Genomic DNA, 54810 nt, shown 5'->3' on the forward strand with positions numbered 1-54810 from the left:
TGCTGACGTCCGTGGCTCTCCGTGGTGGAGCAGCCAAGTCCGACCGCGACGTCTGACTCAACCCCACACCCTTTAACCCGCCCGCTCAAGTCTCAACACTTGGGCGGGCGGTCGCATTTCTACTGGAGGAGACACAATGGCCGACGTTCCAAGCGTGGTGAACCACGGACGCATCACGGGCTACTTCACGCAGATGCTCTCGGACTCTGCTGCGGACGTCGGCGAGGTGCCTGACGAGATCCCGATGAGTGGGCGGGTGCGACTCACGGCGACTCCGAGCGTCATTCGGTTCGCGGGGCTCGACACGCCGCAGACGTCGCTCATTCGCTCCCTGACCCTGACGGTGCGCGACGGCTATATTGTGCCGCCCGATGCTGAGGACGCGGACGACAAGTTCATCGTTGTGCTGGCCACGGACCAGCCTGCCGGTGCACCCGACCGCATCGTGTGGAAGGCCACATTCCTCGACGACCTCGCTGTGCTCAAGCCGGTGGAGTTCGAGGTGCCGACCGATGGCACCGTGGACCTCACGACCGTGCTGCCCGCTGAGGCCGAGCCCGGCACGGTTCAGGTCGTGGTGGATGCGAACTCGAAGCAAGACGTCGCCACCCTCGACGGCGACGTGGCCGCGAAGATCGACGATGACGGCTCGGACGTGCGCGCCTCACTGAACGCCACCATTGACACGGAGACTCAGCCCATCGTGACGGCCACCGCCGCATCCGCAGCGGCCCTCGTGCAGAAGCTCAAGCGCGACGTCGAGGACGCCACGGTGCTCTACATCGGAGACTCGACCAACACGATGGTCTCGACCGAGAACAAGCGTGCGTCGCGGCTGGTGGCCGAGGACATGGCAACGCTCTGGCCCACGCACACGGTTGCCTGGCGACAGTGGGACACCGGCACCAACGACTGGGGCACCGTCGAGAACCTGAACACCGGAACCGGGGGACGCACGCTCAACTGGTACAACGGTGGCGTCTCCGGCTCACGCATGGACTACTTCCTAGGCGACCGGTTCGACGTGGCGCTTGCCAACCTGCAACCCGATCTCGTGATCGTGAACTACGGGCTCAATGACGGGGCCAATGACGTCAACGGGGCTGCGAGGTATGGCGGCGCTCGACTCATGATGCTCACCGAGGCGGTCAAGCGCGCGGTGCCTTACGCGCAGTTCATCGTGCTCACACAGAACGAGCGCCTCGACACGATCTCTGCCACGGTCGCGACCCGTGCCCAGCGCTACGCGGAAGTCTGCGGCCTTCGCGGATACGGACTCATCGACACCCGCCAGGCGCTCCTCGACGACCCCGGCTGGCCGTCCGTCATGATGAGCCCGGACAACCTGCACCCCTCGCCCGAGGGGTCGCGCGTCATCGCCGACACGATCCTGCCCTACCTGCGCTACGACCGCCGCATTCAGCCCCGACCCTCATCCCCGACATCCCTCAGCGAACTCGGCGTGAACCTCCTGAGCAACGGAGACTTCGCGGCGTTCGCAGGCGCGGTCCCTGACGACTGGTCACTGATCAGGTCCACGTCCACCAAGGACACCACCAACTTCGAGGCACCCCACGGCTGGGCGGTCAGGCTCGAAGCGTCCGAAGCGGGATCGTCGTACATCGAACAGTTGCTGCCACTCGCCACCGTGCGAGGTCAGTACGTGACGGTGGCCGCACGGGTGCGAGTACCCGCCTCGTTCACCGCCGCCAGCGCCGCCCGCGTAGAACTCGCAGGTGGCGCCGTGAACCTGACGACGCCGGCCCTCAACACCTACGCCCGCGACCGCTTCACATGGGTGTTCGTCACCGGACGCGTCCTGCCCGACGCCTCACTGGCAAGAGTCCGCGTCTACGCGGACTCCGCGAGCAACGCAGATGCGGACATCACCATCGACCGCGTGGTGGCCGTCCTCGGTGTACTGCCCAAGGACATTCGCTAGCGCCCGAGGACTTCCTTCGCCCGGAACTTGAGCCAGCGGTACGCGTACCGAATCCAGTAGCGGACCCCGAGCCGTCCCTGACCACGCTGCGGTGCGGTCAGGGACGGGCGCGGGGTTCCCGTCGAATCGGCGAGACGATCCCCGAGCTCGAGTTGACCAACGGCAGTGGGGTGAATGAAGTCCGGCTGGAAGAACCGAGGCCCGGTCAGCGCACCGTCGATGACCACGATCTCGTGCTGCTCGGCGACTTCGCGAATGATGGCGTCTGCATCCGGGCTATAGGGAACGGAGAGCGTGAACACCCTCTCGCAGTGGGCGGTCATCTTCAACGCCGCCGCCGTCGCGTTCTCGCGCAGGGCGGTGAGGTCGAGTTTCTTGATCGCGTCGTTGGTGCCCATGTTGAACACGCCGAACTCGTAGCGACCCGTGACGTTGGGGAGCAGGTCGCGGACGATCTCAGATGAGGTCGCCCCGCCGCGCGCATACTGCTCGAACTCGAATCCGGCCGCATCAGCCGCCCACCTAGCCCACGACTGGCCAGGCACCCCGGCGACATCCTTCGTCTTGCCGTTCACGATGCTGTCGCCTACCGCAATCATCTTTGCCATGGCGGCGAGTGTAGCGGTAGCAGTGTCTCGGCGGTCGGCCCGATCAACCGACCGCCTGTCCAAACGTCCCACATGGACTGGCTAACCCACTAGCCCCCAAGACCGCCGCGACCCTCCACGCGGCTGACTGCCCCTCACCGCTCCCCGGCCTCGTGCTGGGTCGAGCGGTGGGGGGCTTTTTGGCGTTCCGGCGCACGTCAACACCAATCAACGCGCAGCCTGTGCGTGCCTACATGTTGACCGCAAGTGTTGACGCAACAACTACGCCCCGGTAGCACTTGATGCACTACCAGGGCGTATGCTGGCGGAGGATAGGGGATTCGAACCCCTGAGGGCTTGCACCCAACACGCTTTCCAAGCGTGCGCCATAGGCCACTAGGCGAATCCTCCAAGCCCGACGATGGTACCCGAGCATCGGCGGTGCACCTAAACAGCGTCTGCGGCTAGACTATTCGCGACCCCTCACGTGGCGTCATCTCGCTGAACTCCCCCAGGGCAGGAATGCAGCAAGGGCAGGCGGGCTCTGTCGGGTGCGTGGGGGGTCCTTTCATGTCCGGGCCGTCGTGCGGCGCTTCGGTGGAGGGCCGATGCGAGTGTCACCGCCCGCCACTAGAGTGCGTGGAGTGAGCACCGCCCTGTATCGCCGCTACCGGCCCGACACCTTCTCCGACGTCGTGGGGCAGGAGCACGTCACCACGCCACTCATGCAGGCGCTGCGCGCGGACAAGGTCAACCACGCATACCTGTTCTCCGGTCCGCGCGGATGCGGCAAGACCACCTCCGCGCGCATCCTCGCCCGCTGCCTCAACTGCGAGCAGGGCCCCACCGACACCCCCTGCGGCACGTGCGACTCGTGCGTGGGCCTGGCGCGTGGGGGCGCGGGTTCCGTCGACGTGGTCGAGATCGACGCCGCCTCTCACAACGGCGTCGACGACGCCCGCGAACTGCGCGAACGCGCCGCCTTCGCGCCGGCGCGGGACCGCTACAAGATCTTCATCCTCGATGAGGCGCACATGGTGACCACGCAGGGCTTCAACGCCCTGCTCAAACTGGTCGAGGAGCCGCCGCCCCACGTGCGGTTCGTCTTCGCCACCACCGAGCCTGACAAGGTCATCGGCACCATCCGCTCCCGCACGCACCACTACCCCTTCCGGCTGGTGCCTCCTGCCGTGCTCACCGACTACCTCGGCGAGCTGTGCGAGGCCGAGGCCGTGCAGGTCGAGTCCGGGGTGCTGCCCCTCGTGGTGCGCGCCGGCGGCGGATCCGTGCGCGATTCGCTCTCGGTGCTCGACCAGCTCATGGCCGGATCGGGCGCGGAGGGCGTCACATACGAGCGCGCCATCGCGCTGCTGGGCTTCACCGACGCGACGCTGCTCGATGACGCCGTGGACGCAGTCGCCGCTGGCGACGGCGCGTCCCTGTTCGACGTCGTCGACCGCGTGATCGGCACCGGTCACGAGCCGCGACGGTTCGTCGAGGACCTGCTGGAGCGGCTGCGCGACCTGATCCTGCTGTCCGCCGCCGGCTCGGACGGCGTGAAGTCCCTGGGCGAGGTCCCGTCGGATCAACTCGAGCGCATGAAGGATCAGGCGCGGCGCCTGGGCCTGGCGCGCGGCTCACAGGCCGGGGACCTGGTGAACGAGGCGCTCACTCACATGATCGGCGCGACGTCGCCGCGGCTGCATCTCGAGCTGCTGTGCGCGCGCCTGATCGCCGCGCATGGTGCCAGTGGAGTGCCAGCGACGCCGGCGGCGCCCACCGCCGATGCTGGGGCGGCACGCGCGGCAGTCGCCACCGCGCGGGAGCAGTCGAGGGCCAGCGCGCCCGAGGGGAAGGCGGAGCAGAGCGACGGCGACGCCGTCGGCGCCACCTCGCGCCCCCACGACAGCGCGCCTCAGGAAACCGCGTCTCATGACACCGCAGCCGTGAACGGCTCGACCCCCTCGACCGACGACGCAGCGCCAGTCGACGCACCGGCCGCGTCGAGCGCTCCGGCCGCAGCCTCGCCCGCACCGGCCCAGGCCCCAAGCGCGCCCGAGCCTCCCGCGCCCGCCACCGCATCGGCCGCACCCGAACCGGTGCGCGCCTCCACTGGCGACGTCGCCGGCGGCGCCGAGGACACCGAGTTGGTGCGCCGGCGTTGGACAGAGGTGCTCGGCACCCTTGAGCGGAGGCGCGTGACCTGGTCCATGGTCAGCCAGAGCGCACAGGTGACCTCGGTCGAGGGCGGAGTGCTCACGCTCGCCTTCGACAACGCCGCCCTCGCCGGCCGGTTCGCCGGCAGCACCCACGCGGAGAACGTCGCGCTCGCAGTCCGCGAGACGCTGGGCCTGCACGTGCGCGTCGAGGCGGTCACCGACGCGAACCCCCCGACCGCACCCGTGTCGCCCGCGGCCGCACCGGCATCGTCTGCCCACTCCGCGTCCGCTGTCGCCGTGGCCTCCGCGCCCGCCGTCAGCGAGGGGCAGCCGGCGGCCGTGGCCAGCACCGCTCGCCCGGACAGCGCCCCGTCCGCCGCCACCCCGCCCGGGGACGAGCCGCCACCCTGGGACGAGGACGATGAGCAGGTCTCGCCGGACGACGAGACCGCGCCCGACTCTCAGCTCACGGGTGCCGACGTCGTGAAGCAGATGCTCGGCGGCACGGTCATCAAGGAATAGCAGTCATCACGGAATAGTCGCTCTCGACCCGACCCTCGTCATGCACCGCTCCGATCTGGCCATGCCCGCGCCCACGGTCGCCCCCACTCTGTTGGGTGCGCGGCTCACGCACCACGCGCCCGCGGGCGCGGTGACGGTCGAGATCACCGAGGTCGAGGCGTACGCCGGAGCCCAGGACCCCGCTTCGCACTCCCACCGTGGGCCCACCGCCCGCAACCAGGTGATGTTCGGCGAGGCGGGCCACCTGTACGTGTACTTCTCGTACGGCATGCACTGGTGCGCCAACATCGTCACCGGAGCGGCCGGAGAGGGCTGCGGGGTACTGCTCCGTGCGGGCCGCGTCGTGGAGGGACACGACCTCGCTCGCGAGCGCCGCGGCCCCAAGGTCACAGACCGCAGCCTGGCGCGGGGACCCGCCTGCCTGGCGCAGTCGCTGGGCATCGACATGTCTCTCAGCGCATCCGACGTCCTCGCGGGCTCACCGCTAGCACTCGAGACCGGTCCCGCAATCGACCCCGCAGCCATCGCAGCCGGCCCGCGCGTGGGCGTGCGCCTGGCGGCGGACGTGCCGTGGCGGTTCTGGATCGCGCGCGACCCGACGGTCTCTGCCTACAAGCGCAGCCCTCGAGCCGCGCCTCCACCACCCCGCGCGTGATGCCTCGGCCGCCGCGCGGTGCACGCGCCTACGCATCCCAGCCCCGGCATCGGCCGTACTCTTGAGCGCATGTATGACGGCGCAGTTCAGGATCTGATCGACGAGCTCGGGCACCTCCCCGGAGTCGGCCCCAAGAGCGCCCAGCGCATCGCGTTTCACATCCTGGCCACCGATGCCGTGGACGTCCAGCGTCTCGCCGAGGCGATCACCACGGTCAAGGAGCGCGTGCGGTTCTGCGACACCTGCGGCAACGTCGCGGAGTCCGAGCAGTGCCGCATCTGCGCCGACCCCCGCCGGCTCGACGACGTCCTGTGCGTGGTGGAGGAGCCCAAGGACGTGGTCGCGATCGAGCGGACGCGCGAGTACCGCGGCCGCTATCACGTGCTCGGCGGCGCGATCGACCCCATGAACGGGGTCGGGCCTGACGACCTGCGCATCCGCCAGCTGCTGACTCGCCTGGGGGACGGGGCGATCGAAGAGGTCATCATCGCCACCGACCCCAACATCGAGGGCGAGGCGACGGCGACGTACCTCACTCGCATGCTGGTGCCCATGGGCGTCGGGGTCTCTCGTCTCGCGTCGGGACTGCCCGTGGGCGGCGACCTCGAGTACGCCGACGAGGTCACGCTGGGCCGTGCCTTCGAGGGGCGTCGCCGGGTCACCTGAACGGTGCGGTGCCCTGGACCGCGCATCGGCGGATCCTGGCGTGGTCACGGACCACCCGCCGGCGAATCAGTGCGCCAGCGATCTGTGCGGCCTGCGCACTGACGCTCAGGCGAGCGTCAGTGCGCAGGCGACGGCCGATGCGGTTGCGGGCTATGCGACCCGGGTCCCGGTACGCAGCTTCTTGTAGGGCACGCGCAGTCGCTGAATCACGAGCGACATCGAGCCGAGCAGCAGCAGCGCCTGGACGCCCAGGCCGAGCCACGGGGCGCGGTCGTAGGTGAACTGCTCCTCCTGCTGCTCCATCCACGGGTCCGCGGGGTACTCTCCGTCGCCCTTGATCATCGCGCACTCGTCGTAGGTCTCGGGCTCGTCGCTCGGCCCGATGCGCGCGCTGCTGACCATCTGGTGCATGGTGGCGAACGCTCCCGGTGCGGCCCGGTCGTCCTCCTCGTACGTCTCGGGGTTGATGATCGGGGCGGATTCCCCGATGACCACCACCGGGTTGATGAGCAGCATCCATGCGGTGCGATCCGTGTGGGGCACCGACATCACCCATCGGTCCTCGATGCACGGGATGGTCTGCAGCACCGGATCGCTGTAGTCGCCGTTCATGAAGGCATCGTCGATCGCCTCCTGCTGCTCCTGGGTCATCTGCTCGTAGTCGGGGTAGCTGTTCGTGACCTCCACATCTTCGGACACGAGCGGCATGGTGAAGGCGAAGATCAGCAGGGTGCCCAGCAGCAGCCCGCCCGTGGTGAGGTGAGCGAGCGACACCGAGGCGACGGCACGCGCGGCGATCCCCGACCATGCGAGCCCGATCGCGGTCGCGGTGAGCACGACGAACAGGATCACCGCCAGCACGATGAGCAGCTCGTCCCAGTGCCAGCCCGACCGCAGATACGCGAATACCAGGAAGGGCGTCATCGTGACGAGAGCGGCGATCGACACCAGCCACGAGGAGAGCAGCTTGCCGACGGCCAGGTCGCCGGCGGTCAGGTGCGTCATCTGGAGCGGAGCAAGCACCCCCTCTCCCGAGTCCCCGTTGATCGACGTCGCCGACAGCGACGGGCCGATGAGCATGCCTGCGCCGAGCACGAGGATCAGCACGAGCTCGAGCGGCGTCGACGTCAACTCTTCGGACGACGTCACCGCGACCAGGATCCCCAGGCCGAGGATGGCCGCGAACAGGATGCCGTACATGACGTAGCCCTTGGGCGATGGCCGTCGGCGGAGCAGTTCGATGCGGGTGACGAGGGCGACGCCGCGTGGCGTCGGAATCCAGGTGTTGCCTGTGCGCGGGGGAGGATTCACCGTCACGGACGGGGGTGTCTGGCGGTCGGTGGCGGTCATCGTCGGTCCTCCTCCATCGCCATGTACGTCTGTTCGAGAGCGCTTCCCGCGGGTCCGAACCGATGCACCTCGATGCCCTGGCCGACGAGCCACGCCAGCGCCTGCGCGGCCTGACGCTCGTCCGCGATGCGCGCCACGGCGCCGCCCTCGGCCTCGTCGAAGGCCACGCCGCCTGCGGCCAGGGTCTCGCGCAGGCGTGCGGGGTCGAGCGCCCAGATCCGGTACTTGGTCCGGGCATCCGCGACCATCCGGGCGGCGTCGTCGCCCATGGTCCGGCCCTTCGACATGAAGATGGCCTCGTCCACCATCTCGTCGAGCTCGCTCAGGACGTGGCTGGAGACGAGCACTGCCCGGCCCTCGGCGGCGATCTCTCTCACGAAGTGCCGCAGCTCGATGCGGGAGCGGGGGTCGAGACCGTTGGCGGGCTCGTCGAGCAGCAGCACCGCAGGATCGTGCACGAGCGCCCGCGCGAGCGAGAGGCGCTGCTTCTGTCCCCGCGAGAGCACCCGCGTGGGACGGTCGGCGAACTCCTCGAGGTGCACCCGCGCGAGGAGCTCCCGGCCCTTCGCCGTCGCGTCCCGGCGCGGGATCCGGTAGGAGCGCCCCATCAGCGTGAGGGTCTGCAGGCACGTGAGGTTGTCCCACGAGCCGAGCTGATCGGGCATCCACCCGATCGCCGCTCGCACGGCCGCCGAGTCGGTGCGCGGGTCTGACCCGGCCACCGTGATCTCGCCCGCGTCCGGGCGCAGCAGCCCCGACAGCATGAGCAGCAGGGTGGTCTTGCCCGACCCGTTGGGGCCGATGAGCGCCGTCACCTGTCCGCGAGGGACGGTGAGCGTCGCGTCCTGCACCGCCTGGACGCTGCCGAACGACCGGGCCACGCCTCTCGCGGTGATGGCGTCCGTCATCGGCGGCGCCTCTTCCATGATGGTCATTCCACTCCTTGCGCAGTTGGGTCGGCGCGTCGACGCGCCTCGTGCCATCCGGACCACAGTGGCACACGGTCACATCCCCGGGTATGAGGGAAACCCCTGATTCTCGGCGTGTCGGAGGCGATGATCCCGCGACGGCAGCGCATGCTAGTAAGCAGACTCACTTCAGAACCGCCGATGCTCAAGGAGCCCTCATGCCGCGACCCGCCTCCGACAAGCGCGAACGCCTCACCACGGCGGCGATCCACCTCGCTCGCACGGAGGGGATCCAGTCCACGACTCTCGCCGCCATCGCGACCGAGGCCGGCGTCGCGCCGGGCTCGGTGTACTACTACTTCAAGACCAAGGACGACGTTGCGGCTGCGGTGGCCGACGGCATCGCCGAGCTGCTGGCGGCGCAGCGCGCCGAATACGGCACGGACGCGAAGGCTGCGCTCGCGGCCCTCCTGTCCGCCTATGTCGACGATGCCGCCGCGATCCGGGCACACGGCACGCTGCTGGCGACAGCATCGGCGGGGACGGGAAGCGATCGGGCGCACCGAGAGGCCATCGACTGGGTGTCGGAGCAGTTTGAGGCGCTGGGCTTCGCCTCCCCCGCCGCCCGCGCTCGCGCCGTCCATCTGCTCGCCACCGTCGAGGGCGGCGCCGCGCTCGCCCGCGCCCTCGACGACCCCTCCCCGCTCGAGCGCGAGGCCGCCCATCTGGAGCGGTGGGTCGAGAACTCGTCCTCCTAGGGCGGCTCAGGAACGCGCGGGACGGCCGAGCCCCTCCGACCAGACCCGCCGCTCGATCTCGTAGGCCGCGCCGAAGCGCCGGTCGCCATCGGCGCCGTACACGATCGTGTCGTGTGCGGGAGCGTGACATGGAGCGTCGAGGGCGCCGTCGCGCACCATCGCCAACCAGTCGCCGTGCACCGCGTCGGCGAGGCTCTGCGGGGGATCCTCACCCACCGCGTGCGGCACGCCCTCGCCGTCAAGGATGTCGAAGCCGAACGGCACATCCACGCAGTGCGCGGCACCCTGGGCGGCGTCCGACCGCGACTCCCAGCGGAAGTCGTACGCCCAGGTGCTCCCTGCGCCGCGCCACGCGGCCCAACCGGCCGTCGGAGCGCGGAAGATTGCATCCGAGAGCGCCTGTCCCAGGGCCCAGTCCGCCCCGCGCTCGGGCTCCCGTGCCGCCATCGCCGCGGCCAGGTCACGGCCGGCCCCTGCCTCGACCAGCAGCTGGGTCGGGTCCGCGCCGGGCCTGCCGGCACTCACCCCCGCCATCGCCTCGTTGAACTCGTGGGCGGTCGAGCCGATGAGCAGCGGCTTGTCCGCTCCTACGCCAGCGCGGATCCCGTCCGTGACCGAGTGCGGCACGATCTCGCCGTCCACCACTGGGGCGAACGGCAGGGGCTGCGCCGAGCGAGTCAGCAGGCTCGGGATCGGGTCGGTCGGTTCATGCTGGGCCGCACCCAGCGCCCGGAACACGGCGATCTCGTCGACGCTGCTCATGCCGGCCACGTCCGGAGCGACACCGAGCGCCTCCGCCACCTCCCGCGCGGCCTGGCGCGCGTGCTCGACGGTGGTCGAGGCATCGGCCGGCGAGATGGCCATCGCGCCCGAGAACAGGTGCTGCGCGGCGGGCAGGGTGAGCAGTCGCATCACGGCGGCGCCGCCGGCGCTCTGGCCGGCGATCGTCACGCGGCTCGGGTCGCCACCGAAGGCGCCGATGCTGCGCCGAATCCACTCAAGGCCCGCGATCCAGTCGAGGATCCCGCGGTTGGGGACCGCGTCCTCCATCCACCCGAAGCCCTCGAACCCCAGGCGGTAGGACAGCGTCGCGGTGACCACGCCGTCGCGAGCGAAGGACTCCCCTACGTACCAGGGGCTGGCCGGGGAGCCGCCCACGAAGCCGCCGCCGTGGATCCATACGAGGACGGGCAGACCGGCCGTGGGAGAGGGATCGGGGGTCGTGACGTTCACGGTCAGCACGTCCTCGCCCGGGATGGACGGCTCCGGGATGCGGGGCGGGTCGTACGGGGACTCGCGCTGCGGCGTGGGGCCGAAATCTGCCGCCTCCCTGACGCCGTCCCATGGAGACATGGGCGCCGGGGCCGCGAACCGCAGGTCCCCCACCGGGGGCGCCGCGAAGGGGATGCCGCGGAAGGTCGCGTACGCGGTGGTGACCCCGCCCGCATCCGTGCGGGACCGCCACCGGCCCCGCACGCTTCCATCAGGGGTGGTCACGATCGGATCGTCGGCGAGTCGCACGTGGCTCATGCTAATCGCGGTCTGAGCCCCCCGCATCGGCCCCAAGAACGCCAGCCCGCCCGACAGTGCGCACCACATGCGAGGCAGGCGCCCCGCGACAGGCCCGCCCGGACCGGTGTGCCGAGGCGCGTCGCGATCACGTGGGTTCGTGCTGTCGGCGAGGTGGCGGCCGAATAGGCGAATGGGACCGCCTTCACTAGAATGGGGCGCTGTGCCCGGGGACGGGCATGCCACCCCTGACACTCCTGGAGTTCCCGCATGCCTCTCGTGGTGCAGAAGTACGGAGGATCCTCCGTCACGGACGCCGACGCGCTCAAGCGCGTCGCCCGGCGCATCGTCGAGACCCGCCGCGCCGGCAACGACGTCGTGGTCGCCGTCAGCGCCATGGGCGACACCACCGATGACCTGATCGACCTCGCCAACGCGGTGAGCACGGACCCCGCTCCTCGCGAGATGGACATCCTCCTCACTGCGGGAGAGCGCATCTCGATGGCGCTGCTCGCGATGGCGATCCGCGAGTTGGGCGTCGGCGCGCAGGCCTTCACCGGGCCGCAGGCCGGCGTCATCACCACCGAGCACCACGGCCGCGCACGCATCATCGACGTCGCTCCGGGCCGGCTGCAGAAGGCAGTCGAGGACGGCGACGTCGCGATCGTCGCCGGTTTCCAGGGCCTTCACCCGGACACCCAGGACGTGACCACGCTCGGCCGCGGCGGCTCGGACACCACCGCCGTGGCGCTCGCCGCGGCCCTCGGGGCCGACGTGTGCGAGATCTACACGGACGTCGACGGCGTGTTCACTGCGGACCCGCGCATCGTGCCGTCCGCCCGCAAGCTCAGCCGCGTCTCGTACGACGAGATGCTCGACCTCGCCGCCTCGGGCGCGAAGGTCCTCATGCCGCGGTGCGTGGAGTACGCGCGGCGATTCGACGTGCCGATCCACGTGCGCTCGTCCTTCTCCGGCCTTGAGGGGACCTGGGTGACGGGGGACACTGACGAAGGAGACGATATGGAAGACCCGATCATCGCAGGCGTCGCTCACGACCGCTCCGAGGCCAAGATCACGGTCATCGGGGTCCCGGACGTGCCCGGCTCCGCCGCGCGCCTGTTCGAGGCCGTCGCCCGTGCCGATGTGAACATCGACATGATCGTCCAGAACGTGTCCGCGATCGTCACCGGCGTGACCGACATCTCCTTCACGCTGCCGGCCGAGTCGATCCCGCGCGCGACAGCCGCGATCGAGGCGGACCACGGCGCGATCGGCTATGCGGAGCTGCGCACCGACGACACGATCGGCAAGATCTCGCTCGTCGGCGCGGGCATGCGCTCCAACTCGGGCGTCAGCGCCAAGTTCTTCGCGGCGTTGCGCGACGCGGGCGTCAACATCGAGATGATCTCCACCTCGGACATCCGCATCTCGGTGGTGACCCGGTCGGAGAACCTGGACGACGCGGTGCGCGCCGTGCACACGGCATTCGAACTCGACTCGACCGACGGCGAGGCCGTGGTCTACGGAGGGAGCGGACGATGACCCTGACCATCGCAATCGTGGGTGCCACCGGTCAGGTGGGCACCGTCATGCGCGAGCTCGTGGCCGAGCGCTTCCCGGACGCCCAGGTGCGCCTGTTCGCGTCGGCCCGATCCGCGGGCAAGGTGCTCGAGCACCGCGGCCAGGACGTCACGGTCGAGGACATCGCCTCGGGCGACTACTCCGGAATCGACATCGCGCTCTTCTCCGCGGGCGGCGGGCCGTCCAAGGAGTATGCGCCGCTGTTCGCTGCCGCGGGCGCCGTGGTGGTCGACAACTCGTCCGCGTGGCGCATGGACCCCGACGTGCCGCTCGTGGTCTCGGAGGTCAACCCCGACGCGCTCGATCGTCTCCCCAAGGGGATCGTGGCGAACCCCAACTGCACCACCATGGCCGCGATGCCCACGCTCAAGGCGCTCCACGCCGAGGCCGGCCTCACGCGCCTGGTCGTCTCCACCTATCAGGCCGTCTCCGGCTCGGGCGTCGCGGGCGTTCAGGAGCTCGGCACCCAGGTGCGCGCGGTCGCGGACCAGGCCGATGCGCTGGCGAGGGACGGCCGCTCCGTGGACTTCCCTGCCCCGGGCGTGTACACCGACACGATCGCCTTCAACGTGCTGCCGCTCGCCGGCGGCCTGCTCGACGACGGCTCGAACGAGACCGTCGAGGAGCGCAAGCTGGTCGACGAGTCGCGCAAGATCCTCGGGCTCCCCGAGCTGCGGGTCAGCGGCACGTGCGTGCGAGTGCCGGTCTACTCCGGCCACTCGCTGTCCGTGAACGCCGAGTTCGCCTCGCCCCTGTCCGCCGAGCGTGCCTACGAGGTGCTCAACAGCGCCCCCGGCGTGGTCGTCGACGAGGTGCCGACGCCGCTGAAGGCGGCGGGAGCCGACCCCACCTACGTGGGCCGGATCCGCCAGGACCACGGAGTCGACAATGGCCGCGGGCTCGCGCTGTTCATCGTGGGCGACAACCTGCGCAAGGGCGCGGCGCTCAACGCCGTGCAGATCGCGGAGCTGCTCGCCGCGCGCCTCACCGCCGCCCAGGCATAACCCCCTCCCTGTCCGGCACTGGTGGTCGCCTACGGAGCCTGACAGCGCCCTGTCCGGCACCCGGCGTCAATGAGTGCCGGATAGGGCGCCGATCTGGCGTGTACCCGGCAATGGGTGCCGGACAGGGAAGGTGAGCTAGACGATCAGCCACGCCATCGCGCCGATGATCACCAGGCACACGCCCGCGATCGGCAGCGCCTTCGTCAGCACCTGACCCTCGCGGCCGGACAGGCCCACGGTGGCCGCGGCGGCCACCACGTTGTGAGGGCAGATCAGGTTGCCGATCGCGGCTCCCGCACCCTGAGCGCCCATCAGCGGCACGGGATCGAGCTCCGCCGACAGCGCGGTCTGGTCCTGGAACTCGGTGAACAGGATGTTCGATGCCGTTGCGGACCCGGTCATGAACGTCCCCAACGCCCCCACGAACGGGGACAGCAGCGGCCACGCGGCGCCGGCGCCCGCAGCGGCCACGGCGAGCTGAGTGGTCATGCCCGATTCGGACATGGTGAAGGCGACCGTCACCATCGCCACCAGCGCCACGAACACCGGTATCACCTGGTAGGTGGCCTTCTCGAAGGCGAGGCCGATGTCGCGCAGCGCCGCGCGCTGCCACACCGCGCCGGCCGCGAACGACAGGAGGAGCAGCAGCCCCGGGTGGTACAGCGGCTGGATGCTCTCCGAGAAGTGGCCGAACAGTTCCCAGCGGACCTCCCACGCCTGGGTCGCCTCACGCACCGGTGCCACCAGGCGGGTGAGCAGCACCAACGCGACGAGCACCAGGTACGGCGCCGTCGCGGCAAGCACGCTCATGTGAGGCTCGCGCCGCACCGAAGGCGACGGGACGGCCGCGCCAGCCCGCGCATCGGCCGCGCGCCACTCCTCCGAGTGCTCGATCGCCTCCTCCGCACTCTCGCGCATCCGCTCCTCGGCGGCGACCTCCGCGTCGTCGAGAGGCGGCCCTGAACCCGTGGCGTCGTCCCGCATGCGCCGGTTCACGCCCCACCGCACGGCCAGGATGAACACCACCGCGCCGCCGATCGCGCCCACGAGGGACGGCAGCTCAGGGCCGACGAACCGCGCGATGAGCAGGTTCGGCACGAAGAAGGCGGCGTAGGCCACGGCCATCCACTTCCACGGCGGCCCCGCGGTCGGCAGCAGGGTGCCCACCAGGCGAGCGACGACGAATGCGAGCACGAGTCCCACGACCGCCATGTATGGCGCCACCGACCACGACAGTTCCCGCGGACCGTAGTCGACGATCGCGAGCTGCGCGAGGGTGGGCGTGCCGACCGCCGCGAACGGCACCGCCGACGCGTGCCCCACCATGGCCGCGACCACCGCTGTGACGGGCTTGAAGCCGGCGGCGACGAGGAACGGCGCCGCGAGCGCCACGGGCGTGCCGAATCCCGCGGCGCCCTCGATCAGCAGGCAGAAGAACCACACGATCAGCAGGGCGGCGACCCTCGGGTCCGGCGTGATCCGCGCGAGCCCCGCCTCCAATGCGGCCGTGGCTCCCGTCCGCTGCTGCAGGTGATGGATCCCGAGCGCCGGCCCGATGATGAGCATCACGGTGAACGCCACCCATGCCGCGCGGGCCAGCACGCCGAGAACGCCCTCGACGGGTCCGAACGGATCGTCCACGCCGAACTCGAATGCGGTCAGCGCGAGGATCAGCGCCCCGAAGGCGGCCGTGGCGCCGGCAAGGGAGGCGGACCACTTGGCGCCCACCATCAGGATGAGGATCGCCGCGACGGGCAGCGCGGCAAGCACGGTCAGCATGGCGACGTCGCCTGGAGCACGGACGGGGTCATGTCCTCAGGGTGCCAGATCGGCGGCCGGTGCGCGGGCGGGTCAGCCAGCATCGTCCCAGGTGCGGGGGCCTACACGTGCGCTTGGCGATCGCCGAGAGGGTCGAGCAGGAGCGACGCGAACGCAATCTCCGCAGCGCCCACCATGATCAGTTCGTCTCGCAGCGCAGCGCGCTCGATCCGCAGCCGGTCGGCGAGCGGAGAGAACGCGTACGCCGCGACCGCTGCCTCGAGCCGGTCGGTGCGCAGCGCGTGCAAAGTGCCCAGGAACCCGCCGAGGATCACGGACTCCGGGTTGAAGACCGACACGAAAGAGGCGATCGCGCGCGCGAGCACGTCGACCTGGCGGTCGATCTCGTCGCTGAGCGCGGCCGACAGGGATCCCGACAGGGCGGTGTCGAGATCCTCGTGGTCGAGGATCGTCGCACCGGCCGCCACCTCGAGTCGCTGCAGGTTGACCTCCGTCTCGAGGCATCCCGACCGGCCGCAGTGGCACAGTTCGCCGCCGGGCGTCACGAGGGTGTGCCCGAGCTCTCCCGCGAAGCCGTCCGCGCCGCGCAGCACGGCGCCCGCGACCAGCACCCCACCGCCGATTCCGGAGGTCGAGCCGTTCAGATAGATCAGCTCGGACCGGTCACGGCCGGCACCGAACAGCGTCTCCGCCGCGAGCGCCGTGTTCGCGTCGTTGTCCACCGCCACCGGCACGCCGAACACCTCCTCGTAGACCTCGGCGACCGGCTCGTCGGTCCAGAGCAGGTGCGGGGCACGCGTCACGACGCCCTCATGGGGGCGCACCAGGCCGGGGACCGCCAGACCCACGCCGACCACTCGCAGGCCGGCCGGCGCATCGGCCGTGAGGGACTCGACCGCGATGCGGACGCGCTCGACGGTGGCAGCCACGCTCGGGACTCCGTCCAGGACGATTCGCTGGCGACCGTGGACCACGCCCCCCAAGCCCACCAGCCCCACGAGGATCGCGTCGACATCGGGGTTCACGGCGATCGCGGCGACCCGTGAATCCGGGCGGACGATCGGGCTCGGCCGCCCGACGGTCCCGGTGGCGGGGGCGGTCTCCTCCACGAGACCGGCGGCCACCAGCTCGGCGACGAGCGCGCCGATGGTGGATCGGTTCAGGCCCGTCAAGCGCGTGAGCTCCGCGCGGGAGGCCGATCGACCGTGATGCACCAGGGATAACAGGGTCGACAGGTTGTGGCGACGCGTTGACTCGTTGCGGCTGCCACGCCCGGCGGCGAGGGGACGCGGAGGCGACGCTTCGGTCATCTGCTTGGCCTCCTAGTAGGATCGGGCGCAAAGGGACACTCTACATTTTGACAGGCTCACCAGGGCCGATTAAGTTGTGGTCAACAACCTATGAGATCGACGATGATCGGAGTTTAACCATGGCCCCCACCCCCACACGCGAGGACAAGTTCTCGTTTGGCCTCTGGACCCTCGGCTGGGAAGCGCAGGACCCCTTCGGCCCCGCGACTCGCCCTCGCCTCGACACGGTGGAGGCCATTCATGGGCTCGCAGAAGCCGGCGCCTGGGGCATCACCTTCCACGACGACGACGTGTTCCCGTTCGGCTCCTCGGACGCCGACCGCACCAAGGCGATCGACGATCTCAAGGGCGCGTGCTCGGACACCGGCCTCGTGGTCGAGATGGTCACGACCAACCTGTTCTCGCACCCCGTGTTCAAGGACGGCGGATTCACGTCGAATGACCGCGGAGTGCGTCGTTTCGCCATGCGCAAGGTGCTGCGCAACATCGACCTCGCCGCCGAGCTGGGAGCCACGACGTTCGTCATGTGGGGCGGGCGCGAGGGCGCGGAGTACGACTCCGCCAAGGACGTGCACGCGGCCCTCGAGCGTTACCGCGAGGCCGTCAACGTGCTCGGCGACTACGTCACCGACAAGGGCTACGACATCAAGTTCGCGATCGAGCCCAAGCCGAACGAGCCCCGCGGCGACATCCTGCTGCCCACCGTCGGCCACGCGCTGGCATTCATCAACTCGCTCGAGCGCCCCGAACTGGTGGGCCTCAACCCCGAGACCGGGCACGAGCAGATGGCCGGGCTGAACTTCACCGCCGGCATCGCGCAGGCGCTCTACCACGGCAAGCTGTTCCACATCGATCTCAACGGGCAGCGCGGCATCAAGTACGACCAGGACCTGGTGTTCGGTCACGGAGACCTGCACAACGCCTTCTCGCTGGTCGACCTGCTCGAGCACGGCGGCCCCAACGGCGGCCCGAGCTACGACGGACCGCGTCACTTCGACTACAAGCCCTCGCGCACCGAGGACATCAAGGGCGTGTGGGAGTCCGTCAAGGCGAACATGTCCATGTACCTGCTGCTCAAGGAGCGCGCGGCCGCGTTCCGCGCGGACCCGGAGGTCCAGGAGGCGCTCACCGAGGCGCGCGTGTACGAGCTCGGCCAGCCCACCATGGGCGAGGGCGAGTCGTACGACGACCTGATCGCCGACCGCTCGGCCTACGAGGACTTCAAGCCCGACGAGTACTTCGGCGGCAAGGGCTTCGGCTTCGTGCGCCTGCAGCAGCTCGCCTCCGAGCACCTGATGGGCGCTCGCTGACCGCTGCGCTCGACCACCATGCTTGACCGGTGCGCCCGCCCCCTCGCTCTTCGCGGCGGGGGCGGGCGCACCGCTATCTCACCCTCTCCACGAAAGGACGCGCGATGACGCTCGTTGCCGGTATCGACTCCTCGACTCAGAGCTGCAAGGTGGTCGTGCGCGACCTGGACTCCGGGGATGTGGTGCGGTCCGGCCGCGCCTCGCACCCCGACGGCACCGAAGTGCCCCCCGCCGCGTGGTGGGACGCGCTCCGGTCCGCTCTGGACGATGCGGGCGGCCTCGACGACGTCGCCGCGGTGTCCGTCGGTGGTCAGCAGCACGGCATGGTCGCGCTGGACGCCGAGGGCCGGGTCATCCGTGACGCCCTGCTGTGGAACGACACCCGCTCGGCTGGCGCCGCCAACGACCTGATCTCCGAGTTCGGCGCCGGTGCGCTCGCCGACCGCACCGGGCTGGTGCCGGTCGCGTCCTTCACCTCCACCAAGCTGCGCTGGCTGCGCGACGCGGAGCCCGAGAACGCCGCACGCGTCGCTGCGGTCGCCCTCCCCCACGACTGGCTGACCTGGCGCCTGCGCGGCTACGGGCCCGCAGACGAGAGCCCGAATGGCCCCGTCCTCGATGAGCTGACGACGGACCGCTCCGACGCGTCCGGCACCGGATACTGGAGCCCCGCATCGGGCGAGTACGACCGCGAGCTGCTGATCGCGGCGCTCGGCCACGACGCCGTGCTTCCCCGAGTGCTCGGCCCCGGCGAGTCCGCCGGCCGCGGCGTCGCGGGATACTCGCAGACGGCCGATGCGGTCGTCGGCCCGGGTGCGGGTGACAACGCCGGATCGGCGCTTGGCTTGGGCGCCGGCGAGGGCGACGCCGTCGTCTCGATCGGCACCTCGGGCACGGTCTTCGCCGTCACTCCTGTGCCCGCTCGCGACGAGTCGGGATCGGTCGCCGGCTTCGCCGACGCCTCTGGACAGTTCCTGCCGCTGGTCGCCACCCTCAACGCCGCGCGAGTCCTGGATGCCTTCACCCGCGTGCTCGGCGTCGACCACAACGAGCTCGGGACGCTGGCCCTCGCCGCCGAGCCCGGCGCCGGTGGCGCCGTGCTGGTGCCGTACTTCGAGGGCGAGCGCACGCCCAACCTGCCCGATGCCACCGCGACGCTGAGCGGCCTGACGCTCGCCTCCACCACCCGCGAGAACCTGGCCCGCGCATCGGTCGAGGGCATGCTCTGCGCTCTTGCCGATGGCGTCGACGCCGTGCGCCGTCAAGGCCTCGAGCCCAAGCGCCTGCTGCTGGTCGGCGGGGCCGCGCAGAACCCGGCCGTCCAGGCCATCGCTGCGCAGGTCTTCGACGTGCCCGTCGAGATTCCCGAGCCCGCCGAGTACGTCGCGCTCGGCGCCGCCGTGCAGGCGGCCTGGGCCCTCACCGGCAGCCGCCCCTCGTGGGAGGTGCACACGGTGGCGACGCCCGCCCCCGACCACCAGCCGGTGATCCGCGAGCAGTATCGCGCCGCCGCCGATCGCGCCGCGGAGTAGCCCCGCACCCCCATCCCGTCTTAGCATCCCAGTGGGCGCTCAGTGTCGGTTCTTGGGCGCGGTGTGATGCTGGCGGACGCTGAGTGTCGGCGCGAAAGTCCTGGCAGAAGGCCTTGACCGCCGGACTACGCGCACTGCTAGCCTCAGTCGCACGCAACGGAGATGCAACGACGCAGCGGGATCGACATTGGTCGCCCAGTTCCCGCCGTTGAGCGAGTGGGCGAAACCGGCTCCGATGACACGATCATCGAAGGAGCAAGATATGAAGAAGTCCATCTTCGCCGGCATCCTCGCAAGCGCGAGCATTCTGGTCGGCACCACCGGTTCGCCCGTCGCGGCGGCCCCGAGCGCTGGCGGGGCCAGCGACTCCTCCCAGTTCGCCGGAACGGTCTCCGACATCGTCGGCCCGGCGCCAGACACGGGCATCCCGCGCCGCTGGATGCGTCATGTCGGCGATCCCGCGCCCAGCGGCTACAGCCAGGGCTACCAGTGGGGCAGCCCCTCCATCACCACCCCGGCCGATGCGGGCATCGTCACCTTCGATGGCACGCTCGACCTGGTCGACGCCGGCGCCGGCGACTTCGGACTCATCGGCCTGTTCGACACCGCGACGCTCGCTGCGGGCGAGCGAGGACTGAACGAGGGCGCGTACATCTATGTCACCATGCGGGCCGCAGACCAGGTCAGGGTGGGGCTTAGCGACGGTCGCGACACGGGCGGCGAGTACGTGCAGACGTTCCACGACATCGACCTCACGGGCACCGACCGGGCGCTCGACGTCACGTTCCAGATCGATCCCGATGCAGACCCGGCCACGTGCGCCACGGCCACCGCCGACGTCGCGACGTCTGAGGGCTGCCTCACGCTGCAGATCGACGACCTTCCGCTGCTGACGGACAGCTACGGCTCCATCACCAACGACGCGGTCAACGGCGGCCACGAGTTCATCGACGGCGGCACCGTCGGCTGGGACGGGCTGGCATCGGCGACCGAGGCCACCGGCATCGACTACGACCTCACGGTGTCCCCGGTCGTCGTGCTCGAGCCGCAGACCAAGGCTGACTGCAAGAAGGGCGGCTGGGAGGCCTTCGGCTTCAAGAACCAGGGCAAGTGCGTGTCGTCGGTAGCTAAGAACTCCTAGCACCCTCCCTGTCCGGCACTGGTGGTCGCCTACAGCGCCTCTTGGCTTCCTGTCCGGCACGGCACGGACACCAGTGCCGGACAGGGAGCCGATGCGCCTCACAGGGGGCAATGAGTGCCGGACAGGGTGCGGGTCGGGATAGCGACACCGCAGAAACAGCAAAGCCCCTCCCGAGGGAGGGGCTTTGCTGTTGATGGTCGGGGTGACAGGATTTGAACCTGCGACCTCGTCGTCCCGAACGACGCGCGCTACCAAGCTGCGCCACACCCCGTTTTGGAGCCGTGCCAGGATACCTGATGCCCGGGCCCCCGACCTAACTGGCCCTCATGCCTCCCGCGGCATGAGCGTGAGCATCGTGACCTCGGGTCGGCACGCCACTCGCACAGGAGTGTAAGGGGAGGTGCCGACCCCCGCAGACACATGCAGCCACGCGCTTTCGGAGCCTCCCGGCGCATCGGGCCGCGGGCCAGGCCAGCCGTGCAGACCACTCGCGCGCGATGTATCGAGATCGCAGTTCGTCACGAGCGCCCCATACCCCGGCACGCACACCTGGCCACCGTGCGTGTGACCCGCCAGGATGACGGATGCGCCGTCGCGCTGGAGGGCATCGAGTGTGCGCGTGTAGGGCGCGTGCGTGACGCCGATGCGAAGGGAACCGGAGTCGTCGGCCGTCACCGGCAGCGCGTCCAGGCCCAGGTGCGGATCATCGAGTCCCACGAACGTCACTCGCTGTCCGCCGATCTCCAGCGCGCCGCGGGCGTTGTTGAGATCGAGCCAGCCGGCCCGGGTGAGCCCCGCTGTCAGCGAGTCCGTGTCCAACGACGTGGGGCTGTCGTGCAGCTCCGTCGGGCGCTTGAGGTAGGTGAGCGGATTCTTGAACCTCGGGGCGTAGTAGTCGTTCGACCCGTGGACGAACACCCCGGGGAACTCGAGCAGCGGCTCGAGCGCGTGCAGGGCCGTCGGCACCGCGTCCACGTGCGCGAGATTGTCACCCGTATCCACCACGAGATCGGGGCGGTAGCGCGCGAGCGATCGCACCCACTGCACCTTGTGACTCTGACTCGGCGTCAGGTGCAGATCGCTCAGGTGCAGGATGCGGATGGGGCGCGCACCGGGCTCCAGCGCCCTCGCGGAGAGCTGCCTGACGACATATGAACGCGCTTCGACGAGGCTCCACGCCAGCACACCGGCGCCCACCGACGTGGCCGCAGCGGCGGCCTTGACCCAAGGATTCACGCTGTCACTCAGTCGTCATCGTCGTCGCCGCGGCCATTGCCGTTGCCGTTTCCGTTGCCACCGCCGTTGTCCTCGTCGTCGTCCTCATCGATCCGGTCGCCGTCCTCGTCGAATCCGGGGCAGGGCTCGTTCGTGTCCTCGTTGAAGGGGTCGTTGCCCGTGCACTGACGCTCCCAGCCGCTGGGCGGGTTCGACTCGAACTCCGCCGGCGGCCAGGTCGAGCCCCAGTAGTCGTCCGGGGCCTCGCTCCGGTCCCAACCGTCCGGCCAGTTGTACCACCAGTTCGGGTAGGAATCGGTGGCGATGTACACGGTCATCGTGCCGCCCGGCGTCATCGTGCTGCCGGAACGAGGCGACTGCGCTGCGACGGTTCCCGCCTCGTACTGGTTCGAGAACACCCGCTGCTCGGAGACTCGGAAGACGAAGCCGGCCTCGTTCGCCACGAAGCGTGCAGAGCTCTCGGTGCGACCCCGCAGATCCGGAACCCGCACCGGCACGCCATCCAACATGTCGGACGAGACGTCCGGGAAGTCGAGCACCTCGGCGCCCTCGAGTGAGCGCTCCATGAACGCCTCCCACGTGGGCGCCGCCAGGGTGGAGCCATAGAAGTACGCCTCGTAGCGGCCGCCGATAGTCATGTCCTGCTGCGGCACGTCGCGGTCGGGGTGGCCCAGCCAGAAGACCGAGGCCAGCTGCGGGGTGAACCCGGCGAACCAGGTGTGCGCGTTCTGCTGCGACGTTCCGGTCTTTCCTGCGGACGGGCGGCCGTCGAGCTGCGTCCACTGCCCCGATCCGCTGGTCATGACCTCCTGCATCGCGTAGGTCACGCCGTTCGCCACCTCGGCGTCGATCGCCTGGCGGCAGTCCTCCTGCGGCACGGGCACCTCGGTGCCGTCCGGCTGCGTGATCGACAGAATCGCCCGCGGCTCGCAACGAATGCCCTCGTTGGCGAAGGTCTGGATCACCTCGGCCATGGCCAGGGGGGAGGCGTTCTGCGAGCCCAGCACCGATGACGGCACGGGCTCGTACGGCTGCCCGTCGGCGCGCTCGTACCCGAGCCGCTCCGCCATGGAGCCGATGTCGCACAGGTCGAGCTGACTCGACATCGCCACGTAGGCCGTGTTCACCGAGTTCGCCGTCGCCTGCAGCACGGACATCTGCCCGGCGCCGGTGCCGCCGACGTTGCCCGGCTCCCACGTGCCCGAGTAGAGCGGCCCGTCACCGAGGCACGATGCGGTCCAGTCGTCGCCCTCCCACTCGCGCTTGGCTCCCGACACGAACTGTCGCAGCGAATGGCCGGTGTTGAGCCACTCGGCCAGGATGATCGGCTTGAAGGTCGACCCGGGGGAGAAGCCTCGGGAACCGCCCATCTGGCGGTCCACTGCGTAGTTGATCGACGTGGAGTTCTCCGCCTCCGCCGCCGGGTCGAACTCGCGGTTCTGGGCCATCGCCAGCACCTCACCGGTCTCCGGGTCCAACGCCACCATCGCCATCGCGAATCCGGACGGGTCGTCGATCGGGAGGGTGTTGCGCAGCTCCTGGTTCGCGATCCGCTGCTTCTTGACGTCGAGGGTCGTGACGATCTTGAGCCCGCCGGTGAGGAGCAGGTCGTAGCCGGAATCGCCGTCGGAATTGAAGACCTCGTCGAACCGGATGACCTTGGTGACGTAGTCGCAGAAGAATGGGGCGTCCTCGGCGGCCGCGCACGAGAACTTGGGTTGCGAGACGTTCAGGGTCTCGTCGACGGGGATGGCCTCCCACTCGTCGAACTCCGCCCTGGTGATCATGCCCTGCTCGTACATCTCGCCGAGCACGTTGTCGCGCCGGACCTCGGTGTTCTCGTAGTTGGTGACCACGCCGTCCTCACCTTCGAAGGTGCGGGTCGGGTCCCACCGGGTCGGGTTCTGGGTGATGCCGGCGATGGTCGCGGCTTCGAGGGCGGTGAGCTCCTTGGCGGGCTTCGAGAAGTAGTACTGCGCCGCGGCCTCGACGCCGTAGATGTTGCTGCCGAACTGCGCGATGTTGAGGTACTGCTGGAGCACCTCTTCCTTGCCGCAGTCGACGGCGGGGTCCTCGCCCGTGCACTCCGTGCCGAGCTGTGCGTTGAGGTTCTCCTCGAACGCCAAGGCCAGGCGCCACTCTCGGATCTTGCGGGCCATCGAGACCTCGGTGGCCTCGGCGAGCGCTGTCTCCCGAGCCACCTCGTCGTCCTCGTTCAACGCGGCCTGCAGCAGCGTGTTCTTCACGAGCTGCTGCGTGAGGGTCGAGGCGCCGGGGTTCTCGGGGGTCGTGAGGTTCCTGTACGCCGCGCTGGCGAGACCCTCGCCGTCGACGCCGTTGTGCTCCCAGAACCGCTTGTCCTCGATCGCGACGACGGCCCGCTGCATCCACGGGGAGATCTCCTCGAGGGGCACCACCACTCGGTTCTGCGAGTAGAAGGTCGCAAGCAGCGTCTCACCGTCGCGCGCGTAGATGTTCGACTGCTGTGGCAGGCGGGGATTCGCCAGGTCGTCAGGCAGGTCCTCGAAGAGCTCCGCCGATCCGGTCGCGGCCGAGCCGGCGACGGTGGCGACGGGGAGCGCGATGCCGGCGATCAGGAAGCCGCCTATCACGGAGAAGGCTACGAACATGAGGAGCGCAGCCATCAACTGAACCACCGTGACTTGGCCGTCACGGCGCGCTCGACTCGAAGAGAGGATACCCATACACCAACCTTACGTCCCGCGTGCGAGGCACACACGTCCCATGCTCAACGTGCCACCCCCCTGGAGCGTTGCGACGAAGGCGCGTTAGTCTTCGTCACATGACGACATGGGAATACGCGACCGTACCGCTGATCGACCACGTGACCAAGCAGATCCTCGACCAGTGGGGCGAGGACGGCTGGGAGCTCGTGCAGGTCGTGACCGGCCCCACTGGCGGCCTGGTGGCATATCTGAAGCGCCCCAAGTCATGACCGCATCGGCGCGATTGGCAGACCTGGGGCTCACCCTCCCCCAGGTCGCGACTCCCGTCGGCACCTACACGCCAGCACGCCGCTTCGGAGACCTCGTGTACACCTCGGGGCAGCTCCCCCTCGTCGACGGCGAGCTCGTCGCGACCGGAGTGGTGGGGCAACGGGCGGGGGACGTGGGGCCGGAGCGCGCGGTCGAGTGCGCGCGGGCCGCCCTCCTGAACGCCCTCGCAGCGGTCGCCTCCGTGACCGACGGCATCGACGATGTGCTGGGCGTCGTCAAGATGACGGGATTCGTCGCCTCCGCGCCTGGCTTCACCGGCCAGTCGGCCGTGCTGAATGGCGCCAGCGGCATCCTCGCGGACGTGTTCGGTGGGCCGGGCCGGCATGCCAGGGCCGCGGTGGGAGTCGCCGCGCTGCCACTGGGGGCCCCGGTCGAGATCGAACTGATCGCCGAGCTGCGTCCGCTCTGACGGGCGCCCGGACCAAAAGCCGCAACCGCGCCGAAGATCAGCGCGAACGCGCCCGCAGCCGCTCTGGCTCGAAGACCTCGACCGAGCCGATGTGCACGTCGATCCAGCCGCGCGCCGCGAAATCCGCGAGCGCCTTGTTGACGGTCTCTCGCGACGCGCCCACGAGCTGGGCCAACTCCTCCTGGGTGAGCCCGTGGCGCACGGTGACGTGACCGCGCTCCATCCGCCCGAACCGGTGGCCCAAGTCGAGGATCGCCTTGGCGACGCGTCCCGGCACGTCCGAGAACACCAGGTCCGCCATGGTGTTGGAGATTCGGCGGATGCGCTGCGCGAGCGCACGCATGAGGTGGCGGGACATCTCGAGGTGATCGTCGAGCCAGACGTCGAGCACCTCTTTGGGCAGCTCGTAGACGACGGACTCCTCGACGGCATGCGCGCGAGACAGTCGGGGGCCCGGATCGAACACCGACAGCTCGCCCAGCATGTCGCCCACGCCGAGCAGGCCCAGCAGGTTCTCGCGACCGTCGCGCGCCGTCCGGGCCATCTTGACCTTGCCCTTGACGATCACGTACAGGGCGTGGCCGTCGTCCCCCTCGTTGAAGAGCACGTCGCCCTTGACGAGTTCGAGGCGCTTCATCATCGTGATGAGCGAGCGCGCGGACGCGCCGTCCATCCCGCCGAACAGCGGCGAACTGCGCAGCAACTGCTCCTCGCGGGGTGACTCACCCATGGGCGCCCCCGCTGCTATGCGCGCCGGTGGCGTGGGCCGAGCCCATTGCTTTGACCATCTGCGCCGTCACCGTCTCCAGGTTCTCGCTGACACGTTCCTCGTACGACTGTAGCCGGGCATCGAGCGCGGCCAGCGACTCGACGCTCCTAGGCGTCACAGTCGAGGGCTCGGGCCAGATCGCCTGAGACAGCTCGACCGGCGTCGGGGCATCGGCCGCCAGGGCCTCCCACGCATCGTCGAGGCCGAGCGTCTCGAGCTCAGAGACGTCCGCGAGCCTGGCGACCGAGAGATCCGTGCGGGCCCGCACCATGCGCCGCCACCAGCGCACTCGCGCAAGCTCGAGCCTCATCTCCCGCCGCCGGTGCCTGAGCTGGACGACGTGAGCGTCGACTTCGCCGTTCGTCACTCGCACCTCCCGAATCGCCCTCGCGCGGGCGCTGGCGCGCTCCGACAGCATGACTATCGGCGCGCGCATTGGCCCCCTTGAGGGTCGCCTAGTGTGAATCCATGGCCTCTCGCACCCCCGTCACCGTGGCCAGCGCGGACATGGCGGCTCCCCCCGTCGCGCTCACTCGGCGCGCACGCACCATCAACCGTGCGCTCGCCGAGGTGTATCCCGACGCGCACTGCGAGCTCGACTATCGCTCGCCGTTCGAGCTGCTGGTCGCGACCGTGCTGAGCGCGCAGTGCACCGATGTTCGCGTCAACCAGGTCACCCCAGCACTGTTCGCGCGCTACGAGGACCCCGCGGCCCTCGCATCGGCCGATCGCACCGAGCTCGAGACGCTCATCCGCCCCACCGGCTTCTACCGCGCGAAGGCCGAGTCGCTGCTGGGACTGAGCCGCGACATCGTCGAGCGCTACGACGGCGAAGTGCCCGGCCGCCTCAGCGATCTCACCACCCTGCGCGGGGTGGGACGCAAGACGGCGAACGTGGTGCTCGGCAACGCCTTCGGCGTCCCAGGCATCACCGTCGACACCCACATGGGACGGCTGGCGCGACGCCTGGGGCTCACGACGAACGAGGACCCGATCGCCGTCGAGCGCGACCTGATGGCTCTCATCGAGCGCCGCGAATGGACCCTGTGGTCGCACCGCGTGATCTTCCACGGGCGGCGTCGGTGCAAGGCGCGCAAGCCCGAATGCGGGGCATGCGAGATCGCGGCGCTGTGTCCCACCGCCCCGGGCACGCCCGTGCGCAACCGCGAGGCGAGCACCGCCGCCGACTAGGTCGGCTAGTGGGCAGCTTCCTCGCTGTCCTCTGGCGCGGCGACCGGCGCCTTGGGAACAGGCGGGTCGAACCGGTAGCCCACATTGCGCACCGTGCCGATCAGGTGCTCGTGCTCGGGGCCGAGCTTGGCGCGCAGGCGCCGCACGTGGACGTCCACCGTGCGCGTGCCGCCGTAGTAGTCGAAGCCCCACACCTCCTGCAGCAGCTGGTCGCGCGTGTAGACGCGGCCGGGGTGCTGCATCAGGTACTTCAGGAGCTCGAACTCCTTGTACGTGAGGTCCAGGGGCACACCCTTGAGACGGGCCGTATAGCCGCCCACGTCGACGTTGAGGTCTCCCGAGCTGAACTCGGCGGCCTTGTCGAGGGGGTCCTCCCGGTTCGCGCGGCTCACCATCAGCCGGATCCGCGCCTCCACCTCGGGCGGCGAGGCATCCGTGAGCACCACATCGTCGGCACCCCAGTCGGCGTTCACGATCGACATGCCCCCCTCGCGCAGCACGAGCAGCAGCGGCACCGAGATCCCGGTCACCTGCACCAGCCGGCAGTTGTTGCGGGCCTCGGCGAGGTCGTGGCGGCCGTCGACGATGATCACGTCCGCGTCCATGGCGTCGAGCATCGCGGACGGCTCCGGGGGGAGCACCCGGATGCGGTGCGACAGCAGTCCGAGTGCAGGCAGGACATCAGCAGACCCGTCTTCAGACGGGGTCAGGACGAGCAGGTCTGCCATTGCCACCTCCGGTGGCCTTTACTGTAGCGGCGCGAACAGTGAGACACTAACGCCCATGAATCCGACCACCAGGGCGACGATCACCGCCGTCGCCGCCTCGGTGGTCGCCGCTGCCGGCTACCTCGGTACGGGCTACCTCGCGATCGGCGCGATGAGCATGATGGTGGCGCTCGCCATCGGCTGGCCCGTGCTGACCCGCGTGTCCCGCCACTGGGTGAGCACGACGATCATCGGGCTGGGGGGCATCACCGCCCTGATCGCGGTGCTGCTGGGGCGCAACGAGCCCTACCTGCGCTACATGGTCGTGGCGTTGGCTGCCATCGTGATCGCGTCTCTGCTCGCGGAGGTGGCCTTCCCCTCAGCGCCCGGCCGTGCCGTCACGTCCGTCGCTGCCACCGCATCGGGCGGTGCGGTGGCGGCCTCCGGCGCCGCCTGGATCGCCTCCAGCCGGGCGCCAGGAGCGGAGGACCTGGTCGTGTCGGGTGCCGTGACGCTCGCCGTCGCGGCCCTCGCGTCGATCCTCACGCACCACCCCACGGTCAACACCGTCGCTGCGCTGGTCCTTGGCGGTGCAGCCGGGTTCGGCATGGGCTACCTCTTCGAGTCGATCCCTTGGTACGGCGGCATCCTGGTGGGGCTCGCGTCAGGCGCCTCAGTGGTGCTGCTCGCGGAGCTCTACCGACGAGAGCCCCGGCCGCGCAACCCGTGGGCGGGAATAGCATCGGGCATCACGCCTGTTCTGGTCGCCGGGGTGCTGGTGTACCTCGGCGGGCGCCTGCTCGTCGGATAGCCCCCCACCCGGCAGCCCCAGGAAGGCCACAGTCGTGCTCGAGAGAATCCTCATCATCGTGGCAGTGCTCGCGGTCGCGAGCGCCGGCTACTGGTGGTGGCAGCGCCGCCAGGGACGCGTGCGCGAGATGCACCGAGACGGCGCGTTGTCCTCCGAGACGCTCGGGGCCAAGCGTGGCTACGGGGCGACATTCGTGCAGTTCTCCACCCCCATGTGCGCCAAGTGCCCCGGCACCGCGCGGCTGCTCGGCGAGGTCGCCGACAGCCACCGCAACGTCGCCCACATCGAGATCGACGCCTCCGAGCGGCTCGACCTGGCGCGCGAGCTGTCCATCATGCGCACTCCCACCACTCTCGTATTGGACAGTGACGGAATGGTGGTGGCCCGCATGGATGGCCCGCCCACACGCGAGCAGGCCGAGGCCGCGCTCGCGGCGGTTCCCAGCGCCGGCACCGATTACTCCATCTAGGCCACGCCTACACTCTCCCCAGGAACGCTCCCCAGGAGGAACCATGCCCCAGGACACCCGCATCGACCCGCGCGGATATCGATTCGGCGCTGCGATCACGCTCGCCGTGGCCCTGATCGCGCTCGTGCTCGGCGCCGGCCCGGCCGGCTACGTCGCGATCGGCGTGCTCACGCTCATGTTCATCCCCGGAGCCACCGTGGGCCCCCAGGCGACCCTCCAGTCGTGGCTGTTCAAGCGGCTGGTCCGGCCGCGCATCGGCCCGCCCGCGGAGACCGAGTCCTTCCGCCCGCCGCGCTTCGCGCAGCAGATGGGCCTGGCGATGTCCGCCGCCGCGCTGGTGCTCGGGCTGCTCGGCATCGCCGCCGGGTTCTACGTGTTCGCGGCACTGGTGACGGTCGCGTCCTTCCTGAACGCCGTGTTCGGCTTCTGCCTGGGGTGCGAGATCTATCTCCTCCTCAAGCGAACGACCACCCGCGCCGCCTGACGGGACCCGCTCGGCCTCTCACCCCGGACGTGCCCGCACGCCTGGGCCGCGGGTAGACTCCGGCACTATGACTGGTCTCGAGATCGCGTTCACCGCTCTCGCAGTGCTGGGCTTCGGCGCCACCGCGTGGATCGCCGGAATCATCGCCTGGCGTCTGCTCCGGAGCCCCAAGAAGTGACTTTCGTCATCCCCGACGACCTGGCACCCGAGGTCTATCCGCTCGCGTGGCTCTTGGGCCGCTGGACCGGCCACGGCGAGGTCGACTACCCGGGCATCCCGCAGGCCGAGATCGTGCAGGACGTGGTCTTCGATCACGACGGCGGCCCGTATCTCACGTACTCCTCCACCGTGCGCCTGCGCGGGGCCGATGCGCAGCCTGGCCAGGTCTGGGCCGTCGAGTCCGGCTTTTGGAGGGTCTCGCCGCAGGCGCCGGAAGGCGTCGAACTGCAAGACTTCCAGCACCCGATCGAGGTGGTGCTGTCCGATGCCTCCGGCCTGCTCACGTGCTACCTGGGGGCGGTGGGGAACGGACGGATCGATCTCGCCTCGCGATTCGCGGCCGCGACCGAGTCCGGGCCCGAGGTGCGCGGCGCCACCCGCATGTACGGCAACGTCGGCGGAGAGCTGATGTGGGCGTGGGACCTCGCGGCCTTCGGCCAGGACCTGCAGTCCTATATGTCCGCACGGCTGTCGCGGGTCGACGACCCCGCGGCCGACGCCGACTCCTGAGCCGCGCGGAATCACTGATGGGTCCCACACGTTCCACCGGCATGACTGCCTCACCTCTGCTCTCGCGCCACGGCGCGGTCGACGATTCAGGAGCCGATGCGGGGGTCGCGCACCACTACGGCGACCCGGTCGCCGAGCAGCGCGCCCTGGCCGCAGGCCGCGCGGTCGCCGACCAGTCTCATCTGGGAATCGTCACCGTCACCGGCCCGGACCGGCTCACGTGGCTCGACTCCCTCACCACCCAGGCCCTCGGCACCCTCGCCCCCGGCTTCTCGAGCGAGACCATGATCCTGTCCCCCCAGGGCCGGATCGAGCACGTCGCGGGAGTGGTCGACGACGGCGAGACCACCTGGCTCATCACCGAGACGGCCCCCGCGCTCGCCACCTTCCTCGAGCGCATGAAGTTCATGCTGCGCGTCGAGGTGACCGACGCCACGAACGAGTACGCGGCGATCGGCGAGGCCGTGCGCGCCCCCGCCGCCGCCGGAGAGCCGCCCACGTGGGTGGACCCGTGGCCCGGGGTCGCTGCCGGCGGCACCACCTACGCGGCCGATCCCGACGCGCCTCACCCAGGCGCCGACCGCGCGTGGCGGCTGGTGCTCGTCCCCCGCGAGACGCTCGAGGCGGAGATCGACGAGCGCCTCGACGCGGGCTGGTCGCTCGTGGGCACGTGGGCGACGGAGGCGGCCCGCATCGCCGCTCACCGACCCCGCGCGAGCCACGAGGTCGACGAGACCACCCTTCCCCACGAGCTCGACTGGCTGCGCACCGCGGTCCACCTCCACAAGGGCTGCTACCGCGGCCAGGAGACGGTGGCGAAGGTGCACAACGTCGGCAGGCCGCCGCGCAGGTTCACCATGCTCCACCTCGACGGCTCGGGGCACTCACTCCCCGAACTGGGCGCGCCCGTGATGAACGGCGAGACCACCGTGGGCCGCATCACCTCGGTGGCGCGACACCACGAGGACGGACCGATCGCCCTCGCGATGCTCAAGCGATCCGTCGACCCCTCCCTCGAACTGATGGTGCCGTCCGATGGCGGCCCCCTCGCGGCGAGCCAGGAGCTCATCGTGAACGCGGACGGGTTCTCCTCCGACCGCCCCGATCGGCCCGGCCCCACCATGCGCGGGCTGATGATGGGCAAGGGGTGCGCCGCCGACGGCGGCGACATGTCCTGAGCCGGCCCCCGCATCGGCCGTGCCCACCGCGCAGGCGCGCCACCCAGCCCGGATCGTGAGACGGGGGTAGCGTGAACGGCGTGGAGATCTCGGTCACTGAACTCGGCTCGGGCGTGAAGACGGCCCTCGACGCCGCCAAGGACGGCGAGACCGTCATCATCACTGACGACGGCGTTCCCGTCGCCCGCCTCACCGGAGTGGAGTCCACGGACCTGCTGACCCGGCTCGAGGCGGACGGACTCATCGCCCTCCCCGCCGCCGCGCGAGCAGTCCCGCGCGTGCCGCAGGCGGAGGCCGCCAAGGACGCGCTGTCGAGCCTGCTCGGCCGCATGCGGAGGTAGGGCGTGGCGCTCGTCTACATGGACACGTCGGCGCTCGTGAAGCTGTGCGTGCTCGAGACCGGCACTCCCCTCGCGGTGGGGCTGTGGAAGCACGCCGATGCGCTGGTCACCTCCCGCATCGCCGACGCCGAGGTGAGGAGCGTGCTCGCCGCCGCCGAGCGCATCGGCCGGATCGACGCCGCGCCTGCCGCGCAGGCGCGCGACCGCTGGAAGGAGCTGTGGCCGTCGCTCGCGGCGGTCGAGGTCACGGCCGCACTGGCCACGCACGCGGGCGACCTCGCCGACCGCAGGCCGCTGCGTGCCGGCGACGCGCTGCACCTTGCGAGCGCGCTCCTGCTCGCCGACGCCAAGCCGATCTTCGCGGCGTGGGACCGGCGGCTCGCGGCCGCCGCGAGCGCGGAGGGGCTCACCGTGCTGCCGCCTACACTGGCCTGAGCACCCGACCCCGTATCCGTCGCCGGAGGACCGATGTTCGACACCCTGCAGGCCATGATCATCCTGGTGATCTCCGTGGTCGCCCTCGTCGCCGCCGTCTGGGCGTTCATCGACGCGGTGAAGTACCCCGACTCCGCCTACGTCAATGCGGGCAAGAAGTCCAAGGCGCTGTGGCTCGTGATCCTCGGCGCCGCGGCGCTCATCGCGTTCATCTCGCTGCCGTGGCCGCTCGGCGGAGGCGGCGGGATCATCGGATTCCTCGGGATCGCGGCCGTGATCGCGGTCATCTACTACTTCGTGGACGTGCGCCCCAAGGTGTCCGGCGCGAGCCCCAGTTCCGGCGGGTCGCGCGGCTCGTCCGGCGGCTGGTAAGGCGCGAGCGGCCGATGCGCGCAGTCCTTCAGCGCGCCAAGCGCGCCTCGGTGACGGTCGAGGGCGACGTGACGGCGTCGTTCGACGCCCAGGGAATCGTGGCCCTCGTGGGCGCGACCCACGACGACGGGCCGGAGCAGGTCGCGACCATCGCGCGCAAGATCGCGGAGCTGCGGATCCTCGACGACGAGCGGTCCGCCTCCGATGTGGATGCCCCCATCATCGTGGTGTCGCAGTTCACGCTGTATGCGGACGTGCGCAAGGGCCGGCGGCCGTCGTGGAACGGCGCGGCCCCCGGGCCCATCGCCGAGCCGCTGGTGGACGCTGTCGTCGAGGCCCTGCGCGAGCGCGGGCTGACCGTGGGGACCGGCGTGTTCGGCGCGATGATGGACGTCGAGCTCGTCAATGACGGGCCGATCACGATCATCGTCGAGGCTTAGGCCGCCCCGTCGTTGCTTCCGCACGGGTGGTCGAGTAGAGCGTCAGTGCGGAAGCCGCGCGCGCATCGTCCCCACGGGCTGATGGCCGATGCACCCGTCCGGAAGCCACACGCGCCGCGGAGGTCAGTCGTGAGCGCGCACCAACAGGTCGCCGACCTCGCACTCGAGCACGTCGCAGATGGCCGCGAGGGTCGAGTACCGAATCGCTCGGGCGCGGTCGTTCTTGAGCACGGAGAGGTTGACGACGGACACACCCACGCGCGCGCTGAGCTCGGTCAGGGTCATGGCTCGCGCCTCGAGCAGCTCGTCGAGTCGGCAGTGGATACCGGTGCCCTCGGCATCGGATTCGGCGGGACTCATACGAGGCCCTCGGTCTCGCGCTGGAGCTTCTCGCCCACGTGGAGTGCCGCGCCGATCGCGCCGACGACGAGGATCGCGAGCAGCGGGACCAGGCTCGCCTCGAATATCGCCACCCCGTAGGTGTAGTCGCTGATCGCCGACATCGCACCGTTGGTGGTCATGTTCGACCACAGCCTGTCGCCGACCCATCCGACCGCGATCACGCCCGCACCGGTGTACGCGAGCCTCGAGGCACCGCGGGTGAAAGCGCGGCCGCGAGCGAGCCGCAGAAAGAAGAGGACCGCGATCACCAGGCCGGCGCAGATGGCGAGCGCGGCCCAGATCGGCTCTGCCCAGAGCGCGAACATGGTCGCCGGCGCCGGGTCGGGCACCACCACCGTGGCAGTCTCCACGGTGGCGGTGACCGCGGCGCCGTCAGGGCCGAGCGGCAGGGGCGCCGTCTCGCCGTCGAGCGGAACGGTGACGGGGATGTCGTGGCCGGGCGCGACCTCGCGCAGCCGCTCGACGGCCGCCGTGATGGCGATCACGGCGCCGCTGGCCGCCATGACGGCGGCGGCGTACATGGCGATCCGGTCCGAGCGGTCGAGTCCAGGGGTGGTGTCCATCGGGACCTCCATATCGATCTTCGTTGTTATCGAAAAACGATACGTAACGACTGTCGATATGGCAAGCCGTCGCCTCCGCGCGGACAGAACCCGTGATCGTCAGTGCGGAAGCCGCGCGCGCATCGGCCGTCCTCACGTATGGTCGGCGCTCCATGCGTGACGACCACTGGAGGTCGCACGGGAGCGCCTCCCTTGCAGCGGCCGTCTGTCACGGGTAGGTCACAGCCGTCACGCCGGTGGCGAACATGGGCATGAGCACGCGTGCCGCCTCGTTAGCCTGGACGCAACGCCACAGGAGACTGCGGCGAACCCGGCCCTGCCGGACGATACGAGGAGGATGAAATGTTCGAACGGTTCACCGATCGAGCCCGACGCGTGGTGGTGCTCGCCCAAGAAGAGGCGCGCATGCTCAACCACAACTACATCGGGACGGAGCACATCCTGCTCGGCCTTGTCCGCGAGGGCGAGGGAGTCGCCGCCAAGGCCCTCGAGGCCATGGACATCTCCCTCAACGGCGTGCGCGAGCAGGTCCAGGAGATCATCGGCGAGGGCTCGCACGCCCCCTCCGGCCACATCCCCTTCACGCCCCGCGCCAAGAAGGTCCTCGAGCTGTCGCTGCGCGAGGCGCTGCAGCTGGGACACAATTACATCGGCACCGAGCACATCCTGCTGGGCCTCATCCGCGAGGGTGAAGGCGTCGCAGCGCAGGTGCTCGGCAAGCTCGGAGCGGACCTCGGCGGAGTCCGCCAGCAGGTCATCCAGCTGCTGAGCGGCTACGAGGGCAAGGAGCCCGCGACCGCAGGCGCCGGCGGACCCCAGGAGGGCACCCCGTCCGGATCCACCGTGCTCGACCAGTTCGGCCGCAACTACACGCAGGCCGCGCGCGAGGGCAAGCTCGACCCCGTCGTGGGGCGCGAGATGATCCAGGAGCGCGTGATGCAGGTCCTCTCGCGCCGCACCAAGAACAACCCCGTCCTGATCGGCGAGCCCGGTGTCGGCAAGACCGCCGTCGTCGAGGGCCTCGCCCAGGCGATCGTGCGCGGCGACGTGCCCGAGACGCTCAAGGACAAGCACCTCTACACCCTCGACCTCGGCTCGCTCGTGGCCGGATCGCGCTACCGCGGTGACTTCGAGGAGCGCCTCAAGAAGGTCCTCAAGGAGATCCGCACCCGCGGCGACATCATCCTGTTCATCGACGAGATCCACACCCTCGTGGGTGCAGGTGCCGCCGAGGGCGCGATCGACGCGGCTTCGATCCTGAAGCCGATGCTGGCTCGCGGTGAACTGCAGACCATCGGCGCGACCACTCTCGACGAGTACCGCAAGCACGTCGAGAAGGACCCCGCACTCGAGCGTCGCTTCCAGCCCATCCAGGTGCCGGAGCCCGAGCTCGCCCACGCCATTGAGATCCTCAAGGGCCTGCGCGACCGCTACGAGGCGTTCCACCGTGTGACGATCACCGACGAGGCGATCGTCGCCGCAGCCACCATGGCGGACCGCTACATCTCCGACCGGTTCCTGCCGGACAAGGCGATCGACCTCATCGATGAGGCGGGGGCGCGCCTGCGCATCCGCCGTATGACGAGCCCGCCCGAGCTGCGCGAACTGGACGACAAGATCGCGAACGTGCGTCGCGACAAGGAGTCGGCGATCGACGAGCAGGACTTCGAGAAGGCCGCGAACCTGCGTGACGTCGAGCGCCGCCTGTCCGAGGAGCGCTCGAAGAAGGAAGAGGCGTGGAAGTCGGGCGACCTCGACGTCGCCGCCGTCGTGGACGAGGACCTGATCGCAGAGGTCCTCGCGATGTCCACCGGCGTGCCGGTCACCCGCGTCTCCTCCGACGAGTCCTCGCGACTGCTCCACATGGAGTCGGAGCTGCACAAGCGGATCATCGGCCAGGAGCAGGCCATCAAGGTGCTGTCCCAGTCGATCCGCCGCACGCGCGCCGGACTCAAGGACCCCAAGCGCCCCGGAGGCTCGTTCATCTTCGCCGGCCCCACGGGTGTCGGTAAGACCGAGCTCGCCAAGGCGCTGTCCGAGTTCCTGTTCGGCGACGAGGACGCGCTGATCTCGCTCGACATGTCCGAGTACGGCGAGAAGCACACCGTGGCTCGCCTGTTCGGAGCGCCCCCCGGCTACGTGGGCTTCGAAGAGGGCGGCCAGCTCACCGAGAAGGTGCGCCGCAAGCCGTTCTCCGTGGTGCTGTTCGACGAGGTCGAGAAGGCCCACCCGGACATCTTCAACTCGCTGCTCCAGATCCTCGAGGACGGCAAGCTGACGGATGCCCAGGGTCGTGAGGTCAACTTCAAGAACACCATCATCATCATGACCACGAACCTCGGTGCGGACACGATCTCCCGCCGCCAGGCGACTGGCTTCTCGGTGCAGTCGGAGTCCGGCCACACCTACGACGAGATGGTGAAGCTGGTCAACGGCAAGCTCAAGGAGCACTTCAAGCCCGAGTTCCTCAACCGCGTGGACAACGTGGTGGTCTTCCCGCAGCTCACGCAGGACGAGATCGTGCAGATCGTGGACCTCATGGTCGCGCAGCTCGACGAGCGCATGAAGGACAAGGACATGGGCATCGAGCTCACGACCGCTGCGAAGCGTCTGCTCGCCGAGAAGGGCTACGACCCTGTGCTCGGTGCGCGTCCGCTGCGCCGTGCCCTGCAGCGCGAGCTCGAGGACCCGCTGAGCGAGAAGATCCTGTTCGGCGAGGTCACGTCCGGCCAGATCGTCCGCGTCGACGCACAGGGCGAGGGCATCCTCGGCGAGTTCACGTTCGAGGGAATCGACCGCGACGAGCTCGTGGGTGAGCCCATCACCACCGACCCCGAGGTCAAGGTCGGCGGCGGCTCCGAGGAGGCGTCCGACGACGACAAGGGCGAGGGCGACGGCCCCACCAAGCACGTGCCCGGCGAGTAGCCCACACGCCTAGCCACGAAGGCCCGGTCCCCGTTCGCGGTGGCCGGGTCTTCGTGCGTTTCAGGTCCGCTTGATGCGCCCTGGAAGGTCGTGAGTGCCCATTCGGCAAGATTTTGGGCACTCAGCACCTGCTAGGCCGCAGCGCGAGAAGGTGCGGCGACGTCGCAGACCGAGCCGGCCCGCGCATCGGCCGTAGGCTGAAGGTATGAGCCACGACCCGTACATCGCCGACGCCACCCGCTACGACTCCATGCAGTACCGCCGCTCCGGGAAGTCGGGCCTGCGGCTGCCGGGAGTGAGCCTGGGGCTGTGGCACAACTTTGGCGGCGCCAGTAACGCAGACGTCATGCGCGAGACCATGCGCACCGCGTTCGATCTGGGCGTCACGCACTACGACCTCGCCAACAACTACGGCCCGCCACCTGGCAGCGCCGAGGAGAACTTTGGGCGGATCTTCGCGCAGGACCTGGCGCCGTACCGCGACGAGATCATCATCTCGACCAAGGCCGGCTACGACATGTGGCCGGGACCGTATGGCGACTTCGGCTCGCGCAAGTACCTGCTCGCATCTCTCGACCAGTCGCTGGCGCGCATGGGCCTCGACTACGTCGACGTCTTCTACCACCACCGCCCCGACCCGGACACGCCCATCGAGGAGTCGATGATGGCGCTCGACTATGCGGTGCGCTCGGGCAAGGCGCTGTACGCGGGCATCTCCAACTACGGCCCGGACGCGACGCGCGCCGCGATCGACATCCTGCGCGAGCTCGGCACGCCGCTGCTGATCCACCAGTTCTCGTACTCGATGTACGAGCGCGGGCCGGAAGAGGAGCTGATCGGCACGCTCGAGTCGGAAGGCGTCGGCTCGATCGTGTTCTCGCCACTCGCTCAGGGCCTGCTCACCGACCGCTACCTGAAGGGCGTGCCCGAGGGATCGCGCGTCACCCACTCGCAGTTCCTGAACGAGAACCAGCTGTCCGAGACCTATCTGGACCGCACGCGAGCGCTCAACGAGATCGCGGCCGCGCGCGGGCAGTCGCTCGCACAGCTCGCGATCCAGTGGGTGCTGCGCGGCGACCACATCACGTCCGCCCTCGTGGGAGCCTCGAGCGCGCAGCAGCTGCGCAACACTGTCGCGTCGCTCGACTTCCCGGCGCTCACCGACGAGGAGATCGCGGCTATCGAGCCGCACGCGGTGCACGGCACCCACCGCGGCGCGTAGTTTTCGCGACGCGCGCTCAGGAGGCTGCGTCGTCGAAGTCCGGGCACATGTGCTCGACCGCGGCGTCGAGCTCCCGGTAGCGCTGTTCGCGATCGTGCGGCTGGTCCGTGCGCGAGTCGTATCGCGCGATCGCGAGACCGTCGGAGATCATCGCCAGACCGTAGTCGTCTCCTGCCACCTCGACGTAGCGCAGCATCCTGCCGTACGCGTCGCGGTCCGTCTGCGCTCCCGCGACCAGCTCGACCTCCACGTTGAGCAGCCGGGACTGCGCCGCTTCGCGCGCGACGTCGGCACCGCACTCGCCCCGCTCGGGCGTGTCGATGCCGATCACCCTCACGTCCTCGACGGCGCCGCTCCGCTCCACCTCCATGGAGTCGCCGTCGTAGACATGGGTGACCGTCCAGGACCGATCCGATGGCGGACCGTCGGTCTCTGTGGACACGGGCGACGCCGCCTGGCACGCCACGAGCCCGACCACGGCGGCCGCAGCGATCACCACGCGGCGGGCGGCGGGCAACGGGTTCATCCGATCAGTGTGTCAGCGCACCGGGTGCGGGAGCACGACGTCGCGCCCGCTCGGTAGGCCTGGTGTGCCTCGAGGCGGTCGCAAGCCGCGAAGCGCAGTCCTGAGTTGCCTACTCTGGTCACGGGACGGGACCAGCAAGACGGCCGATGCGCGGGCCGGGTCACAGCGCGTAGGCGCCACGGTCCTCGGATACGAGGGTGATGAGACCATCGGCCACCAGCGACTCGAGGCACCGGTCCAGCTGACCCGGCTCCACGTCCTCGAGCGCCGCGTGCCCGCCGACCGTCACGGGGGAATCGGCGGCGCGCAGCACGGCCATGACTCGGCCCCGCACCTGGCGATCGGTGCCGTGCCACGCCTGGGTGCGCCGCGGGGCCTCGTCCAGACCCGGTGAGCCCGCCGCGACCCACGCACAGGAAGACTCCAGCACGCATTCGCCGCAGCGCGGGGCGCGAGCCGTGCACACGAGCGCACCCAGTTCCATCGCACCCGCATTCCACAGCGCCGATGCTTGGGTCCCTTCCGGCACCAGGCTCGCGGCGTGTGCGCGCTCGGGCCGCGTGAGGTGGGCGGCCGGAAGTGGCCGGGCGTGCCAGGCGCGGCCGATCACGCGGCGCACGTTGGTGTCGAGCACCACGTCGCGCTCGCCGAAGGCGAAGGCACGCACGGCCGCCGCGGTGTACTCGCCGATACCGGGCAGCGCGCGCAGCTGTTCGGTGTCGCGGGGCACATCCCCACCGTGCTGGGCCACGAGCGCGAGCGCGCACTCGCGCAGCCGCATGGCGCGGCGCGGGTAGCCGAGCCGACCCCACGCGCGGATCACCTCCGCCTGCGGGGCGTCGGCAAGGTCCGCTGGGGTGGGCCACCTGTCCATCCACTGCTCCCACACCGGAGCGACGCGGGACACGGGGGTCTGCTGAAGCATCACCTCGGAGACGAGCACGCCCCACGGCGAGCGATCCTCAGCGCGCCACGGCAGCTCGCGCGCCTCCCGGTCGAACCAGGCCACGACCGCGTCGACCATGGCGGTATCGGTCGGGTTCGGCATGGCTTCATTGTTCCAGCGCGCAGCGGGGCTACCGTGACTGACAGGAAGGAGCCTCCCATGGACGGATTTCGCAAGCCCGTCGGTGACCAGCCGCCCTCGGTCTACTGGCGTCGGCGACTCGTCGTCGTCGCGGCCCTGGTCGCGCTCGTGCTCCTGCTGTGGTTCCTGATCTCCGCCACCCTCGCCGGCGGCGAGGACGGCGAGCCCGCCGCCTCGCCGACGTCCACCAACTCGCCCCAGGCACAGGATGTCGACCCCGACGATCCGAGCCGCGAGTGCACCGCAGACGACCTGACCCTCACGCTGGAGGCGTCACCCCCCGAGGTCACCGTGGGGACGATGCCCGCCTTTGATCTGGGGCTCGAGCACACCGGCGATACCGCCTGCAGTCTGTCGACCGCGACCGAGGGCACCGACATGAGCGTGCGATCGGGGGAGCAGATCTACTACTCGACGACGTGGTGCACCGACGACCCCGCGTTCCCCGAATCGGACTGGGTCCTGCAGCCCGGCGACAACGAGGCGCTGCAGGCCACGTGGGCCGGCCAGCGGGTCAACGAGCAGTGCGAGCCCATCCAGGAGCAGTCGGATCCCGGCTACTACTGGGCGTCCGTGGCGATCGGCGGAGTGCCCGCGCCCGAGGTGCAGTTCCGACTCGTCGAAGGCTGACGCGGCTCGGACAGCTCGACCCGTCAGCTTCGCGGCACCGCCAGTTCCACGGCGTCTCTCAGGCTCGCCACGGCATGGACCTTCACCCCAGCGGGAGGATCGACCGTGATGCCGGTCGCGGGGACGATCACCTCGGTGAAGCCCAGGCGCGCGGCCTCCGCGACGCGCTGGCCGATGCCGTGCACCGGCCTCACCGCGCCCGAGAGCGCGACCTCGCCGATCGCGGCCAGCCCTGATCGGACCGGCACGTCCGCGCGCGCCGAGGCGAGCGCGAGCGCGAGCGCGACGTCCGCGGCGGGCTCCGTCACGCGGGCACCCCCGATGGTCGATACGTAGACGTCATCGGCGGCGACCGCCACCCCGACGCGCCGCTGCAGGACCGCGAGAATCATCGCGACTCGAGACGAGTCGATCCCGGACGTGGCGCGGCGAGGATTGTTCAGTGCGCTGGGCGCCACCAGCGCCTGGATCTCGGCGGGCAGCGGCCTCTTGCCGTCGATCGTGATGGTCGCGCACGTGCCCGCCACGTGAGCGCCCTCCCGCGACAGGAACAGCCCGGAGGGGTCGGACACCCCCTCGATCCCCGTGTCGACCAGTTGGAAGCAGCCCACCTCGTCGACCGACCCGTAACGGTTCTTGATCGACCTGAGCAGCCGCAGCTGCGAGTGCTGCTCTCCCTCGAACTGGCACACCACGTCCACGAGGTGCTCGACCAGGCGCGGCCCCGCGACGGTGCCCTCGCGCGTGACGTGCCCCACGAGGACCATCGGGAAGCCGCGCAGCTTGGCGACCTGGATCAGCGAGGACGACACCTCCCGCACCTGGCTCACTCCCCCGGGCGTGCCGTCCACCGCCGCCGACGCGAGGGTCTGGATCGAGTCGACCATGAGCAGGTCCGGCTGCACCTCGTCGATGTGCGCGAGCACGGCGCCCAGGTCCGTCTCTGCTGCGAGCAGCATGCCGGTGTCGAGGGCGCCGATGCGCTCGGCGCGCAGGCGCACCTGGCCGGCGGACTCCTCACCGGTCACGTAGAGGACCCGGGATCCCGCTCGCGCCGCGCGCGCGGCGACGTCGAGCAGCAGGGTGGACTTGCCCACGCCGGGTTCGCCGGCCAGCAGCACCACCGCTCCCGGGACCAGGCCACCGCCGAGCACGCGGTCGAACTCGTCGACCCCCGTCGCCCTGCGCTCGGATGCGGTGGCCTCGATGTCTCCGATGGGCCTCGCGGGAGAGCGTGTCGCGGTCGCCTTCGTGGCCGGGCCCGCGGGGGCGCTGCCCGCCTCTTCGACGGTGCCCCACGCCTGGCACTCGCCGCACCGCCCCACCCACTTCGCGGCCGTCCACCCGCACTCCGTGCAGCGGTAGCCGGGACGGGCGGTGCGAGTGCTGGTGGCCATGCAGACACGCTATCCCGCGCGTCGGACACGCGACGCACCGCCGCTTTCCCAGGTCCGCGCTCACCTCAGCCGTAGGCTGTGCCCATGGCAATGCGGAACCCGGACGAGAACCGGAACCCTTGGATTCCCGTGAACGACGGCGTCGCACCCCGCGAGGCCGTCGCACCGTCGAAGCCGAGCATGCCGTCCGCACCCCGATCGGCGCCGCGGCCCGAGCCCATCGAGACCGACGACACGGGCGACGCGGACGTCGTCGCCCCCGTCTCGCCGCCGCCGCCGGACGAGATCTTCCCGACGAGCCCCTCTGCTCCCACCGCGCCCTCGACTCGCGGCGACGAGGCCGCTGCGCCCGGCGCCAGCCGCGACCCGTACAGCGCACTCAGCGACGCAGCGGTGCGCAACGCGTCCCTGTCGGCCTCGGGCGCGCCCACCCCGATGAGCGGCACCCGTCGCGTGAATGCCTCGGAGGCCACCGCCGGCGAGCGGACACGCGTGTTCAACCCCGGACCCGCCGCACCCGGTGGCGCCTGGATCGCGGGCGATCCCCGCGCGGACGCCCCACCGAGCGCGCGCGAATGGGCGCGCGCCGCTGCCGACCGCGGCGACCACGGAGCGTCACCGGCGCCGGAGCCCTCGGATGAGCCCGTCGCGGTTCCCGAGGACGACTCGCCCCCGTACACGCCGCGAGTCGCGGCCTGGGACGACCCCACTGCCGAGACTGACGACGCCGGCGACGGCGACGCGCCCGTGCCCCCCGCATCGGCCCGTACGCCGTGGTGGCGGTCCGTGCCAGTGCTCGTCATCGTGGGCCTGCTCGTGATGGGCGGGATCGGCTACGCCGTGTACCTCTCGTTGTCCTCCGAGGAGCCGGTGGAGCTGACGGCACCGGTCATCGTCGTGTCGCCAGCGCCCGCCGCACTCGATCCCATCGCGATCGAGGACCCCACCGACTTCCAGGCGGCGATGCCCGGCGTCGTCGGCGCCTACGCGCTGACCGACCTCGACGCGCCCGCGCCCGCGTCGTTGGACCTGGCCGCGCGCGCCGCGGAGGTCAGCGTGCTCACCTACAGCGACGGCGACACCAGCCTCACCCTCCGGGCGATCCAGCACTTCGACGACGAGGCGGCAGTCGCGCAGTTCGAGACCTTCGCCGCGGACGGATCCGACCGTCAACCCGTCGAGGCCGGGGGCACCGCCGTGGGCGAGAGCGCCACGGTCCCATCCGCGGATGGCCAGACCATCGTGTGGCGCAACCGCACCGCAGTGTTCGAGCTCACCGGACCGCCCGATGCAGTCGAGACGTTCTTCGCAATCTTCCCGCTGTGACCATGCCGGCCGCGGCAACGGCCTCCTCACCGCTCGCCCACGGCATCGGTTAGCCTGGCGGAATGAGCGACGAAGCTGTGCACACCCACCAGGACCCGACCGAGTCGACGACTCCCGAGCCACCTCGCATCGCCGTGGTCGGCGGGGGCGTCATGGGCGGGACGATCATCACCGCCGTGCGTGTCGCCGGATGGCCCGCCGAGGGGATCACCGTCGCGGAGAAGGACACGGCGCGCGCCGGCGCGCTTGAAGAGGCGCACGGCATCCACGCCGCCGCCTCGATCGCCGATGCGGTCGAGGACGCCGAGGTGATCGTGATCGCGGTCAAGCCTCAGGACGCCGACTCGGCCCTCGCGGAGATCGCGACCGCCTACAAGCCGGGCGCGCTCGTCATCACGGTGGCCGCGGGGCTGCCCACGGCCTTCTACGAGAGCCGCCTTCCCGATGGCGCACCGGTCGTGCGCTCGATGCCCAACACCCCCGCGATCGTCGCGCGGGGCGCCACCGCGATCGCCCCGGGCTCTCATGCCACGTCTCAGCACCTGGGCGTGGCCGAGGCGATGCTGCGGGCCACGGGGCTCGTCGTCACCGTCGCGGAAGAGGACCTGGACGCGGTCACCGCCGTGTCGGGCTCGGGTCCGGCCTACTTCTACGCCGTGGTCGAGGCTCTCACCGAGGCGGGGGTGGCACATGGGCTCGACAGGGAGCTGGCGACCCAGCTCGCCGCCCACACCTTCGTGGGCGCTGCCCAGCTGCTCATGGAGTCCGGCGACACGCCCCAGAAGCTGCGCCGACGGGTCAGCTCCCCTGGCGGCACGACGATCGCAGCGCTCGAGGCGATGGAGCATGCCGGCCTGCAGGGCGTGGTGTCCGCCGGCGCGAATGCCGCCGCCGCCCGGTCACGGGAGCTCGCGCAGGAACTGGGCGACTGACCTCTGGCAGAGCGGGGCTCTCCCCGCACTCAGCCGGCGCGCTCCCGCTCCAGCAGCGAGCGCTTGATGTCCACGCCCCACGCGAAGCCCGTCAGCGCACCGTTCGCGCCGCTCACGCGGTGGCACGGGATGAACAGCGCAATCGGGTTCGCGCCGCACGCGCCCCCGACGGCGCGGCTCGCCGCGGGAGAGCCGAGAGCCGCCGCAATCGCTCCGTACGTGCGCGTCTGTCCGAACGGGATCGCGCGCAGCGCGTCCCACACGCGCCGTCGAAAAGCCGAGCCGCGCGGGTCGAGGGAGACTCCGGCCAACGCGTCGGCGTCTCCCTCGTAGTACGCGAGCACGGCGGCGGCCGATGCGCACTCGCCTGAGACCGCGCCGGACATGCCCGCGCGGGCCGCGACCGCATCGGCGCTGTCGCTCCAGGCCGCGGCGACGACGTCGCCGCGCTCGTTCTCGATGATCGTGAACGGCCCGTCCGGGGTGTCGAGCGTGGTGTGCGTGAGCATCGTGGCTCCTTACATGGTGGGTGCGGCGGCGGCCCGCCACAGGTGGATCATCAGGTAGCTGCGCCATGGCGCGTGGCGCCGTGCGTACGCGTCGAGCCCGCGCGCGTCGGACGGGATTCCCAGCGCCTTGGCGCCGGCGCGCACCGCGCTGTCCCCGGTGAGCAGGATGTCGGGGTGGGTGAGCACCCGCAGCGCGACGTAGTGCGAGGTCCACGGGCCGATGCCCGGGACGGCTTCGAGAGCGGTCGTCGCCTGGGCGAGGGTGCGGCCCGCGTCGAGCACGATCTCGCCGGTCGCCACCGCCTCCATCGCGGCCGTCAGGGCGCCGATGCGGGCAGCAGGGCCGCGCACCACCTCGCCCGCGTGGGCGGCGATCGTCGCCGCCGAGGGGAACTCGACCGTCACGTGGTCGGTCGCAAGCGGCGTGCGCAGGGGCTCACCGAGCGCGTCCACGAGGCGCTGCACGGCGGTGCGCGCGGAGGCCACCGACACCTGCTGGCCGAGCACGGCACGGACCAGCATCTCGGCCGGGTCCACGGTGCCCGGGATGCGACTGCCGGGAGCGGCCGCGACGGGCGCGCGCAGCCGAGGATCGGAGCTGAGCGCCGCATCGATGGCAACCGGGTCGGCGTCCAGGTCGAACAGCCTGCGCATCATGGCCAGCAGCTCGGGAAGGTCGGCGAGGTTCGGGAGCATCGCCGTCACCCGCACGTGGTCCGGGCCGGGCGCGGCGGTGACGCGCGCGGCTCCGCCGGCGAGTCGCACGGCTCGGGTGAACTCGCCATTCTCGACGTGTTCGAGACCGGCGATCGCGCGTGCGTCCAGCCACCGGATGACGTCAGCGCCCCCGAACGGCTCCCTCGCGCGCAGGCGAAGGGTGATGCTGCCGGCTGCGGACGGCGCGCTGGGTCCCGCGCGTTCGGAGCGCCGCGCGCGATCGCGAAGCTGCGAGGGCGCCATGGCGAACACCTCCGCCATGGTGTCGTTGAACTGCCGGATCGAGGCGAACCCAGCGGCGAAGGCCACGTCCGCGACGGGCATCGGGGTCGACACCAGCAGCTGTCGGGCGGTCTGGGCACGCTGCGCCCGGGCGAGAGCGAGGGGCCCGGCGCCGAGCTCGTCCGTCAGGAGTCGTCCCAGCTGCCGCGTCGAGTAGCCCAGGCGAGCGGCCAGCCCCGCCACGCCCTCGCGGTCCACGAGCCCGGCGCCGATGTGTCGCATCGCGCGCGCGGCCACATCCTCCCGCAGGTTCCACTCGGGGCTGCCGGGCACGGCCTCCGGGAGGCAGCGTCTGCACGCACGGTAGCCCGACCGGTGCGCGGCAGCAGAGGTCGCGAAGAAGGTGCAGTTCGCGACCTTGGGGGTGCGGGCCGGGCACGACGGCCGGCAATAGATGCCGGTGGATCGGACCGCCACCACGAACTGCCCGTCGAATCTGGGGTCGCGCGTGGACACCGCCGAATAGCAGCGGTCGAAGTCGAGGATGATCGCGGTCACGACTCCAGGGTGCCCTGGGCCGGCTCGGCGCGCTAGCGGTTTTCGGACATCGCGTCACACCTCGGGCGTAACACGCTCGTCACGTCAGTAGAAATCGGCCAGGAAGTCGCCCACGTGTTCGAACATGCGGTGCGAAGCCTCATCGTCGTACTCGTGCCACCCTTCGAATCCGAACAGATGACCCGAGCCGGGATACTCGAATTCCTCACACTGACCGCCCGCAAACGTCATGAGCGCCGAGACATCGGCCTGCGGCACCCAAGGGTCCTCGTCCGCGCGGTGCAGTTGTGCAGGCAGATGTCCGGGCCACTGCTCGCCATCGAGCCACTCGGGCAAGATCAGGCCGCTCATCATCACCACGCCTGCCGCGTGTGCGCTGCGCATCGCGAGCAGTGCTGCGACGGATCCGCCGAGCGAAAACCCTGCGTACACCACGGGCCCCCGCAGACCGCGGAGCTGATCCTCGACCACCGGGACGAAGGCGTGAGGGCCGCCCTCACCATCAGCGAACACCGTGCCCGTATCGAGATCGTGGAACGTCCGTCCCTCGAACATGTCGGGGACGTCGACGTCATGGCCATCGCCGCGGAGAGCGTCAGCCCAATCGTGGACATGATGCGTGAGGCCGAGCGCGGCATGCAGAAGGACGATCCGGGCCATGAGCCCACGCTACCGCGGCCGGATTCGCGCAGGGCGCCAGCCCCGCCCGGCCCGCGAACGTTGCTACGCGGGCCACTCGATGCTCGGCAGCGCCTCGAGCTCCGGCTTGGCGAACAGGTAGCCCTGCATGTAGCGCACGCCCTGCGACCTGAACCACTGGTACTCCTCGTACGTCTCGATGCCCTCCGCCACCACATCGATCTGGAGATTGCGGCAGATGTCGATCGCGCCCTTCACGACGACCTGGCGCACGGGGTCGCTGTCGATGCCGCGCAACAGGCCCATGTCGAGCTTGATGACGTCAGGCTGGAAGTCGACCAGCAGCGATAGCCCGGCATAGCCTGCGCCGAAGTCGTCGATCGCGGTGATGAAGCCCCTGTCGCGGTAGTCCCGGAGGATCTTGGTCAGGTGCCCCTTGTCGGCCATGTCCTCCGACTCCGTCACCTCGAACACGATGCGCTCGATGGGGAAGCCCGTGCGCTCCGCGGCCGCCAGCGTGGTGCGAATGCACGCCGCCGGCTCGTACACGGCGTTGGGCAGGAAGTTGATGCTCAGCCGGCAGTCGATTCCCAGCCGGGCTGCGAGCTCGATGGCCTTGGTCCGGCAGGCCTGGTCGAATCGGTAGCGGTTGTCCTCGGTGATGCGGCCCAGAATGCTCATCGCGCCGGACCCGTCGGTGCCTCGCACAAGAGCCTCGTACGCGGCGACCTGGCGCTCCTGGACGTCGACGACGGGCTGAAAGGCCATCGTGAAATCGAACGGCAGCGGGTCGCCGTTGCGGCATTGATCGCATTTCAGCAGGTGGTCTCGCTCTTTGACATGCATCTTTCTACATTAACCTGGCGCTATTCCTGCAGCACGCTCACCGACGGCGCCGTGCGTACATGACCTTCTTCCAGGGGTTTCGCGGGCGCGCTACGGGATGAGTCGATCATCAGGACCGCGACGAACGGGGAGCCCATGGCGCGCAGCAGAGCGGCATAATCCACTCCGAACCGCATTTCCGTGCCGGCGGCCAGCACCGTCGGGGTCTCGAGCACGAGGTGGTCGCTCGTCGCGCCGATCACCTTCACGCCGGCGGGTGGCGCGAGGCCCTCGGGAACCATGTCCTGGCGCCCGAGCGCCACGATGGTCTGAATGCGCTTGCCACGACGCCGGCGCGGGGCCGGGCCGGGGCTGCCGACCTGCGCCGCACGAGCCGCAGAGGGCCCCCACGGCTCGGCAGGCTTCTCGCGCGACTCGATGACCGCTCCGACAAGCGTGAAAGCGTCGCCGCGCAGGCCCGCGACAGGCTGCTGGGTGAGCGGATCCAACCCGAGCAGGATCGACTCCCCCACCCGCAGATCGTTGACGGCGCCCGCGGGCCGCCGCCCGAGGGCCCATCGAAGGTTCGCGGAGTTGCCGCCGCTGACGCGCATGCCGGGCAGCCCGAGTCTCGTCGACACGAGTCCCGCGAGCACCGACAGCTCCCCCATCTGCTCGGCGCCCGGGATGACGCCGTTCAGGCACGCGAGATTCGTGCCGAGACCATCGAGGATCACGCCCTTGTGCGCCGCCACCTCGCGGGCGCACGAGAGCACCTCGTCCGGCATCACGCCCTCGCGGAGGTCACCCAGTTCGACCATCAGCACGACGCCATGGGTGCGCCCGGCCGCGGTCGCAGCGGTCGCGAGCGCACGCACCACGGTCATATCGCTGACGAGGGACGCGTCTGCGGCGATGACGGCGCGGTCCGCCTCGGCCGGAGCGGGCGAGCGCAGCAACGTGAGCGGGACGCTCACTCCCGCTCGCCGCAGTCGTTCGAGGTTCTCGATGCGCGAGTCCGCGAGTCCGGTCACGCCGCCTCGCAGCATCGCGCGTGCGACCTCGGGCGAGCCCCGGGTCGCCTTGGTCACGCCGGTGACCGAGATTCCGGTCTTCGCCAGGCGCAGCACCAGGAACCGGGTGTTGTGCTCGATCGCCGCAAGGTCGACCTCGATGCGCGGTGCGCTCATGTCGAGACCGTCTCGGCCTCCGGCACCAGAGCGGGATATGCCTGCAGCACCATGTCCGCCAGGCGTGCGGGGCCATCCCAGAGCGGATCCGCCGCGGGCAGCCCCAGCTCGAACTCGTACAGCGCCGCGGCAGCCGCCACTTCCGAGGGGCCCATGTTCTCGTGGTTGATCGCGAGGCCGATCACGCGCGTGCGTCCGAAGAGCTCGATCAACGCCAGCTCGTCCGCGGCCTGCGGCATTGCGACATCCGGATAGTCGCTCAGGACCGTGCGCCCGGGGGCGTGCTGCAGAATCACCGCCTGGGGGCGGCTGGCGCGCAGCACCACGGTCGAGCTGAGGTACGCGGGATGACTGAGGGCGCCCTGCCCCTCGATCACGATGACCTGCGGGTGTTCCGCCTCCCACGCCGCGACGACGGCGCCCTCGAGCTCGCCCACTCCGAACTGCGCGGGGATGGCGTCGAGAGCGACTCCGTACTTCGCGCCCTGCATCAGGCCCGTCTGCCCGGTGCCGACCATCACCGTGTGCACGCCGGCCTCGTTGAGCGCCGCGGTCAGCAGGGTCGCGGTGGTGCGCTTGCCGATCGCGCCGTCGGTGCCCAGGATCGCGATGCGCAGGCAGTCGACACCGTCGATCGCGCCGTCGAACATGCGCAGGTCGCGAGTGGGGCGTGGACGGCGGATGTCGTGCAGCGTGACCCCTGCGGCGGACGCGCGCGCGGTCATCTCGGGATCGTCCGTGAGGAACTCGTGCAGGCCGGAGACGATGTCCAGCCCCGCATCGATCGCCGCGAGCACCGCGGCGCGGTCGGCGGCGCTCATCAGCCCCGACAGGGGAGCGAGCCCGAAGATGAACACGTCAGCCGTGCCAGCGGCGTCGGCCGCGAGAGCCTCGGCAAGCGAGGCGACCACCGGGATGCCGGCGGCGATGTCGCCCAGCGCAAGACCCGCATCGGCCCCATCGATGGTGCTGTCGATCACGGCCACGATCCGGTAGCGCTCGCTGGAGCGCACCAGGCCGTTGGCCGTCTTGCCGTCGATCCGCGCGAAGTTCCCCTCGCAGTACACGACCGCAGTGGGGCGCGCGTCGACGGGTGAGGGCGCGGGCAGAGCGAGGACGGGGGGTGGAACGGGACGCATGACAAACCTCGAGTCGATGCTCGGAAGGAGGCGCCAGGGACGTTGCGGCCAGGTGGCCGGTGTCAACGAGAGGTCCCCACCAAGAAGGGGTGAAGAATCAGTCTACGCTCGTTGATCCCTGCCCGCTTCTGCCTGTGGGAAAGCTCTGTGCCCGATTCACCGTCAGGGTGCGCCCGGTAGGCGCGGAAACCGCCCTACGCCCGCAGCCAACAAGCGCCATAGCGCCCGAGCGAGACCGTGAGCGTCCCATCCTCGGCGACTTCGACCGGCTCCGCCATGCCCGCACCCGACGTCAACTCGTCGCGCAACTGCGTTCCCGGCTCGAGCCCGGGCGTCAGGGTGACCTCGAGGGGCGCCTCCCCCAGGTGGTGCACCGCGATCACCGAGCTGCCGTCGAGCACTGCCTTGTGCGCGAGCACGCTCGGCTCGGCACTGTCCAGCCACTCGACGTCCCCGAATCCGAAGTGCGGGTTGTCACGTCGCTTCGAGATCAGCATGGTCATGTGCGTGAGCAGCGACTCGGGGTCCCCGCGCTGATCGGCCACGCTGATCTCGTCGGGCGAGTAGGGATGCGCAGGCATCTGCCTGCGAAGCTTGTCCGGGCTCGCCGTCGTGAAGCCGCCGCCCGCACCTGGTTCCCACTGCATCGGCGTGCGGACCGAGGAACGCCCCGGGACGTCGAGGTTCTCGCCCATCCCGATCTCCTCGCCATAGAACAGCACCGGAGTGCCGGGCAGGGAGAACAGCAGCGAGTAGACCATGCGGATGCGGTCCTGATCGCCGTCGAACATGCCGGGCAGTCTGCGGCGCAGGCCGCGGCCGAAGACCTGCATCTCGGGCTCGGGGCCGAACGCCGCGAATACCTCGTCCCGCTGCTCATCGCTCAACTGGTCGAGCGTCAGTTCGTCGTGGTTGCGCACGAATGTCGCCCAGCGCGTGTCGCGCGGCGGCAGCGGCCGCGAGCCCAGCGCCTCGCGCATCGGCCCCGCGTCCTGACGAGCGAGCGCGAGGTACATCGCCTGCATGCCCGGGAAGTCGAAGGACAGGTCGAGCTCGTCGCCCCCATCGCCGAAGAACCTCATCAGGTCGCTGTAGGGGACGTTCACTTCGCCGAGCATGATCGCGTCGCCGGCGCGACGGGCCATGAAGGACCGGAGCGCCCGCATGTACGAGTGCGGGTCGGTCTCGCGCTCCGCGGCGAGGGTGTCCGCCGTCGTGAGGAGGTACGGGACCGCGTCGACGCGGAAGCCGGACAGCCCCAGCTCCATCCAGAAGCCCATGACCCGCGCGATCTCGTCGCGCACCTCAGGGTTGGAGATGTTGAGGTCGGGCTGATGGCGATAGAAGTGGTGCAGGTAGTACTGGCCGGTCGCCTCGTCCTGCCGCCACAGGCTGTCCTCCTGGTCGGGGAAGATCACGGCCTGCGGGGCGTCTTCCGGCGGCGATTCCCGCCACACGTACCAGTCGCGCTTGGGGTTCGTGAGCGACGACCGCGATTCCTGGAACCACGCGTGCTGGTCCGAGGTGTGGTTGACCACGAGGTCCGCGATCACGCGAATGCCGTGGTGGCGCGCGGTGCGCATCATCTCCACGAAGTCGCCGAGCGTGCCCAGGCGGGGATCGACGGAGTAGTAGTCCTCGACGTCATAGCCGTCGTCGCGATTCGGCGATGCGTAGAACGGCATGAGCCACAGACACGTCACCCCGAGGCTCGCCAGGTGCTCGATGCGCGAGGTGAGGCCGCGGAAGTCACCGATGCCGTCGCCGTTCGAGTCCTGGTAGGTCTCGACGTCCAGGCAGTACACCGTGGCGTTGCGCCACCACATGTCCGCCACATCTGCGGGCCTCATACGTTCCCCTCGTCGTCGAGAGCCGAGTGGTCATGGCGTGAGTTCATGTGGGGGCAACAGGACACAACGCCTCGTTATGCCGCACCAGCCCTGCGCCGCCCCTCGTCTGTAGGAGAATTCTGTACACAGTTCGTGCTCGCAGGACGCCCTGTAGGAACTCCACGTGCGCCGCGCAGGTCACACCGGTCGGCAGGCCGATGCGCCAGTTACCAGGGCATCGGGACATCCGTGATGCGCTCCGCATCGTCAGGGAGGTGCGGCAGCGCGCCCCCATCTCCGCGGATGCAGAACCACGTCAGGGGCCCGTCGGACTCAGGGATGCAGCGCCAGGTGCGACGCACCCCCTGGCCCACCCGGATCGCCGCACCGGGTCCGACGTCCACAACGTCGTCATCCAGCCCCATCTGCCCGCTGCCAGTCAGGAAGATGTACAGCTCCTCGTCCGAGCTGTGCGTATGCCAATAGCCCGCCTCCTCCCCTGGTACCAAGGAATTGGCAGTGACGCCGATGAACTGCATCGGCAGCTCGTGGTCGAGGACGCGGCGCCCGTCGCGCGAGCGGTCGGGCACGAAGCCGCCGAAGTGGTCACGCCAAGAGTCGAACGGGCCGAGGTCGATGCGCTGGTAGTCACTCATGGTGGCGAGTCTGGTCCCGGCCGTGGTGGCTGGGCAAGCTCCGAGCCCGAGCTGCCGTGAACGGATTCCTCCTACAGCACGCCCCGGGACGGCGTTCCGTGTGCAGAACCTTCCTACAGCGGGGTGTCGAGGAACGTGCCATCCAGCCGCCACTCCCGCGTCGGCCTGAGCGCCGCCACGAACCCGGCATCATGACTCACGACGATGAGCGCTCCCCGGAAGTCCCCGAGCGCGTCCAGCAGGTGAGCGCGCGAGGAGAAGTCGAGGTTGTTGGTCGGCTCGTCGAGCAGCAGCAGCTGCGGAGCCGGTGTCGCGAGCAGCACCGCCGCCAACGCCGCCCGCAGCCGCTCGCCGCCCGACAGGGTGCCCGCGAGCGCGTCCCCGTCGGCCCCGCGGAACAGAAATCGCGCCAAGCCCGCACGGACTTCGTGCGGGCTCGCGCCGGGCGCCCGCGCGCGCACGTTCTCGACCACCGTCAGCGCGGGGTCGAGAACGTCGAGCCGCTGCGGCAGGTACCCCACGGGCACCAGCGCCGATGCGCGGCCGGCTTGAGGGGCGACCTCGCCTGACAGGGTGCGCAGCAGGGTGGTCTTGCCGCTCCCGTTCGCTCCCGAGAGGACGATGCGCTCGGGGCCTTGGATCGCGGCGTCCGCCTGGGTGCCGGTTGCGAACACGCACCTCTCGAGCCGCGCGACGTCGCGCCGCGCGGGCACGCCCGTCTCCGGGAGCTCGACGCGGATCTCGCGGTCGCGGTCGGCGGCGTCCTCCGCTCGGTCTCTCCTGTCGCGGGCGTCGGCGAGCCGTTCCTCATGAACGCGGGTCGCGCGGGCCTGCGACTCCTGAGACGACCTCTTCTTGGCCCCCGCGACGATCGGGGGCAGCCCGGCCTGCTTGGCCTTGCGGGCGCCCTCGCGCTGGCGACGCCCCACTCCCTCCACCTGGGTGCGCAGCTCACGGTGCTGACGGGAGACCTCGGACCGGGCGCTCCGGAGCTCTGCCTCGGCTGCGGCCCGCTCCGCGTCGAGAGCAGCCTCGTACTCCTCGATCGCTCCGCCGAACCAGCGCAGGCGCCCGCGGCGCAGCTCACCGATCGCCTCCACGCGGGACAGCAATGTGCGGTCGTGGCTGACCACGAGGGTCGCGCCGCGCCTCGACGCCAATGCGTCCACCACCTGAGCGGTCGCCGCGGCGTCGAGGTTGTTCGTCGGTTCGTCGAGCAGCAGGACGTCGGGTCGCGCATAGAGGGCCGATGCCAGGGCCAGCCGGGTGGCCTCGCCCCCCGATAGTTCCCCGACCGTGCGGTCGAGAGTGTCGGATGGCAGTCCCAGGCTCTCGAGAGTGGCCGTCGCCCTCTCCTCGACGTCCCACTGATCGCCGACTGCTTCATAGTGGGCCGGGTCGACCGACCCCGCCTCGATCGCGCGCAGCGCGCCCCGCACCGAGGCGAGGCCCATGACCGACTCAGCCCGCGCATCGGCCCTGAGGGCGACGTCCTGCGGGACATACGCAAGCGTGCCGGCAACCGCGACGGTGCCCGAGGCGGGAGAGAGTTCGCCAGTGAGGAGCCGCAGCAAGGTGGACTTGCCGGCGCCGTTGGCGCCCACAAGGGCGGTGAGGCCGCCGCTCACGGAGGCGGTCGCATCGGCGATCACGGGCGAGCCGTCGGGCCACACAAAGGTCAGGTGGGAGAAGGACAAGGAAGGCATAGGTTCTCGCAATACGTCTGGGGGTGGCGTGCGTACGCGTGACCAGACTTGAGCGTCTGGCGAACCTAGATCTTCATGTCGAGTGTCTCTCCTATGCCGGAATCTATGGCCATAACGATCATCACCACCAACCTATACTTTCGCCGTGTCCATGCGTGTGATCCTCGCGCTTGCCGCCGCGCTCCTCGCGGGAGTCGCGATGTCCTTCGGCCAGACCGTCGCCCCCGATCCCGTCGCACCCTTCTTCAACTCCGCCGCGCCGGTCGTCGCACTCGCTGCAGCCGTCTCCATGGCCGCGCGGCGACCGTGGGCGCACGCGCTGCTCGGCGCCCTGGCGGGGCCCCTTGCGATGGTCGGCTACTTCGCCACCTCCGAGCTGAGGGGCTTCGGCGTGAGCATGTCGTGGGTCGTCCTGTGGTGCACGGCAGGAGTGATCGCCGGGGCCGCGATGGGCTTCGCGGTGTGGGCGCTGCGCCACTCGGGTTCCTGGCCGTTGCGCGCAGTCGCTG

General features: G+C 70.2%; 54 protein-coding genes, 2 tRNA genes and 1 other RNA gene (2 of these 57 running past the window's edge). 30 read left to right on the top strand and 27 right to left on the bottom strand.

Going from position 1 to position 54810, the window contains the following annotated elements; all coding sequences use genetic code 11:
* A protein-coding gene (locus tag ACNI14_RS07035) for a holin (RefSeq protein WP_420519249.1) crosses the window boundary here: on the top strand, positions 1 to 56 show its final stretch. Its footprint begins 166 nt before the window's first position; 56 of the gene's 222 nt are visible here — the last part of the coding sequence; its start codon lies beyond the left edge, outside the window; it ends in the stop codon at positions 54 to 56.
* 80 nt (positions 57 to 136) lie between these two features.
* Positions 137 to 1942 (top strand): SGNH/GDSL hydrolase family protein, encoded by a 1806-nt coding sequence (locus ACNI14_RS07040; RefSeq protein WP_420519250.1) that lies wholly within the window; start codon positions 137 to 139, stop codon positions 1940 to 1942.
* On the opposite strand, the gene ACNI14_RS07045 is transcribed toward ACNI14_RS07040, so the two are convergent.
* Both ACNI14_RS07045 and ACNI14_RS07050 read right to left on the bottom strand, forming a co-directional pair.
* A complete protein-coding gene (locus ACNI14_RS07045) occupies positions 1939 to 2550 on the bottom strand; it encodes a GDSL-type esterase/lipase family protein (RefSeq protein WP_420519251.1) in 612 nt (203 codons plus the stop codon). The genes ACNI14_RS07040 and ACNI14_RS07045 overlap by 4 nt on opposite strands.
* A gap of 302 nt (positions 2551 to 2852) precedes the next feature.
* Positions 2853 to 2940: transfer RNA gene (locus tag ACNI14_RS07050), tRNA-Ser, on the bottom strand.
* Between the two features lie 63 nt (positions 2941 to 3003).
* Between ACNI14_RS07050 and ffs the strand changes: the two genes are divergently transcribed.
* From ffs to recR, 4 genes are all read left to right on the top strand, one after another.
* An RNA gene (ffs, locus tag ACNI14_RS07055) (signal recognition particle sRNA small type) lies at positions 3004 to 3100 on the top strand.
* Positions 3101 to 3173: 73 nt separating this feature from the next.
* Positions 3174 to 5210: a DNA polymerase III subunit gamma and tau gene (locus ACNI14_RS07060; protein ID WP_420519253.1), complete on the top strand. Its 2037-nt coding sequence runs from the start codon at positions 3174 to 3176 to the stop codon at positions 5208 to 5210.
* Positions 5211 to 5271: 61 nt separating this feature from the next.
* Complete coding sequence (locus ACNI14_RS07065) at positions 5272 to 5865, top strand: DNA-3-methyladenine glycosylase (RefSeq protein ID WP_420519254.1); 594 nt, start codon at positions 5272 to 5274, stop codon at positions 5863 to 5865.
* Positions 5866 to 5934: 69 nt separating this feature from the next.
* Positions 5935 to 6531, top strand: coding sequence for a recombination mediator RecR (recR, locus tag ACNI14_RS07070; protein ID WP_420519255.1), 597 nt, complete (start codon positions 5935 to 5937; stop codon positions 6529 to 6531).
* 150 nt (positions 6532 to 6681) lie between these two features.
* Here the strand turns inward: recR and ACNI14_RS07075 are convergent, their stop codons facing one another.
* Positions 6682 to 7881 (bottom strand): ABC transporter permease, encoded by a 1200-nt coding sequence (locus tag ACNI14_RS07075; protein ID WP_420519257.1) that lies wholly within the window; start codon positions 7879 to 7881, stop codon positions 6682 to 6684.
* Positions 7878 to 8816 (bottom strand): ABC transporter ATP-binding protein, encoded by a 939-nt coding sequence (locus ACNI14_RS07080; RefSeq protein ID WP_420519258.1) that lies wholly within the window; start codon positions 8814 to 8816, stop codon positions 7878 to 7880. Before ACNI14_RS07080 ends, ACNI14_RS07075 begins: the two co-directional genes overlap by 4 nt.
* Before the next feature lie 191 nt (positions 8817 to 9007).
* On the opposite strand from ACNI14_RS07080, the gene ACNI14_RS07085 reads away from it, so the two are divergent.
* Positions 9008 to 9547: a TetR/AcrR family transcriptional regulator gene (locus ACNI14_RS07085; protein WP_420519259.1), complete on the top strand. Its 540-nt coding sequence runs from the start codon at positions 9008 to 9010 to the stop codon at positions 9545 to 9547.
* Positions 9548 to 9553: 6 nt separating this feature from the next.
* Here ACNI14_RS07085 and ACNI14_RS07090 read toward each other — a convergent pair whose 3' ends face one another.
* Positions 9554 to 11068 (bottom strand): carboxylesterase/lipase family protein, encoded by a 1515-nt coding sequence (locus tag ACNI14_RS07090; protein ID WP_420519261.1) that lies wholly within the window; start codon positions 11066 to 11068, stop codon positions 9554 to 9556.
* Between the two features lie 258 nt (positions 11069 to 11326).
* Between ACNI14_RS07090 and ACNI14_RS07095 the strand changes: the two genes are divergently transcribed.
* Entirely contained in the window at positions 11327 to 12598 is a 1272-nt protein-coding gene (locus ACNI14_RS07095) for an aspartate kinase (protein ID WP_420519263.1), read from the top strand.
* Positions 12595 to 13641, top strand: coding sequence for an aspartate-semialdehyde dehydrogenase (locus tag ACNI14_RS07100; RefSeq protein WP_420519264.1), 1047 nt, complete (start codon positions 12595 to 12597; stop codon positions 13639 to 13641). Before ACNI14_RS07095 ends, ACNI14_RS07100 begins: the two co-directional genes overlap by 4 nt.
* Before the next feature lie 135 nt (positions 13642 to 13776).
* On the opposite strand, the gene ACNI14_RS07105 is transcribed toward ACNI14_RS07100, so the two are convergent.
* Both ACNI14_RS07105 and ACNI14_RS07110 read right to left on the bottom strand, forming a co-directional pair.
* Positions 13777 to 15420 (bottom strand): L-lactate permease, encoded by a 1644-nt coding sequence (locus tag ACNI14_RS07105; protein WP_420519266.1) that lies wholly within the window; start codon positions 15418 to 15420, stop codon positions 13777 to 13779.
* Between the two features lie 101 nt (positions 15421 to 15521).
* Positions 15522 to 16730 carry an ROK family transcriptional regulator gene (locus tag ACNI14_RS07110; protein WP_518486579.1) on the bottom strand — a complete coding sequence of 403 codons (1209 nt, stop codon included), beginning with the start codon at positions 16728 to 16730 and terminating at the stop codon, positions 15522 to 15524.
* Positions 16731 to 16849: 119 nt separating this feature from the next.
* Between ACNI14_RS07110 and xylA the strand changes: the two genes are divergently transcribed.
* From xylA to ACNI14_RS07125, 3 genes are all read left to right on the top strand, one after another.
* Positions 16850 to 18040, top strand: a complete 1191-nt coding sequence (gene xylA / locus ACNI14_RS07115) for a xylose isomerase (RefSeq protein WP_420519268.1) — start codon at positions 16850 to 16852, stop codon at positions 18038 to 18040.
* A 104-nt stretch (positions 18041 to 18144) separates the two neighbouring features.
* Complete coding sequence (xylB, locus tag ACNI14_RS07120) at positions 18145 to 19572, top strand: xylulokinase (protein ID WP_420519269.1); 1428 nt, start codon at positions 18145 to 18147, stop codon at positions 19570 to 19572.
* 262 nt (positions 19573 to 19834) lie between these two features.
* Positions 19835 to 20713: a hypothetical protein gene (locus ACNI14_RS07125; RefSeq protein WP_420519270.1), complete on the top strand. Its 879-nt coding sequence runs from the start codon at positions 19835 to 19837 to the stop codon at positions 20711 to 20713.
* A gap of 194 nt (positions 20714 to 20907) precedes the next feature.
* Here ACNI14_RS07125 and ACNI14_RS07130 read toward each other — a convergent pair.
* The 3 genes from ACNI14_RS07130 to ACNI14_RS07140 form a co-directional block, all read right to left on the bottom strand.
* Positions 20908 to 20984: transfer RNA gene (locus ACNI14_RS07130), tRNA-Pro, on the bottom strand.
* A 53-nt stretch (positions 20985 to 21037) separates the two neighbouring features.
* Positions 21038 to 21949 (bottom strand): metallophosphoesterase, encoded by a 912-nt coding sequence (locus tag ACNI14_RS07135; RefSeq protein ID WP_420519271.1) that lies wholly within the window; start codon positions 21947 to 21949, stop codon positions 21038 to 21040.
* 8 nt (positions 21950 to 21957) lie between these two features.
* Positions 21958 to 24594, bottom strand: a complete 2637-nt coding sequence (locus ACNI14_RS07140) for a transglycosylase domain-containing protein (RefSeq protein ID WP_420519273.1) — start codon at positions 24592 to 24594, stop codon at positions 21958 to 21960.
* Positions 24595 to 24752: 158 nt separating this feature from the next.
* Between ACNI14_RS07140 and sp36 the strand changes: the two genes are divergently transcribed.
* Entirely contained in the window at positions 24753 to 24905 is a 153-nt protein-coding gene (sp36, locus tag ACNI14_RS07145) for a Sp36 family protein (RefSeq protein WP_419390442.1), read from the top strand.
* Positions 24902 to 25375 carry a RidA family protein gene (locus ACNI14_RS07150; protein WP_420519274.1) on the top strand — a complete coding sequence of 158 codons (474 nt, stop codon included), beginning with the start codon at positions 24902 to 24904 and terminating at the stop codon, positions 25373 to 25375. Before sp36 ends, ACNI14_RS07150 begins: the two co-directional genes overlap by 4 nt.
* Positions 25376 to 25412: 37 nt before the next feature.
* Here the strand turns inward: ACNI14_RS07150 and ACNI14_RS07155 are convergent, their stop codons facing one another.
* Positions 25413 to 26105, bottom strand: coding sequence for a Crp/Fnr family transcriptional regulator (locus tag ACNI14_RS07155; RefSeq protein ID WP_420519275.1), 693 nt, complete (start codon positions 26103 to 26105; stop codon positions 25413 to 25415).
* Positions 26098 to 26511 (bottom strand): hypothetical protein, encoded by a 414-nt coding sequence (locus tag ACNI14_RS07160; RefSeq protein WP_420519276.1) that lies wholly within the window; start codon positions 26509 to 26511, stop codon positions 26098 to 26100. The genes ACNI14_RS07155 and ACNI14_RS07160 overlap by 8 nt, the downstream gene beginning before the upstream one ends.
* A gap of 101 nt (positions 26512 to 26612) precedes the next feature.
* Here ACNI14_RS07160 and nth point away from each other — a divergent pair, with 101 nt between their 5' ends.
* The gene (gene nth, locus ACNI14_RS07165) at positions 26613 to 27335 is read left to right on the top strand and encodes an endonuclease III (protein ID WP_420519277.1); all 723 of its coding nucleotides are present in this window, start codon (positions 26613 to 26615) and stop codon (positions 27333 to 27335) included.
* 5 nt (positions 27336 to 27340) lie between these two features.
* Here the strand turns inward: nth and ACNI14_RS07170 are convergent, their stop codons facing one another.
* Positions 27341 to 28063 carry a winged helix family transcriptional regulator gene (locus tag ACNI14_RS07170; protein ID WP_420519279.1) on the bottom strand — a complete coding sequence of 241 codons (723 nt, stop codon included), beginning with the start codon at positions 28061 to 28063 and terminating at the stop codon, positions 27341 to 27343.
* Between the two features lie 55 nt (positions 28064 to 28118).
* Between ACNI14_RS07170 and ACNI14_RS07175 the strand changes: the two genes are divergently transcribed.
* The 9 genes from ACNI14_RS07175 to dtd all read left to right on the top strand — a co-directional run bounded on the left by ACNI14_RS07175 (position 28119) and on the right by dtd (position 33301).
* Positions 28119 to 28853: a hypothetical protein gene (locus ACNI14_RS07175; protein ID WP_420519281.1), complete on the top strand. Its 735-nt coding sequence runs from the start codon at positions 28119 to 28121 to the stop codon at positions 28851 to 28853.
* Positions 28854 to 28887: 34 nt separating this feature from the next.
* On the top strand, positions 28888 to 29322 hold the full coding sequence (locus ACNI14_RS07180; RefSeq protein WP_420519284.1) for a TlpA family protein disulfide reductase: 435 nt from the start codon (positions 28888 to 28890) through the stop codon (positions 29320 to 29322).
* A gap of 43 nt (positions 29323 to 29365) precedes the next feature.
* Positions 29366 to 29806 carry a DUF4395 domain-containing protein gene (locus ACNI14_RS07185; protein ID WP_420519285.1) on the top strand — a complete coding sequence of 147 codons (441 nt, stop codon included), beginning with the start codon at positions 29366 to 29368 and terminating at the stop codon, positions 29804 to 29806.
* 174 nt (positions 29807 to 29980) lie between these two features.
* Complete coding sequence (locus ACNI14_RS07190; RefSeq protein ID WP_420519286.1) at positions 29981 to 30535, top strand: heme-binding beta-barrel domain-containing protein; 555 nt, start codon at positions 29981 to 29983, stop codon at positions 30533 to 30535.
* A 41-nt stretch (positions 30536 to 30576) separates the two neighbouring features.
* Entirely contained in the window at positions 30577 to 31713 is a 1137-nt protein-coding gene (gene ygfZ / locus ACNI14_RS07195) for a CAF17-like 4Fe-4S cluster assembly/insertion protein YgfZ (protein ID WP_420519287.1), read from the top strand.
* A gap of 80 nt (positions 31714 to 31793) precedes the next feature.
* Complete coding sequence (locus ACNI14_RS07200; protein WP_420519289.1) at positions 31794 to 32054, top strand: type II toxin-antitoxin system Phd/YefM family antitoxin; 261 nt, start codon at positions 31794 to 31796, stop codon at positions 32052 to 32054.
* Between the two features lie 3 nt (positions 32055 to 32057).
* Complete coding sequence (locus ACNI14_RS07205; RefSeq protein ID WP_420519290.1) at positions 32058 to 32489, top strand: type II toxin-antitoxin system VapC family toxin; 432 nt, start codon at positions 32058 to 32060, stop codon at positions 32487 to 32489.
* 33 nt (positions 32490 to 32522) lie between these two features.
* Positions 32523 to 32861: a DUF2516 family protein gene (locus tag ACNI14_RS07210; RefSeq protein ID WP_420519291.1), complete on the top strand. Its 339-nt coding sequence runs from the start codon at positions 32523 to 32525 to the stop codon at positions 32859 to 32861.
* A gap of 14 nt (positions 32862 to 32875) precedes the next feature.
* Complete coding sequence (gene dtd, locus ACNI14_RS07215; RefSeq protein WP_420519292.1) at positions 32876 to 33301, top strand: D-aminoacyl-tRNA deacylase; 426 nt, start codon at positions 32876 to 32878, stop codon at positions 33299 to 33301.
* A 123-nt stretch (positions 33302 to 33424) separates the two neighbouring features.
* Here dtd and ACNI14_RS07220 read toward each other — a convergent pair whose 3' ends face one another.
* Both ACNI14_RS07220 and ACNI14_RS07225 read right to left on the bottom strand, forming a co-directional pair.
* On the bottom strand, positions 33425 to 33661 hold the full coding sequence (locus ACNI14_RS07220) for a helix-turn-helix domain-containing protein (protein WP_420519293.1): 237 nt from the start codon (positions 33659 to 33661) through the stop codon (positions 33425 to 33427).
* Complete coding sequence (locus ACNI14_RS07225; RefSeq protein ID WP_420519294.1) at positions 33658 to 34266, bottom strand: hypothetical protein; 609 nt, start codon at positions 34264 to 34266, stop codon at positions 33658 to 33660. Before ACNI14_RS07225 ends, ACNI14_RS07220 begins: the two co-directional genes overlap by 4 nt.
* A gap of 342 nt (positions 34267 to 34608) precedes the next feature.
* Between ACNI14_RS07225 and ACNI14_RS07230 the strand changes: the two genes are divergently transcribed.
* Positions 34609 to 37191: an ATP-dependent Clp protease ATP-binding subunit gene (locus ACNI14_RS07230; RefSeq protein WP_420519295.1), complete on the top strand. Its 2583-nt coding sequence runs from the start codon at positions 34609 to 34611 to the stop codon at positions 37189 to 37191.
* 205 nt (positions 37192 to 37396) lie between these two features.
* Positions 37397 to 38413: an aldo/keto reductase gene (locus ACNI14_RS07235; protein ID WP_420519296.1), complete on the top strand. Its 1017-nt coding sequence runs from the start codon at positions 37397 to 37399 to the stop codon at positions 38411 to 38413.
* A gap of 16 nt (positions 38414 to 38429) precedes the next feature.
* Here the strand turns inward: ACNI14_RS07235 and ACNI14_RS07240 are convergent, their stop codons facing one another.
* Together ACNI14_RS07240 and ACNI14_RS07245 are read right to left on the bottom strand one after the other, a co-directional pair.
* Positions 38430 to 38939 (bottom strand): thermonuclease family protein, encoded by a 510-nt coding sequence (locus ACNI14_RS07240; protein WP_420519297.1) that lies wholly within the window; start codon positions 38937 to 38939, stop codon positions 38430 to 38432.
* Between the two features lie 160 nt (positions 38940 to 39099).
* A complete protein-coding gene (locus ACNI14_RS07245) occupies positions 39100 to 39987 on the bottom strand; it encodes an iron-sulfur binding domain-containing protein (RefSeq protein WP_420519298.1) in 888 nt (295 codons plus the stop codon).
* Positions 39988 to 40044: 57 nt separating this feature from the next.
* Here ACNI14_RS07245 and ACNI14_RS07250 point away from each other — a divergent pair, with 57 nt between their 5' ends.
* Entirely contained in the window at positions 40045 to 40656 is a 612-nt protein-coding gene (locus tag ACNI14_RS07250; RefSeq protein WP_420519299.1) for a hypothetical protein, read from the top strand.
* A 23-nt stretch (positions 40657 to 40679) separates the two neighbouring features.
* On the opposite strand, the gene radA is transcribed toward ACNI14_RS07250, so the two are convergent.
* On the bottom strand, positions 40680 to 42053 hold the full coding sequence (radA, locus tag ACNI14_RS07255; RefSeq protein ID WP_420519300.1) for a DNA repair protein RadA: 1374 nt from the start codon (positions 42051 to 42053) through the stop codon (positions 40680 to 40682).
* An 84-nt stretch (positions 42054 to 42137) separates the two neighbouring features.
* Here radA and ACNI14_RS07260 point away from each other — a divergent pair, with 84 nt between their 5' ends.
* Together ACNI14_RS07260 and proC are read left to right on the top strand one after the other, a co-directional pair.
* Entirely contained in the window at positions 42138 to 43379 is a 1242-nt protein-coding gene (locus ACNI14_RS07260; protein ID WP_420519302.1) for a hypothetical protein, read from the top strand.
* A gap of 62 nt (positions 43380 to 43441) precedes the next feature.
* On the top strand, positions 43442 to 44311 hold the full coding sequence (gene proC / locus ACNI14_RS07265) for a pyrroline-5-carboxylate reductase (protein WP_420519303.1): 870 nt from the start codon (positions 43442 to 43444) through the stop codon (positions 44309 to 44311).
* Between the two features lie 29 nt (positions 44312 to 44340).
* Here the strand turns inward: proC and ACNI14_RS07270 are convergent, their stop codons facing one another.
* From ACNI14_RS07270 to ACNI14_RS07310, 9 genes are all read right to left on the bottom strand, one after another.
* Positions 44341 to 44820 carry a methylated-DNA--[protein]-cysteine S-methyltransferase gene (locus ACNI14_RS07270; RefSeq protein ID WP_420519305.1) on the bottom strand — a complete coding sequence of 160 codons (480 nt, stop codon included), beginning with the start codon at positions 44818 to 44820 and terminating at the stop codon, positions 44341 to 44343.
* Between the two features lie 9 nt (positions 44821 to 44829).
* Positions 44830 to 46317: an AlkA N-terminal domain-containing protein gene (locus tag ACNI14_RS07275; protein ID WP_420519306.1), complete on the bottom strand. Its 1488-nt coding sequence runs from the start codon at positions 46315 to 46317 to the stop codon at positions 44830 to 44832.
* Between the two features lie 84 nt (positions 46318 to 46401).
* Positions 46402 to 46977: a dienelactone hydrolase family protein gene (locus ACNI14_RS07280; RefSeq protein ID WP_420519308.1), complete on the bottom strand. Its 576-nt coding sequence runs from the start codon at positions 46975 to 46977 to the stop codon at positions 46402 to 46404.
* A 63-nt stretch (positions 46978 to 47040) separates the two neighbouring features.
* Positions 47041 to 47802 (bottom strand): EAL domain-containing protein, encoded by a 762-nt coding sequence (locus ACNI14_RS07285; protein WP_420519310.1) that lies wholly within the window; start codon positions 47800 to 47802, stop codon positions 47041 to 47043.
* A gap of 20 nt (positions 47803 to 47822) precedes the next feature.
* Positions 47823 to 48971: an alanine racemase gene (locus ACNI14_RS07290; RefSeq protein WP_420519311.1), complete on the bottom strand. Its 1149-nt coding sequence runs from the start codon at positions 48969 to 48971 to the stop codon at positions 47823 to 47825.
* The gene (locus tag ACNI14_RS07295) at positions 48968 to 50110 is read right to left on the bottom strand and encodes a DUF1611 domain-containing protein (RefSeq protein WP_420519312.1); all 1143 of its coding nucleotides are present in this window, start codon (positions 50108 to 50110) and stop codon (positions 48968 to 48970) included. Before ACNI14_RS07295 ends, ACNI14_RS07290 begins: the two co-directional genes overlap by 4 nt.
* A gap of 194 nt (positions 50111 to 50304) precedes the next feature.
* A complete protein-coding gene (locus ACNI14_RS07300) occupies positions 50305 to 51960 on the bottom strand; it encodes an alpha-amylase family protein (RefSeq protein WP_420519314.1) in 1656 nt (551 codons plus the stop codon).
* A 206-nt stretch (positions 51961 to 52166) separates the two neighbouring features.
* The gene (locus ACNI14_RS07305) at positions 52167 to 52595 is read right to left on the bottom strand and encodes a cupin domain-containing protein (protein WP_420519315.1); all 429 of its coding nucleotides are present in this window, start codon (positions 52593 to 52595) and stop codon (positions 52167 to 52169) included.
* A 113-nt stretch (positions 52596 to 52708) separates the two neighbouring features.
* Positions 52709 to 54301, bottom strand: a complete 1593-nt coding sequence (locus ACNI14_RS07310) for an ABC-F family ATP-binding cassette domain-containing protein (protein ID WP_420519317.1) — start codon at positions 54299 to 54301, stop codon at positions 52709 to 52711.
* Positions 54302 to 54452: 151 nt separating this feature from the next.
* Here ACNI14_RS07310 and ACNI14_RS07315 point away from each other — a divergent pair, with 151 nt between their 5' ends.
* A protein-coding gene (locus ACNI14_RS07315) for a DUF6518 family protein (protein ID WP_420519428.1) crosses the window boundary here: on the top strand, positions 54453 to 54810 show its 5' portion. 224 nt of this gene lie beyond the right edge of the window; 358 of the gene's 582 nt are visible here — the first part of the coding sequence; the start codon lies at positions 54453 to 54455; its stop codon lies beyond the right edge, outside the window.

This window comes from Demequina pilifera, from assembly GCF_048814985.1.
Lineage (GTDB): Bacteria > Actinomycetota > Actinomycetes > Actinomycetales > Demequinaceae > Demequina.

What these genes read in the sequence shown, in the direction of transcription:
- ACNI14_RS07040 (WP_420519250.1), top strand. Translation starts at nt 137, where the DNA reads ATGGCCGACGTTCCAAGCGTGGTGAACCACGGACGCATCACGGGCTAC.
- ACNI14_RS07065 (WP_420519254.1), top strand. Translation starts at nt 5,272, where the DNA reads ATGCCCGCGCCCACGGTCGCCCCCACTCTGTTGGGTGCGCGGCTCACG.
- ACNI14_RS07080 (WP_420519258.1), bottom strand. Translation starts at nt 8,816, where the DNA reads ATGACCATCATGGAAGAGGCGCCGCCGATGACGGACGCCATCACCGCG.
- dtd (WP_420519292.1), top strand. Translation starts at nt 32,876, where the DNA reads ATGCGCGCAGTCCTTCAGCGCGCCAAGCGCGCCTCGGTGACGGTCGAG.
- ygfZ (WP_420519287.1), top strand. Translation starts at nt 30,577, where the DNA reads ATGACTGCCTCACCTCTGCTCTCGCGCCACGGCGCGGTCGACGATTCA.
- ACNI14_RS07300 (WP_420519314.1), bottom strand. Translation starts at nt 51,960, where the DNA reads ATGAGGCCCGCAGATGTGGCGGACATGTGGTGGCGCAACGCCACGGTG.
- proC (WP_420519303.1), top strand. Translation starts at nt 43,442, where the DNA reads ATGAGCGACGAAGCTGTGCACACCCACCAGGACCCGACCGAGTCGACG.
- ACNI14_RS07170 (WP_420519279.1), bottom strand. Translation starts at nt 28,063, where the DNA reads ATGGCAGACCTGCTCGTCCTGACCCCGTCTGAAGACGGGTCTGCTGAT.
- ACNI14_RS07305 (WP_420519315.1), bottom strand. Translation starts at nt 52,595, where the DNA reads ATGAGTGACTACCAGCGCATCGACCTCGGCCCGTTCGACTCTTGGCGT.
- ACNI14_RS07270 (WP_420519305.1), bottom strand. Translation starts at nt 44,820, where the DNA reads ATGCTCACGCACACCACGCTCGACACCCCGGACGGGCCGTTCACGATC.
- ACNI14_RS07235 (WP_420519296.1), top strand. Translation starts at nt 37,397, where the DNA reads ATGAGCCACGACCCGTACATCGCCGACGCCACCCGCTACGACTCCATG.
- sp36 (WP_419390442.1), top strand. Translation starts at nt 24,753, where the DNA reads ATGACGACATGGGAATACGCGACCGTACCGCTGATCGACCACGTGACC.
- ACNI14_RS07125 (WP_420519270.1), top strand. Translation starts at nt 19,835, where the DNA reads ATGAAGAAGTCCATCTTCGCCGGCATCCTCGCAAGCGCGAGCATTCTG.
- ACNI14_RS07230 (WP_420519295.1), top strand. Translation starts at nt 34,609, where the DNA reads ATGTTCGAACGGTTCACCGATCGAGCCCGACGCGTGGTGGTGCTCGCC.
- ACNI14_RS07175 (WP_420519281.1), top strand. Translation starts at nt 28,119, where the DNA reads ATGAATCCGACCACCAGGGCGACGATCACCGCCGTCGCCGCCTCGGTG.
- radA (WP_420519300.1), bottom strand. Translation starts at nt 42,053, where the DNA reads ATGGCCACCAGCACTCGCACCGCCCGTCCCGGCTACCGCTGCACGGAG.
- ACNI14_RS07295 (WP_420519312.1), bottom strand. Translation starts at nt 50,110, where the DNA reads ATGCGTCCCGTTCCACCCCCCGTCCTCGCTCTGCCCGCGCCCTCACCC.
- ACNI14_RS07155 (WP_420519275.1), bottom strand. Translation starts at nt 26,105, where the DNA reads ATGGGTGAGTCACCCCGCGAGGAGCAGTTGCTGCGCAGTTCGCCGCTG.
- ACNI14_RS07310 (WP_420519317.1), bottom strand. Translation starts at nt 54,301, where the DNA reads ATGCCTTCCTTGTCCTTCTCCCACCTGACCTTTGTGTGGCCCGACGGC.
- ACNI14_RS07085 (WP_420519259.1), top strand. Translation starts at nt 9,008, where the DNA reads ATGCCGCGACCCGCCTCCGACAAGCGCGAACGCCTCACCACGGCGGCG.
- nth (WP_420519277.1), top strand. Translation starts at nt 26,613, where the DNA reads ATGGCCTCTCGCACCCCCGTCACCGTGGCCAGCGCGGACATGGCGGCT.
- ACNI14_RS07260 (WP_420519302.1), top strand. Translation starts at nt 42,138, where the DNA reads ATGGCAATGCGGAACCCGGACGAGAACCGGAACCCTTGGATTCCCGTG.
- xylB (WP_420519269.1), top strand. Translation starts at nt 18,145, where the DNA reads ATGACGCTCGTTGCCGGTATCGACTCCTCGACTCAGAGCTGCAAGGTG.
- ACNI14_RS07225 (WP_420519294.1), bottom strand. Translation starts at nt 34,266, where the DNA reads ATGGACACCACCCCTGGACTCGACCGCTCGGACCGGATCGCCATGTAC.
- ACNI14_RS07095 (WP_420519263.1), top strand. Translation starts at nt 11,327, where the DNA reads ATGCCTCTCGTGGTGCAGAAGTACGGAGGATCCTCCGTCACGGACGCC.
- ACNI14_RS07210 (WP_420519291.1), top strand. Translation starts at nt 32,523, where the DNA reads ATGTTCGACACCCTGCAGGCCATGATCATCCTGGTGATCTCCGTGGTC.
- ACNI14_RS07075 (WP_420519257.1), bottom strand. Translation starts at nt 7,881, where the DNA reads ATGACCGCCACCGACCGCCAGACACCCCCGTCCGTGACGGTGAATCCT.
- ACNI14_RS07045 (WP_420519251.1), bottom strand. Translation starts at nt 2,550, where the DNA reads ATGGCAAAGATGATTGCGGTAGGCGACAGCATCGTGAACGGCAAGACG.
- ACNI14_RS07185 (WP_420519285.1), top strand. Translation starts at nt 29,366, where the DNA reads ATGCCCCAGGACACCCGCATCGACCCGCGCGGATATCGATTCGGCGCT.
- ACNI14_RS07240 (WP_420519297.1), bottom strand. Translation starts at nt 38,939, where the DNA reads ATGAACCCGTTGCCCGCCGCCCGCCGCGTGGTGATCGCTGCGGCCGCC.
- recR (WP_420519255.1), top strand. Translation starts at nt 5,935, where the DNA reads ATGTATGACGGCGCAGTTCAGGATCTGATCGACGAGCTCGGGCACCTC.
- ACNI14_RS07280 (WP_420519308.1), bottom strand. Translation starts at nt 46,977, where the DNA reads ATGGCCCGGATCGTCCTTCTGCATGCCGCGCTCGGCCTCACGCATCAT.
- ACNI14_RS07150 (WP_420519274.1), top strand. Translation starts at nt 24,902, where the DNA reads ATGACCGCATCGGCGCGATTGGCAGACCTGGGGCTCACCCTCCCCCAG.
- ACNI14_RS07250 (WP_420519299.1), top strand. Translation starts at nt 40,045, where the DNA reads ATGGACGGATTTCGCAAGCCCGTCGGTGACCAGCCGCCCTCGGTCTAC.
- ACNI14_RS07290 (WP_420519311.1), bottom strand. Translation starts at nt 48,971, where the DNA reads ATGAGCGCACCGCGCATCGAGGTCGACCTTGCGGCGATCGAGCACAAC.
- ACNI14_RS07285 (WP_420519310.1), bottom strand. Translation starts at nt 47,802, where the DNA reads ATGCATGTCAAAGAGCGAGACCACCTGCTGAAATGCGATCAATGCCGC.
- ACNI14_RS07100 (WP_420519264.1), top strand. Translation starts at nt 12,595, where the DNA reads ATGACCCTGACCATCGCAATCGTGGGTGCCACCGGTCAGGTGGGCACC.
- xylA (WP_420519268.1), top strand. Translation starts at nt 16,850, where the DNA reads ATGGCCCCCACCCCCACACGCGAGGACAAGTTCTCGTTTGGCCTCTGG.
- ACNI14_RS07220 (WP_420519293.1), bottom strand. Translation starts at nt 33,661, where the DNA reads ATGAGTCCCGCCGAATCCGATGCCGAGGGCACCGGTATCCACTGCCGA.
- ACNI14_RS07245 (WP_420519298.1), bottom strand. Translation starts at nt 39,987, where the DNA reads ATGCCGAACCCGACCGATACCGCCATGGTCGACGCGGTCGTGGCCTGG.
- ACNI14_RS07110 (WP_518486579.1), bottom strand. Translation starts at nt 16,730, where the DNA reads ATGACCGAAGCGTCGCCTCCGCGTCCCCTCGCCGCCGGGCGTGGCAGC.
- ACNI14_RS07105 (WP_420519266.1), bottom strand. Translation starts at nt 15,420, where the DNA reads ATGCTGACCGTGCTTGCCGCGCTGCCCGTCGCGGCGATCCTCATCCTG.
- ACNI14_RS07140 (WP_420519273.1), bottom strand. Translation starts at nt 24,594, where the DNA reads ATGGCTGCGCTCCTCATGTTCGTAGCCTTCTCCGTGATAGGCGGCTTC.